The sequence below is a fragment of the Salinibacterium sp. GXW1014 genome (assembly GCF_044769865.1).
Taxonomy (GTDB): domain Bacteria; phylum Actinomycetota; class Actinomycetes; order Actinomycetales; family Microbacteriaceae; genus Homoserinimonas.
In genome coordinates, this window is the sequence record NZ_JBIZWA010000001.1 from 562,233 (window position 1) to 617,261 (window position 55,029).

The 55,029-nt window shown below is 68.6% G+C and carries 58 protein-coding genes (2 of these 58 running past the window's edge); 29 read left to right on the forward strand and 29 right to left on the reverse strand.

The features are described from left to right. The 3 genes in view from ACIQK7_RS02755 to ACIQK7_RS02765 are tightly spaced (at most 12 nt apart) and all read right to left on the reverse strand, a layout consistent with a single transcriptional unit that may run on beyond the window. Positions 1 to 419: the 5' portion of a cache domain-containing protein gene (locus ACIQK7_RS02755; RefSeq protein ID WP_403021027.1), read on the reverse strand. The gene continues 304 nt to the left of window position 1, outside the view; the window shows 419 of its 723 coding nt (coding positions 1–419); its start codon is at positions 417 to 419; its stop codon lies beyond the left edge, outside the window. Beyond that, complete coding sequence (locus ACIQK7_RS02760) at positions 416 to 1,171, reverse strand: FadR/GntR family transcriptional regulator (RefSeq protein ID WP_403021030.1); 756 nt, start codon at positions 1,169 to 1,171, stop codon at positions 416 to 418. The genes ACIQK7_RS02755 and ACIQK7_RS02760 overlap by 4 nt, the downstream gene beginning before the upstream one ends. 12 nt (positions 1,172 to 1,183) lie before the next feature. Then, positions 1,184 to 2,452, reverse strand: coding sequence for a M18 family aminopeptidase (locus ACIQK7_RS02765; protein ID WP_403021033.1), 1,269 nt, complete (start codon positions 2,450 to 2,452; stop codon positions 1,184 to 1,186). Positions 2,453 to 2,606: 154 nt separating this feature from the next. On the opposite strand from ACIQK7_RS02765, the gene ACIQK7_RS02770 reads away from it, so the two are divergent. Continuing rightward, the gene (locus tag ACIQK7_RS02770; protein WP_403021035.1) at positions 2,607 to 3,002 is read left to right on the forward strand and encodes a DUF1330 domain-containing protein; all 396 of its coding nucleotides are present in this window, start codon (positions 2,607 to 2,609) and stop codon (positions 3,000 to 3,002) included. Between the two features lie 153 nt (positions 3,003 to 3,155). Here ACIQK7_RS02770 and ACIQK7_RS02775 read toward each other — a convergent pair whose 3' ends face one another. The 4 genes from ACIQK7_RS02775 to ACIQK7_RS02790 form a co-directional block, all read right to left on the reverse strand. Beyond that, positions 3,156 to 4,529, reverse strand: a complete 1,374-nt coding sequence (locus tag ACIQK7_RS02775; protein WP_403021038.1) for an FAD-binding oxidoreductase — start codon at positions 4,527 to 4,529, stop codon at positions 3,156 to 3,158. A 154-nt stretch (positions 4,530 to 4,683) separates the two neighbouring features. Beyond that, positions 4,684 to 5,154 (reverse strand): ribonuclease E activity regulator RraA, encoded by a 471-nt coding sequence (rraA, locus tag ACIQK7_RS02780; RefSeq protein WP_403021041.1) that lies wholly within the window; start codon positions 5,152 to 5,154, stop codon positions 4,684 to 4,686. Positions 5,155 to 5,163: 9 nt separating this feature from the next. Further along, complete coding sequence (locus tag ACIQK7_RS02785) at positions 5,164 to 6,630, reverse strand: NAD-dependent succinate-semialdehyde dehydrogenase (protein WP_403021044.1); 1,467 nt, start codon at positions 6,628 to 6,630, stop codon at positions 5,164 to 5,166. A gap of 132 nt (positions 6,631 to 6,762) precedes the next feature. After that, on the reverse strand, positions 6,763 to 8,718 hold the full coding sequence (locus ACIQK7_RS02790; protein ID WP_403021047.1) for a diguanylate cyclase domain-containing protein: 1,956 nt from the start codon (positions 8,716 to 8,718) through the stop codon (positions 6,763 to 6,765). A 209-nt stretch (positions 8,719 to 8,927) separates the two neighbouring features. Between ACIQK7_RS02790 and ACIQK7_RS02795 the strand changes: the two genes are divergently transcribed. The 4 genes from ACIQK7_RS02795 (at position 8,928) to ACIQK7_RS02810 (ending at position 14,247) form a co-directional block, all read left to right on the forward strand. Beyond that, positions 8,928 to 11,063: a RecQ family ATP-dependent DNA helicase gene (locus ACIQK7_RS02795; RefSeq protein ID WP_403021050.1), complete on the forward strand. Its 2,136-nt coding sequence runs from the start codon at positions 8,928 to 8,930 to the stop codon at positions 11,061 to 11,063. Positions 11,064 to 11,086: 23 nt separating this feature from the next. Beyond that, entirely contained in the window at positions 11,087 to 11,986 is a 900-nt protein-coding gene (locus ACIQK7_RS02800; protein WP_403021052.1) for a hypothetical protein, read from the forward strand. Positions 11,987 to 12,056: 70 nt separating this feature from the next. Continuing rightward, positions 12,057 to 12,647 (forward strand): TetR/AcrR family transcriptional regulator, encoded by a 591-nt coding sequence (locus tag ACIQK7_RS02805; protein WP_403021054.1) that lies wholly within the window; start codon positions 12,057 to 12,059, stop codon positions 12,645 to 12,647. A gap of 58 nt (positions 12,648 to 12,705) precedes the next feature. After that, complete coding sequence (locus tag ACIQK7_RS02810) at positions 12,706 to 14,247, forward strand: carboxylesterase/lipase family protein (RefSeq protein ID WP_403021056.1); 1,542 nt, start codon at positions 12,706 to 12,708, stop codon at positions 14,245 to 14,247. A 110-nt stretch (positions 14,248 to 14,357) separates the two neighbouring features. Here ACIQK7_RS02810 and ACIQK7_RS02815 read toward each other — a convergent pair whose 3' ends face one another. Next, entirely contained in the window at positions 14,358 to 14,852 is a 495-nt protein-coding gene (locus tag ACIQK7_RS02815) for a flavin reductase family protein (RefSeq protein ID WP_403021059.1), read from the reverse strand. A gap of 98 nt (positions 14,853 to 14,950) precedes the next feature. Between ACIQK7_RS02815 and ACIQK7_RS02820 the strand changes: the two genes are divergently transcribed. Further along, positions 14,951 to 15,517: a PadR family transcriptional regulator gene (locus ACIQK7_RS02820; protein WP_325209437.1), complete on the forward strand. Its 567-nt coding sequence runs from the start codon at positions 14,951 to 14,953 to the stop codon at positions 15,515 to 15,517. Positions 15,518 to 15,521: 4 nt separating this feature from the next. On the opposite strand, the gene ACIQK7_RS02825 is transcribed toward ACIQK7_RS02820, so the two are convergent. The 6 genes from ACIQK7_RS02825 to ACIQK7_RS02850 form a co-directional block, all read right to left on the reverse strand. After that, positions 15,522 to 16,382, reverse strand: a complete 861-nt coding sequence (locus ACIQK7_RS02825) for a ribokinase (RefSeq protein ID WP_403021061.1) — start codon at positions 16,380 to 16,382, stop codon at positions 15,522 to 15,524. Between the two features lie 2 nt (positions 16,383 to 16,384). Further along, positions 16,385 to 17,743, reverse strand: coding sequence for an NtaA/DmoA family FMN-dependent monooxygenase (locus tag ACIQK7_RS02830; protein WP_403021062.1), 1,359 nt, complete (start codon positions 17,741 to 17,743; stop codon positions 16,385 to 16,387). A gap of 52 nt (positions 17,744 to 17,795) precedes the next feature. Continuing rightward, complete coding sequence (locus ACIQK7_RS02835) at positions 17,796 to 18,629, reverse strand: ABC transporter permease (RefSeq protein ID WP_403021064.1); 834 nt, start codon at positions 18,627 to 18,629, stop codon at positions 17,796 to 17,798. Next, entirely contained in the window at positions 18,629 to 19,426 is a 798-nt protein-coding gene (locus ACIQK7_RS02840; RefSeq protein ID WP_325209441.1) for an ABC transporter ATP-binding protein, read from the reverse strand. The genes ACIQK7_RS02835 and ACIQK7_RS02840 overlap by 1 nt, the downstream gene beginning before the upstream one ends. 7 nt (positions 19,427 to 19,433) lie before the next feature. Continuing rightward, positions 19,434 to 20,534, reverse strand: coding sequence for an ABC transporter substrate-binding protein (locus ACIQK7_RS02845; protein WP_403021066.1), 1,101 nt, complete (start codon positions 20,532 to 20,534; stop codon positions 19,434 to 19,436). Positions 20,535 to 20,662: 128 nt separating this feature from the next. Continuing rightward, complete coding sequence (locus tag ACIQK7_RS02850; RefSeq protein ID WP_403021068.1) at positions 20,663 to 21,877, reverse strand: thiolase family protein; 1,215 nt, start codon at positions 21,875 to 21,877, stop codon at positions 20,663 to 20,665. Between the two features lie 125 nt (positions 21,878 to 22,002). Between ACIQK7_RS02850 and ACIQK7_RS02855 the strand changes: the two genes are divergently transcribed. From ACIQK7_RS02855 to ACIQK7_RS02875, 5 genes are read left to right on the forward strand one after another with little or no spacing between them, the layout of a single operon-like run. Then, complete coding sequence (locus ACIQK7_RS02855; RefSeq protein ID WP_403021071.1) at positions 22,003 to 22,485, forward strand: glutathione peroxidase; 483 nt, start codon at positions 22,003 to 22,005, stop codon at positions 22,483 to 22,485. Positions 22,486 to 22,493: 8 nt separating this feature from the next. After that, entirely contained in the window at positions 22,494 to 22,778 is a 285-nt protein-coding gene (locus ACIQK7_RS02860) for a GNAT family N-acetyltransferase (RefSeq protein WP_403021074.1), read from the forward strand. Positions 22,779 to 22,794: 16 nt separating this feature from the next. Next, positions 22,795 to 23,271 carry a MarR family transcriptional regulator gene (locus ACIQK7_RS02865; RefSeq protein WP_325209446.1) on the forward strand — a complete coding sequence of 159 codons (477 nt, stop codon included), beginning with the start codon at positions 22,795 to 22,797 and terminating at the stop codon, positions 23,269 to 23,271. A 39-nt stretch (positions 23,272 to 23,310) separates the two neighbouring features. Beyond that, positions 23,311 to 23,667: a tryptophan synthase subunit alpha gene (locus ACIQK7_RS02870; protein ID WP_325209447.1), complete on the forward strand. Its 357-nt coding sequence runs from the start codon at positions 23,311 to 23,313 to the stop codon at positions 23,665 to 23,667. Positions 23,668 to 23,707: 40 nt separating this feature from the next. Further along, positions 23,708 to 24,421, forward strand: a complete 714-nt coding sequence (locus tag ACIQK7_RS02875) for a histidine phosphatase family protein (RefSeq protein ID WP_403021076.1) — start codon at positions 23,708 to 23,710, stop codon at positions 24,419 to 24,421. A gap of 8 nt (positions 24,422 to 24,429) precedes the next feature. Here ACIQK7_RS02875 and ACIQK7_RS02880 read toward each other — a convergent pair whose 3' ends face one another. Beyond that, positions 24,430 to 24,777 (reverse strand): VOC family protein, encoded by a 348-nt coding sequence (locus tag ACIQK7_RS02880; RefSeq protein ID WP_403021078.1) that lies wholly within the window; start codon positions 24,775 to 24,777, stop codon positions 24,430 to 24,432. 56 nt (positions 24,778 to 24,833) lie between these two features. Here ACIQK7_RS02880 and ACIQK7_RS02885 point away from each other — a divergent pair, with 56 nt between their 5' ends. The 4 genes from ACIQK7_RS02885 to ACIQK7_RS02900 all read left to right on the forward strand — a co-directional run bounded on the left by ACIQK7_RS02885 (position 24,834) and on the right by ACIQK7_RS02900 (position 29,518). After that, positions 24,834 to 25,097, forward strand: coding sequence for a mycoredoxin (locus ACIQK7_RS02885; protein ID WP_403021080.1), 264 nt, complete (start codon positions 24,834 to 24,836; stop codon positions 25,095 to 25,097). A 122-nt stretch (positions 25,098 to 25,219) separates the two neighbouring features. Further along, positions 25,220 to 26,230: a glutathione S-transferase family protein gene (locus ACIQK7_RS02890; protein WP_403021081.1), complete on the forward strand. Its 1,011-nt coding sequence runs from the start codon at positions 25,220 to 25,222 to the stop codon at positions 26,228 to 26,230. 38 nt (positions 26,231 to 26,268) lie between these two features. Continuing rightward, complete coding sequence (locus ACIQK7_RS02895) at positions 26,269 to 28,494, forward strand: S9 family peptidase (RefSeq protein WP_403021083.1); 2,226 nt, start codon at positions 26,269 to 26,271, stop codon at positions 28,492 to 28,494. 313 nt (positions 28,495 to 28,807) lie between these two features. After that, a complete protein-coding gene (locus ACIQK7_RS02900) occupies positions 28,808 to 29,518 on the forward strand; it encodes a 3-methyladenine DNA glycosylase (RefSeq protein ID WP_403021085.1) in 711 nt (236 codons plus the stop codon). A gap of 80 nt (positions 29,519 to 29,598) precedes the next feature. On the opposite strand, the gene ACIQK7_RS02905 is transcribed toward ACIQK7_RS02900, so the two are convergent. From ACIQK7_RS02905 to ACIQK7_RS02920, 4 genes are all read right to left on the reverse strand, one after another. Next, positions 29,599 to 30,489, reverse strand: coding sequence for a DarT ssDNA thymidine ADP-ribosyltransferase family protein (locus ACIQK7_RS02905; protein ID WP_403021088.1), 891 nt, complete (start codon positions 30,487 to 30,489; stop codon positions 29,599 to 29,601). A gap of 87 nt (positions 30,490 to 30,576) precedes the next feature. Then, entirely contained in the window at positions 30,577 to 31,269 is a 693-nt protein-coding gene (locus tag ACIQK7_RS02910; RefSeq protein WP_403021090.1) for an endonuclease/exonuclease/phosphatase family protein, read from the reverse strand. Positions 31,270 to 31,320: 51 nt separating this feature from the next. Further along, on the reverse strand, positions 31,321 to 32,130 hold the full coding sequence (locus tag ACIQK7_RS02915; protein ID WP_403021092.1) for a nitroreductase family protein: 810 nt from the start codon (positions 32,128 to 32,130) through the stop codon (positions 31,321 to 31,323). Then, positions 32,130 to 32,639, reverse strand: a complete 510-nt coding sequence (locus tag ACIQK7_RS02920) for a hypothetical protein (protein WP_403021094.1) — start codon at positions 32,637 to 32,639, stop codon at positions 32,130 to 32,132. Before ACIQK7_RS02920 ends, ACIQK7_RS02915 begins: the two co-directional genes overlap by 1 nt. Positions 32,640 to 32,812: 173 nt before the next feature. Here ACIQK7_RS02920 and ACIQK7_RS02925 point away from each other — a divergent pair, with 173 nt between their 5' ends. Further along, entirely contained in the window at positions 32,813 to 33,256 is a 444-nt protein-coding gene (locus ACIQK7_RS02925) for a MarR family winged helix-turn-helix transcriptional regulator (RefSeq protein ID WP_403021096.1), read from the forward strand. Between the two features lie 82 nt (positions 33,257 to 33,338). Beyond that, complete coding sequence (locus tag ACIQK7_RS02930) at positions 33,339 to 33,770, forward strand: MarR family winged helix-turn-helix transcriptional regulator (protein WP_403021098.1); 432 nt, start codon at positions 33,339 to 33,341, stop codon at positions 33,768 to 33,770. Here the strand turns inward: ACIQK7_RS02930 and ACIQK7_RS02935 are convergent, their stop codons facing one another. The 3 genes from ACIQK7_RS02935 to ACIQK7_RS02945 form a co-directional block, all read right to left on the reverse strand. Next, a complete protein-coding gene (locus ACIQK7_RS02935) occupies positions 33,771 to 34,700 on the reverse strand; it encodes a J domain-containing protein (protein ID WP_403021100.1) in 930 nt (309 codons plus the stop codon). 12 nt (positions 34,701 to 34,712) lie between these two features. After that, positions 34,713 to 36,479, reverse strand: coding sequence for a DUF2207 domain-containing protein (locus ACIQK7_RS02940; RefSeq protein WP_403021101.1), 1,767 nt, complete (start codon positions 36,477 to 36,479; stop codon positions 34,713 to 34,715). A 70-nt stretch (positions 36,480 to 36,549) separates the two neighbouring features. Beyond that, a complete protein-coding gene (locus ACIQK7_RS02945; protein WP_325209460.1) occupies positions 36,550 to 37,080 on the reverse strand; it encodes a DUF4352 domain-containing protein in 531 nt (176 codons plus the stop codon). 216 nt (positions 37,081 to 37,296) lie between these two features. On the opposite strand from ACIQK7_RS02945, the gene ACIQK7_RS02950 reads away from it, so the two are divergent. Continuing rightward, positions 37,297 to 38,244, forward strand: a complete 948-nt coding sequence (locus ACIQK7_RS02950) for a phosphodiesterase (RefSeq protein WP_403021104.1) — start codon at positions 37,297 to 37,299, stop codon at positions 38,242 to 38,244. A gap of 1 nt (position 38,245) precedes the next feature. Here ACIQK7_RS02950 and ACIQK7_RS02955 read toward each other — a convergent pair whose 3' ends face one another. Both ACIQK7_RS02955 and ACIQK7_RS02960 read right to left on the reverse strand, forming a co-directional pair. Continuing rightward, positions 38,246 to 39,778: a stealth family protein gene (locus ACIQK7_RS02955; RefSeq protein WP_403021106.1), complete on the reverse strand. Its 1,533-nt coding sequence runs from the start codon at positions 39,776 to 39,778 to the stop codon at positions 38,246 to 38,248. Positions 39,779 to 39,859: 81 nt separating this feature from the next. Next, the gene (locus ACIQK7_RS02960) at positions 39,860 to 40,081 is read right to left on the reverse strand and encodes a hypothetical protein (protein WP_403021108.1); all 222 of its coding nucleotides are present in this window, start codon (positions 40,079 to 40,081) and stop codon (positions 39,860 to 39,862) included. A 170-nt stretch (positions 40,082 to 40,251) separates the two neighbouring features. Between ACIQK7_RS02960 and ACIQK7_RS02965 the strand changes: the two genes are divergently transcribed. The 5 genes from ACIQK7_RS02965 (at position 40,252) to ACIQK7_RS02985 (ending at position 45,101) form a co-directional block, all read left to right on the forward strand. Further along, on the forward strand, positions 40,252 to 40,668 hold the full coding sequence (locus ACIQK7_RS02965; protein ID WP_403021109.1) for a DUF2510 domain-containing protein: 417 nt from the start codon (positions 40,252 to 40,254) through the stop codon (positions 40,666 to 40,668). 132 nt (positions 40,669 to 40,800) lie between these two features. Further along, on the forward strand, positions 40,801 to 41,466 hold the full coding sequence (locus ACIQK7_RS02970; protein WP_403021112.1) for a hypothetical protein: 666 nt from the start codon (positions 40,801 to 40,803) through the stop codon (positions 41,464 to 41,466). A gap of 12 nt (positions 41,467 to 41,478) precedes the next feature. Then, entirely contained in the window at positions 41,479 to 42,246 is a 768-nt protein-coding gene (locus ACIQK7_RS02975) for an IclR family transcriptional regulator (protein WP_403021115.1), read from the forward strand. Positions 42,247 to 42,356: 110 nt separating this feature from the next. Further along, on the forward strand, positions 42,357 to 43,547 hold the full coding sequence (locus tag ACIQK7_RS02980; protein WP_403021117.1) for a 4-hydroxybenzoate 3-monooxygenase: 1,191 nt from the start codon (positions 42,357 to 42,359) through the stop codon (positions 43,545 to 43,547). 171 nt (positions 43,548 to 43,718) lie between these two features. Then, positions 43,719 to 45,101 (forward strand): CoA-binding protein, encoded by a 1,383-nt coding sequence (locus ACIQK7_RS02985; protein ID WP_403021120.1) that lies wholly within the window; start codon positions 43,719 to 43,721, stop codon positions 45,099 to 45,101. A 13-nt stretch (positions 45,102 to 45,114) separates the two neighbouring features. Here ACIQK7_RS02985 and ACIQK7_RS02990 read toward each other — a convergent pair whose 3' ends face one another. Beyond that, the gene (locus ACIQK7_RS02990; protein ID WP_403021122.1) at positions 45,115 to 46,104 is read right to left on the reverse strand and encodes an NAD(P)H-quinone oxidoreductase; all 990 of its coding nucleotides are present in this window, start codon (positions 46,102 to 46,104) and stop codon (positions 45,115 to 45,117) included. A gap of 31 nt (positions 46,105 to 46,135) precedes the next feature. After that, complete coding sequence (locus tag ACIQK7_RS02995; RefSeq protein ID WP_403021124.1) at positions 46,136 to 46,783, reverse strand: TetR/AcrR family transcriptional regulator; 648 nt, start codon at positions 46,781 to 46,783, stop codon at positions 46,136 to 46,138. Between the two features lie 192 nt (positions 46,784 to 46,975). On the opposite strand from ACIQK7_RS02995, the gene ACIQK7_RS03000 reads away from it, so the two are divergent. Genes ACIQK7_RS03000 through ACIQK7_RS03020 form a run of 5 tightly spaced genes read left to right on the forward strand, consistent with a single transcriptional unit; the run spans position 46,976 to position 51,793 of the window. Then, on the forward strand, positions 46,976 to 47,755 hold the full coding sequence (locus tag ACIQK7_RS03000) for an enoyl-CoA hydratase/isomerase family protein (protein ID WP_403021126.1): 780 nt from the start codon (positions 46,976 to 46,978) through the stop codon (positions 47,753 to 47,755). Between the two features lies 1 nt (position 47,756). Continuing rightward, positions 47,757 to 48,644 carry a 3-hydroxyacyl-CoA dehydrogenase family protein gene (locus tag ACIQK7_RS03005; RefSeq protein WP_403021127.1) on the forward strand — a complete coding sequence of 296 codons (888 nt, stop codon included), beginning with the start codon at positions 47,757 to 47,759 and terminating at the stop codon, positions 48,642 to 48,644. 29 nt (positions 48,645 to 48,673) lie between these two features. Beyond that, a complete protein-coding gene (locus ACIQK7_RS03010; RefSeq protein WP_403021129.1) occupies positions 48,674 to 49,855 on the forward strand; it encodes an acyl-CoA dehydrogenase family protein in 1,182 nt (393 codons plus the stop codon). Between the two features lie 22 nt (positions 49,856 to 49,877). Next, positions 49,878 to 51,026: a CaiB/BaiF CoA transferase family protein gene (locus tag ACIQK7_RS03015; RefSeq protein WP_403021131.1), complete on the forward strand. Its 1,149-nt coding sequence runs from the start codon at positions 49,878 to 49,880 to the stop codon at positions 51,024 to 51,026. After that, positions 51,023 to 51,793, forward strand: a complete 771-nt coding sequence (locus ACIQK7_RS03020) for an enoyl-CoA hydratase/isomerase family protein (RefSeq protein ID WP_403021133.1) — start codon at positions 51,023 to 51,025, stop codon at positions 51,791 to 51,793. The genes ACIQK7_RS03015 and ACIQK7_RS03020 overlap by 4 nt, the downstream gene beginning before the upstream one ends. Here the strand turns inward: ACIQK7_RS03020 and ACIQK7_RS03025 are convergent. Beyond that, positions 51,730 to 52,779, reverse strand: a complete 1,050-nt coding sequence (locus ACIQK7_RS03025) for an MBL fold metallo-hydrolase (protein ID WP_403021136.1) — start codon at positions 52,777 to 52,779, stop codon at positions 51,730 to 51,732. The genes ACIQK7_RS03020 and ACIQK7_RS03025 overlap by 64 nt on opposite strands. 97 nt (positions 52,780 to 52,876) lie before the next feature. On the opposite strand from ACIQK7_RS03025, the gene ACIQK7_RS03030 reads away from it, so the two are divergent. Further along, a complete protein-coding gene (locus ACIQK7_RS03030) occupies positions 52,877 to 54,175 on the forward strand; it encodes an MFS transporter (protein ID WP_403021139.1) in 1,299 nt (432 codons plus the stop codon). A 6-nt stretch (positions 54,176 to 54,181) separates the two neighbouring features. Here the strand turns inward: ACIQK7_RS03030 and ACIQK7_RS03035 are convergent, their stop codons facing one another. Both ACIQK7_RS03035 and ACIQK7_RS03040 read right to left on the reverse strand, forming a co-directional pair. Then, positions 54,182 to 54,802 (reverse strand): flavin reductase family protein, encoded by a 621-nt coding sequence (locus ACIQK7_RS03035; RefSeq protein WP_403021141.1) that lies wholly within the window; start codon positions 54,800 to 54,802, stop codon positions 54,182 to 54,184. Then, on the reverse strand, positions 54,799 to 55,029 hold the 3' end of the coding sequence (locus tag ACIQK7_RS03040) for an SDR family NAD(P)-dependent oxidoreductase (protein WP_403021143.1). 522 nt of this gene lie beyond the right edge of the window; the window shows 231 of its 753 coding nt (coding positions 523–753); the start codon falls outside the window, past its right edge; its stop codon occupies positions 54,799 to 54,801. The genes ACIQK7_RS03035 and ACIQK7_RS03040 overlap by 4 nt, the downstream gene beginning before the upstream one ends.

The window sequence follows — 55,029 nt, forward strand, 5'->3', positions numbered from 1 at the left end:
GCGTCAATGAAGGGGCCCACGATGGCGAGGCCCTCCGAGTCACGCGCGGCCCGGAACCACCGCGAGCCGAGGTAGTTGTAGTACGAATCTGACTCGGGGTTGAAGACGTGCTGCTTGCGGGCCACGCGACCCTCCTCGGCGCGCCACCAGAGCATGCCCGAGTCATCCGCCTGCTCACACGACCACACGAGGCCCGTGCCCTCGACCATGTGGGAGCGGCCAAGCACATCGACACACAGCGACTCAAGGCTCGCCGCCATGGCCGCGACGTGCTCGGCCCCGTAGCGCCCCTCGGCCCGCAGCGCGAGTGCGCCTTCTGCGAGCTCGTGCAGGTCATCCCGCACGATCGCGACGACCGCGTCGACATCCGCCGCAAGGCCCCCGCCGTTGCCTGCCCTGCGTTCGCCATCGCCGCTCATGCGCTCGCCCTCCGTGAGACCTCGTGATGCAATTCCAGGATGCGGTCGCCGACGTGGCCGAGCAGCGCCTCGATCAGTGCGTGCGTCCCCTCGGCGTCCCGCGCCGAGACCGCCTCGAGCAGCGCGAGCGAGCGCTCGGCCACAGCGGAGCGGTGCTCCCCCGAGCGGAACACGAGCATCGCGTGGGGCGCATACTCCACCTGCGACGCGATCGCCGCTCGGCTCAGGCGCGCCGAGCGCGAACTCGCCGCCAACTCGATCAAGAATCGCGAGTGCGCTCGCCTCGCCGCCATCGCGTTCGAGGCCTCGCCGAAGCTCTCGAGCGTCATCGACAACGACTGCGTGTCCTGGGCGGATGCGCGCTCCGCAGCCAGCACGGCCGCCTGCGAGAGGATCGCCACCTGCCAGTCGAGCAGGTCGCGCACCTCGATCACGCTGAGGGCCGCGAGCGAACGCTCGAAGTAACCCATGTTCGATTCGTCGGGCGCGATCACGAAGGTGCCGCCGGAGCGGCCGCGCGTCGTATGCACGAGCCCCTCCTCGCGCACGACCTTGAGCGCATCCCGCAGGGTCACTGGCGAGATCGACAGCTGGGCAGCCAGGTCGACCTCGTTGGGTAGCTGCTCGCCGTTGGCATAGATGCCGAGCGTGATGGCGGAACGGATGCGACTCACGACCGTCTCGGTGCGCCCCGGCTCCGTGAGCGGCGCGAAGAGCACGCGGCGCGTCAGGGTCGTGAGTGAGTCAGACATGGCGGTTACACCCTAGCGACCTGCGAAGAATGCCCCCGTCGTGCGCGCGAGCGCCCAGAGGTCGTCCACGTGGGCGAGCTCGCGGGCCGAGTGCATCGACAGCAGGGGCACGCCCACATCGACGACCCGGATGCCGAGGCGCGTCGCGGTGAGCGGTCCGATGGTCGAGCCGCACGGCACCGTGTTGTTCGACACGAATGCCTGCACGCTCGCGCCCGCCGCCTCTGCGAGGCGCGACCACAGGGCGGAACCGTGGGCATCCGATGCGTACTTCTGGTTGGCGTTGAGCTTGAGGAGCGTGCCGCCACCCGCGATGGGCCGGTTGTTCGGGTCGTGCCGCTCGGCGTAGTTGGGGTGCACGGCGTGGCCCGCGTCGGCCGAGACGCACCACGACTCGGCGTAGGCGCGACGGCGGTCCTCGGCGTTGCCCTTCAGCGCACCGCCGATGCGGGCGAGGATGTCATTGAGCAGCGGCCCCGAGGCACCAGAGCGCGAGTTCGACCCCAGTTCCTCATGGTCGAAGGCCGCGAGCATGCTGATGTGCCCCTTGGCGGGCTTGGCGTTGAGCAGGGCGTGCAGGCCTGCAAAGACCGAGCTCAGGTTGTCGAGGCGGCCGGCCGCGAAGAGTTTCTCCCCCACGCCGAAGCGCGCGGGCGGGTTCGTGTCGGCGGTGAGCACGTCGAAGCCCGCGACCTGTGCGACGCTCACGCCCGCGGCATCCGCCAGCGACCGCAGGATGTCTCCCCCGTCGGCCTCGACGCCGAAGACAGGCTGCACGTGCTGCTGCTTGTCGAGCTTGAGCCCGTCGTTGACCCCTCGGTCAAGGTGGATCGCGAGCTGCGGGATGCGCGCGAACGGGCCCGTGCGGGCGAGGTGCTCGCGGCCGTCGCGCGTGACGAGCCGGCCCGCGAACTCGAGCTCGCGGTCGAGCCACGAGTTCAGCAGCGGCCCGCCATAGACCTCGACGGATGCCTGGCTCCACCCATTGCTCGTCGTGCCACCGTTCGGCTTGAGCTTGAAGCCGGGCGAATCGGTGTGCGCGCCCAGGATGCGGAACGGCGTCGTCGCGGTCGCCCCCGCCGGCTGCACCCACGCCACGATCGCACCGTCGCGGATGACGAAACGCTTGCCCGCCTTCGACGGCCACGCCGCCGACTCATCGAGCCGCGTGAAGCCGGCGGCCTCGAGCATCCGCCCCGCCTCTGCTGCCGCGTGATAGCTCGACGGCGACGCGGCGATGTACCGGGCGAGATCGGCGATGTAGCGTTCGGCATCCGTCATGGGTCTATCCAAGCACGCGCCCTCTGGCCAAGCGTCCAAACGCCGCCGCACGCGCGCCCGCTTGGCGCAGCCCGAGCAACAGAAAAGCGGATGCCCGCGCCCCCGCTCCCCTAGCGTGGCCCCGATCACACTCGACGACGAGCAGGAGATACGCATGGCATACACCGCGATCCGACCCGAGGTGCTGAAGGCGGCCTTCGAGACCATCCCCGCCGACACCCCGTTCCTCATGCTGAACATGCTGAGGTTCCGCGAGAAGGCGCAGTACGACGGCCAGGAGAGCGAGCTCAGCGGGCGCGACGCCTACGGCCTCTACGGCAAGCAGGCGCGCGCCTACCTCGCCAAGACCAACGCGGAGGTCGTCATCATGGGACCGGCCCACGGCACCGTCATCGGCCCCGAGGACGAGCACTGGGACGTCGTCATGTTCGTGCGTTACCCCTCGATCGCCGCCTTCGTCGCCATGGCGAACGACCCCGAGTACGCCGAGATCGCGAAGCACCGGGAGGCGGCCCTCGCAGACTCGCGCCTCATCCCGGTGCTCGCGTAGCGCTGCTTCTCGGCCTCTGGCCTCCGACCTCCGACCTCCGGGCCAACGCAACGTCGGAGATTCGGCAGACACGCCGTCGGGACAGCATCCACGCGCGGCGTGTCGCCAAATCTCCGAACTTGCGTGAGCGGACCGGCACCACGGCGGCCGAAGCTACAGTTTCTTGCCCGGGTTGAGCAGACCCTCCGGGTCGAAGGCTCGCTTGACCTCACGCTGGAGCGCGCGCAGCGTCGGGCCGAGTTCGGCGTCGAGGTGGGCCTGCTTGAGGGTTCCGATGCCGTGCTCCCCCGAGCTCGTGCCGCCGAGCGACACCGCAAGGCCGATGACCTGTTGATACGTCTCGTTGGCGAGCGCGACGGATGCGACATCCGCCGGGTTGAACGCGACGATAGGGTGCAGGTTGCCGTCGCCGATGTGACCGGCGGTCGCGATGGGCATGCCCATGCGTTCCGCGATCTCGTCGATGCCGTCGAGCAGCTCGGTGAGGCGTGAGCGCGGCACGGAGACGTCTTCGTTGAGGCTTGCCCCCGCGACCGCGCGCATCGCTCCGTGCAGGGCGCGCCGCGAGGCCATGATCGCTTCGACGCCCGCTTTGTCGCGCCCGATCTCGACCGTTGTCGCCCCGCAGAAGGCGGCGATGGCCGCATACTCGTTGGCATCGCCCGTCGTGCGGCCCGGCTCGTCGGACTGCACGATGAGCACCGCCTCGGCATCCGCCGGCAGGGTCGCGGTCGGCTCGAAGGCGCTGATGGCGGCGATGCTGCCCCGGTCGAGGAACTCCAGGATGCTCGGCCGCCGCTCTGACGCCATGATGACGTCGGCCGCCGCGAGCGCCGCCTGCCGGGCTGGGAAGGCGGCGAGCACGCCGACGGGCTCGGCGGGTCGCGGCAGCAGGGCCACCGTCACCTCGGTGACGATTCCGAGCGTGCCCTCGGACCCCACCATGAGCGCCGTGAGGTCGAGGCCCGACACCCCCTTGACCGTGCGGCGTCCCGTGCGCACGACGTCGCCGTTTGCAAGCACGACCGTCAGGCCGCGCACGAAGTCGCGCGTGACGCCGTACTTGACGCAGCGCATCCCGCCCGCGTTGGTCGCGACGTTGCCCCCGATGGTCGAGATCTGCCACGAGCCGGGGTCGGGCGGGTAGAAGAGCCCGACCTGCTCGACCGCCGTCGCGAGGTCGTAGGTGAGCACGCCCGCCTCCACGGTCGCGACCTGGTCGGCGACATCGATCGAGAGGATGCCGGTCATGTGTTCGAGGCTCAGCACGAGGCATCCGTCGACCGCGTTCGCCCCGCCTGCGAGCCCGGATCGGGCCCCCTGCGGCACGATCGGCACGCCGTGTTTTGCTGCAAGCCGCACAACGGATGCGACCTGCTCGGTCGAGCTGGGAAAGGCCGCCGCGAGCGGCACGCCGACCCCCGTGCCGTCAGACAGGTCGCGGTCGAAGGGCAAAGCGGCGTCGCCCGCGAGGAGTTGCTCGGGCGCGAGAAGTGCAGAGAGGTCATCGATCAGGGATGGAGCCATGCCTCCATCTTTTCGCACGGTCGAAGGTGGCCTGTTCGCCCGGAGCCTGCACTGTGCACTCGAGTGGCCAAAGATTGCGCCAAAACGTCGCGGGAAGGCGAAAGATTGGCCACTCGCGGGAGACGAGAGCGCAGGGCGGGACGGATCGGTGCGGCTAGCGCTCGACGAGGATGCCGTCCTCGTCGCTCCAGAGCGTGCGGCCCGGCGTGAAGGTGACCCCGCCGAACTCGATAGGAACGTCGAGGTCTCCGACCCCGTCTTTCGCACTCTTGCGCGGGTTGCTGCCGAGCGCCTTCACGCCGAGCGCGAGGCTCGAGATCTCGACCCTGTCGCGGATCGCCCCGTTGATGACGACACCCGCCCAGCCGTTCTCGACCGCGGCCGCCGCGATCATGTCACCCATGAGCGCCGACTCGAGCGAGCCCCCACCGTCGACCACGAGCACGGCGCCGTCGCCCGGCGAGTTGAGCACCTGCTTCACGAGCCCGTTGTCGCGGTGGCAGCGGATCGTGCGGATCGGCCCCGTGAATCGGGCGTGCCCGCCCAGGTTCTGCAGCTGCAGGCTGAGCGACTGCAGCGCCTCCTCGTGCTCGTCGTACAGGTCGGCCGTCGTGAAGTCAGTCATTGCTTCGTCCTATCCGAAGGGGTCGGGCGTGAGCGTGTACTTGGGTGAGAGGTACTCGTGGATGCCCTCGAAGCCGCCCTCACGTCCGAGGCCCGATTGCTTGACACCGCCGAAAGGCGCCGCCGCGTTCGAGAGCACGCCCACGTTGAGGCCCATCATGCCGGTGTCGATCGAGTCGATCAGTCGCTGGCCGCGCGCGAGGTCCTTCGTGAAGACGTAGCCGACGAGTCCGTACTCGGTGTCGTTGGCCATGCGCACCGCCTCCTCCTCGTCACGGAAGGTCACGATCGACATGACCGGGCCGAAGATCTCGTCCCGCAGGATGTCGCTGCCGGGCTTCACACCGCTGATGACGGTCGGCTCGAAGAAGGTGCCCTTGCCCTCGATCGGCTTGCCGCCCGTATGCAGGGTCGCGCCGCGCTCGACCGCGTCGGTGACGAGGGCGGATGCCTTGCCCACCGCCTTCTCGTCGATGAGGGGACCGATCGTGACGCCCTCCTCGGTGCCGCGGCCGACACGGAAGCCGTTGACCTTCTCCGTGACGCGGCGGGCGAACTCCTCGGCGACCGACTCGTGCACGATGAAGCGGTTGCCCGCCGTGCAGGCCTGGCCGATGTTGCGGAACTTCGCGAGCATCGCACCCTCGACCGCCTTGTCGAGGTCTGCGTCGTCGAAGACGATGAAGGGGGCGTTGCCGCCGAGCTCCATGGACGTGCGCAGCACCTTGTCGGCCGCCTGCTTCATGAGCGAGACACCGACCGGGGTCGAACCAGTGAAGGAGAGCTTGCGCAGGCGGTCATCGCCGAGGATCGGCTCCGAGACGGCGCTCGAGCTCGACGAGGTCAGCACGTTGACGACACCCTTCGGCAGGCCCGCCTCCTCCAGCAGCGTGACGAAGAAGAGGGTCGTGAGGGGCGTCAGCTGCGCCGGCTTGATGATGACGGTGCAGCCCGCCGCGAGCGCGGGGCCCACCTTGCGGGTCGCCATCGCGAGGGGGAAGTTCCACGGGGTGATGAGGTAGCAGGGGCCGACGGGGCGCTGCGACACGATCATGCGACCGGTGCCCTCGGGGTTGGTCGCGTAGCGGCCCGAGATGCGCACGGCCTCCTCGCTGAACCAGCGAAGGAACTCTCCCCCGTAGGTGACCTCGCCCTGCGCCTCCGCGAGCGGCTTGCCCATCTCGAGCGTCATGAGCAGGGCCACATCATCGCGGCGTTCCATCATGAGGTCGAAGGCCTTGCGCAGGATCTCGCCGCGCACACGCGGGGCCGTCGCGGCCCACTCCGCCTGGGCGCCCGCCGCGGCATCCATGGCGGCTCGGGCGTCGTCGGCCGTGGCATCCGCGATTCGCTTGATGACCTCGCCCGTCGCGGGGTCGCGCACATCGAGCGTGGCGCCGCCGGATGCTGCGCGCCACTCTCCTGCGATGAACAGGCCGTCGGGCACCGACTCGAGAAGGGTTGATTCGTGCGTCATTGCAGCCTCCAGAGATTCTGTCGGGACGAGGGGGCGCTCAGCCGTGAGCTCGGCGCCCGGCCGAGCCTCGGCACCGCTCGAAAGCGTAGCGCAACGGCCCGGTACCGGCCCGTACCGCTCTGGTACCGCCCTCTAGGCCTGTCCCACCGTGGCGCGCCCACTCACGCAGTAGAGGTTCTCGCCCATCTGCTTCGCGGCATACATGGCGTCATCGGCGTTGGCGATGAGGGTCTCAGCCGACTCGCCATCCATGCGCACGGCGATGCCGACGCTGACGGCGGCGCGCAACTGGTACCCGTCGACCACGAAGGGCTGCTCGAGGCCGTCGATGATGCGGCGGGCGACGACCTCGGCCTCCCCCTCCTCGCGCAGTTCCGGCAGCAGGACGATGAACTCGTCGCCGCCCTGGCGGGCGAGGGTGTCGCTGTTGCGGAGGCATCCGCGCAGCCTGTCGGAGATCTGCCGCAGGAACTCATCGCCGACCGCATGCCCGTAGTCGTCGTTGACCTCCTTGAAGCCGTCGAGGTCAAGGAACATGACCGCAAGCGGCGTGAGGCGCCGGTCGGCCGTGCTGATCGCGAGCTCGAGACGGTCTGCGAGCACGCGCCGGTTCGGCAGGCCCGTGAGCTCGTCGAGGAAAGCGAGACGGCGGATCTCCTCCTGGTACTCACGGATCTCGGTGATGTCGCGGAACACGATGACGGCACCGTCGATCCGCTCGTCGACGACGAGCGGCGCGGCACTCACACCGACGTGGATGGCGCTGCCGTCGGCGCGCTGGAAGACCTCGTCCTCGCTTCGGAACGTGACGCCCGTGCGGGCCACCGCGAGCAGCTCGCATTCGGCCTTCTCAACGTGGTGCTCCGGGTGGCTGTGGAAGAGCTCGTGCGAGACGCGGCCGAGCATCTGCTCGCGGGTCCAGCCGAGCATCCGTTCGCTCTCGGGGTTCACGTCGGTGATGCGGCCATCGGGGTCGATCACGACGAGGCCCTCGCCGAGGGTGTCCCTGATCGCCTCGAGGCGCGTCTTGGCCTCGCGGATCGACCGGCGGAACTGCCGCTTGGAGATGAGGGTGTGCGTCGCGAGGCCCGTGACGGTCGCAAGGGCGATGAGGCCGAAGATGAAGATCGCGGTGGTCGCGGCATCGCGTGTGATCGAGGCGGAGGGCAGCGCTGCTGCCGGCACGAACGACACCACCTTGAGGGCATTCGGATGCTCGTGCGTCTCTGCCTCGTGAGTCTCGCCACTCAGTCGCACCTGGGCATGCTCCGGGTATGCCGTGCTGAAGGCATACAGTCCCTCGCTGGTCATGGCGTGCCCCGAGTCGCTCGCTGAGATGGTCTCCCAGGCCTCGGGGTGACGCTCGGCGAATGAGGGCCCGGCAGACATGAAGCTGAACGAGTCGGCGTCGCTCGGTCCCGCGATGTAACCGCCCGCCGCATTGAGCAGCAGGTACCCCTCGGAGCCGATGATCTGGCGGGCTTGCTCCACGAGGCGGAACCCGTCGATGTCGACGACCACGCTCCCCGCCCGCGCGCCCGTGCTGTTGCCGAGCGCCGCGAACACCCGCATGAGGGGTTGCTGGGGCTCAGCGATGGCGCCTGTGGCATCGACCTCGAGATCGAGGCGCGTGACGTGGGTGTCGCCGGGCTCGAGGTCGCGTGTTTCGGCATAGAAGTAGTGCTTCGATCGGTCCTGCAACCGAGCGGTGGGCACACGCTCCACGCCGCCCTCCGTGCGTCGCACCGCGAGCTGTTCCCTGCCGGTTTCGTCGATGTACCGGATCTGCCTGATCGACGGCTTGTTGGTGACCTGCGCTTGGAAGACACTCGCGGCCGAACTGAGGGTGCGCTCGGAGATATCCTCGGCGAGACTCCGGACGGCGCGGGATGTCACGGCGACGCGCGCATCAGAAGCCGCCGTGTCGATCGACGACTCGATGGAACTCGCCGCAAGGTCGACGCGGGCGCTCTCGGCCGCGTTGACCTCGACAGAGTCAACCGCGTGCTGAGTGTGGAGCCGCCCGACGAAGATGGCCGTGTACGCGACGGCCAAGAGGATGAACGCTGCGAAAAACGGGAAGATCACCGAGCGTACACTGGCGCGGTGCTGGCCTGCGAAGAAGGGGGTGCGCCACACGGATCGCCTCGCCCGACTAGGGGGGAATTGGGCGGGCTTCACGTGTGGCACGCTCAGATTCTAGTCCCCCAAATTACCGACAGACAGCTTCGTCTACCTATGCCGGGTGGACCCAATACAGGGCACAGGGCGTCGGTGGGTGATGACAGGGTGGAACCATGACCGACGACCTGCGCGCATCCGCCCTCTCCGTACTCCGCACGCTCGTCGGCCGACCGGACGCCGATTTTCACGAGGGCCAGTACGAGGCGATCGCGACGCTCGTCGACGGTCGGCGGCGGGCACTCGTCGTGCAGCGCACAGGATGGGGCAAGTCGGCCGTCTACTTCGTCGCAACCCTGCTGCTGCGCCAGCGCGGTGCGGGGCCGACCGTGCTCGTGTCGCCGCTGCTCGCCCTCATGCGAGACCAGATCGCCGCGGCATCCCGTGCCGGCGTGAGGGCCGTCGCGATCAACTCGACCAACGCACACGAGTGGGGCGATGTGCTGGGCGCGCTCGAACGCGACGAGGTCGACGTGCTGCTCGTCTCACCAGAGCGACTCAACAACCCGTCGTTCAGGGAGCAACAGTTGCCGGCGCTCGTGCGGCGAATCGGGATGCTCGTGGTCGACGAGGCCCACTGCATCAGCGACTGGGGGCACGACTTCCGGCCCGACTACCGCCGCCTGCGCGACCTCATCGCCGACATGCCACCCGGAGTGCCCGTGCTCGCGACCACCGCGACCGCGAACAGCAGGGTCGTGGCGGATGTCGCAGAGCAGCTTGTGGCTGTCGAAGACAGGGCTGGCTCCGACGTCGTCACGATCCGCGGCCCGCTCGCCCGGGCATCCCTTCGCCTCGGCGTGCTGCGCCTGCCCGACTCGAAGTCGCGGCTCGCATGGCTGCTCACGCACCTCGACTCGCTGCCCGCCTCCGGCATCATCTACGCGCTCACGGTGTCTGCTGCAGAGGACACCGCGCGCCTGCTGCGTGACGCCGGGCACGACGTGCGCGCCTATACGGGCCAGACCGACCCGGCCGAGCGAGAGGAACTCGAGGGCCGCCTCAAACGCAACGAGGTGAAGGCCCTCGTCGCGACGAGCGCACTCGGCATGGGCTTCGACAAGCCCGACCTGGGCTTCGTGCTGCACCTGGGCGCCCCCTCCTCCCCCGTCGCCTACTACCAGCAGGTGGGCCGCGCCGGTCGCGCGACCGAGAACGCCGACGTGCTCCTCCTCCCCGGGCGGGAGGACCCCGACATCTGGCAATACTTCGCGACCGCGTCCATGCCCTCGCAGGAGCGCGCCGAGACCGTCATCGCCGCCCTCGATGTTGACACGCCCACCTCGACGCCCGCGCTCGAGGCGCGCGTCAACATCCGCCGCACGCCGCTCGAGCTCCTGCTCAAGGTGCTCGACGTCGATGGGGCGGTGCGTCGCGTGCAGGGCGGCTGGGTCGCGACCGGCCAGCCGTGGACCTACGACGCCGAACGCTACGAGCGCATCGCTGCCGAACGCGTCGCCGAGCAGCAGCACATGATCGAGTACGAGCGCACGGATGGCTGCCGCATGGAGTTCCTGCAGCGCTCGCTCGATGACGAGACGGCGCAGCCGTGCGGGCGCTGCGACAACTGCGCCGGGCCCTGGTACCCCACGGATGTCGCCGACTCGGCCGCGGCGAGCGCCGCAACCTCACTCGACCGGGTCGGCGTGCCGCTCGAACCGCGCGCCCAGTGGCCGACGGGCGCCGACCGGCTCGGCCTCCCCGTCAAGGGCCGCATCGCCGCGGACGAACGGATGCTCGAGGGCCGCGCCCTCGCCCGGCTCACCGACCTCGGCTGGGGCAACACGCTGCGGGAGATCTTCGCGGCCGGGGCGACGGATGCACCCGCCTCCCCCGCGCTCATCGAGGCGTGCGTGCGCGTGCTCGCCGACTGGGGTTGGGAGGAGCGGCCTGCCGCCATCGTGACGGTGCCGTCGCGGTCGCGGCCGCAACTCGTGGCATCCGTTGCGGCGGGGCTTTCCGCCGCCGGCCGCCTTCCACACCTCGGCTCGCTCTCGATTGAGGGCGGCGGGCCGGAGGGTGAACCCGGCGGCAACAGCGCCTACCGGCTTGCCGGGGTCTGGGACAGGTTCGTGGTGCCGCCAGCCCTCGCCGATGACCTCGCGGGTCTCGCGGACGTCAAGCCAGGCGCGCCCGTGCTGCTGATCGACGACCTCGCCGACAGCCGCTGGACGCTCACGGTCGCCGCCCGCGCGCTGCGGCGGGGCGGGGCATCCGGGGTGTTGCCGTTCGTGTTGGCGCTGCGCGGCTGAGCGTCCACGACTACTCTCGGCCCATGGACTCAGCGCTCAGGCCCCACGCCGACGTCTCCGTCGGGCAGTGGGTGCTCGATGCCGTCGGCGAGTGGGATTGGACGGCCGGCCTGCGCTGGCTCGTGCCGCCGATCTACGAGGCATACGCACGCATCCTGCACCCGGCGTCCGGCCAACAGCTGAGGTGGAGCGGAGACAGGGTCAGCGGAGAAGAACAACGGATGCGCTGGCGCGAGGTCGCCGCCCGGGAGGGCACCACGCTGCATCCGCTCGCCCAGTGGGGCCTGCTGATCGCAGGCTCGACCCGGCCCAGCTTCGGGGAGGACGGCTGGCAGTACGGCGACCCGGAGCAGGGGCGCATGGACCTGGACGAGCTCGCGGCCGTCACGGAGATGCTCTCGCGCCACACCTCGACACCCGGCGAGTGCTTCGCCGCGGTCTGGGAGGGATGGGGCGAGCTCCACACCACTCGCATCCGCTACAGTGCGGCGGCGTGGGCGCCGGCACCGGAACTGGAGACGTACGGGTACGTGCCCCTGTCGGCGATGCCGGCATCGATGAGAGGCCCAGAAGCCGAACCGCGCCAGCATCCGGCGATCGAGGCGGCCTGGTACAACGACCGCTTCGAGCTGCCCCACCGCGAATCGCTCCTCTTCGCGTGCGACCTGCGTGCATTCGCCGACACGGCTTGGCCCGCGAGAAGCGGACTCGACTCGACCGGCAACTCATTGACGCCCATGGCACTCTGGCCGAGCGACCGCGCGTGGTACCTCGCGAGCGAGATCGACTTCGACTCGACCATCGTGGGCGGCAGCCGCGCCCTGGTCGACGAACTGCTGCGGCTGGGCGACACGGATGTCGCGGAGGTGCTCGAGATCTCGATCGATGCCGACCTCACGACCGAGGGCGATCGCCTCAACTGAGCCGGGACGCACGGCGGGATGCTCGTCTTTGACACTTGTAAAAGACCTGCCGCTTCCCTAGGGTGCCCCTATGGGCAGCGCCGCCAGCAGCACCGTCACTCCGACGGAACGATCGACAGACCCGAGGGCCGAGCGTTCTCGTGCGCTGCTGCTCGACGCGGCCATCCGTCTCGTCTCCGAGCGGGGCACGACCGACATTCCCCTCACCGAGCTGGTGCGCGAGGCCGGGGTCAGTCGACAGGTCGCCTACCTGCACTACGCCGACCGCGACGCGCTCGTCGTCGAGTCGGCCCTGCATCTCATGCGTACGGAACTCACGAGCGCGACCCCCACGACGAGCGCCCGCGAGGCCGTCGAGCGTGTGACCGCCCACTTCGCCGCACACCGCACCTTCTACCGCGCGATCTTCACCGGACCCTGCTGCTACGCCTTCACCGAGCGGATGCTCGCACTCCTGCGCCCCTTCACCCTCCTCCTCGTTCCGCACGTCGAGGGCCAGACGCAGCTCGACGCCGCCGAGTTCCTCGCGGGAGGCGCGGGCGCGATCATCTCGCGCTGGGTGATCGACCCGGATGACGCATCCACTCCCCTGCAGATCGCCGACCGCATCACGGCCGCCCGCCAGGCAATCATTGCGATGCCGCAGGCCCCGCCCAACTAGCCCCGACACGCACCACCTCAGAAAGCACCACCCGACACGGACTCAATGAGGAGCATCCATGACCGACAACACCACCACGCAACCCCACGAAAGCACCGATGACCTGACGGTCACCACGACCCACGGCGCCGTGCGCGGCATCATCGAAAAAGGGGTGCGCACCTGGCGGGGTATTCCCTACGCCGCTCCACCCGTTGGGGATCTGCGGCTGCGCGCACCCCAGCCGGCCACACCGTGGCAGGGGTTGCGTGACGCGAGCGAGTTCGGCATGGCGCCGCCGCAGGTCGTGACCTTCGAGGCATCCGGAATCGGCAAGGAGACCCCCGTGGGTGAAGACTGCCTCACCCTGAACGTGAGCGCCCCGCTGCAGCCCTCGGCGGAGCCGCGGCCCGTGCTCGTCTACCTCTACGGGGGCGCCTACACGACCGGCTCGAACCGCTCGACCGGCTACCTCGGCTCGCGCCTCGTCGACAACGGCGACGTCATCTACGTGTGCATCAACTACCGCCTGGGCGCGCTCGGCTTCGTGGACTTCAGCCAGTTCAGCACTCCGGAGCGCCCCTTCGACACCAACCTCGGCCTGCGCGACACCGTCGCGGGGCTCGAGTGGGTGCGCGACAACATCGCGGCATTCGGCGGCGACCCCGACAACGTGACGATCTTCGGCGAGTCCGCGGGCGGCATGTCGGTCGTGTCGCTCATGTGCATCCCGGCGGCGAAGGGCCTCTTCCACAAGGCCTTCGCGATGAGCCCCGCGCCGGCGTCCATGTACGGCCCCGAACTGCACGCCGACTGGGCGCGCCGCTTCATCGACACGCTGGGGGTGGGCCAGGCGGATGCCGCGGAGGCGCTCACGACGCGCCCCTGGGAGGACCTCATCGCTGCGAGCCGCAAGCTCGGCCACGAGTACGTCCCCGACAGCCTGCCGAGCGCGCTGCCGACCGCGCCCGTCGTCGACGGCGACTTCATTCCGAAGCACGCGATCGATGCGTTCCGCGATGGGGACGCGCATCCGGTGCCCTTCGTCACCGGCACCGTCGACCGTGAGGGCGCCTTCTTCACGATCGTGCTCGACCTGCTTCCCACCAAGCCGGGGCGCATCGAGACCATGTTCCAACAGACGGAGCCGGATGCCCATGACCGGGTCATCGCCGCCTACCCGGGCTACCCGCGCAAGCGTGCGGCCATCGACCTCGGCGGTGACGCCATCTTCTGGCACCCCACCGTGCAGGTCACGGAGGGGCACTCGCGGCACGCACCCACCTGGTCGTACCGCTTCGACTATGCGCCGCCGCTCCTCAAGCTCACCAAGATCGGTGCAACCCACGGCACGGATGTCGCGGCGGTCTTCGACGGCTACGACGCCGGCCTCGGCAAGATCGTCACCTCGCTCGGCGGGCGCGGCACGGCGAACGCCCTCGCGAAACGCTTCCAGGGCGCACTGCTCTCCCTCGCCCGCACCGGCAGCCCGGGGGCGGACTGGCCGCAGTACACCGCAGGCTCACGCAAGACGCGCATCTTCGACGCGGAGGACCGCATCGAGTCCGACCCGCGGGCGGACCGCCGTCTCGCGTGGGGCGACTACCGCGGCCACCGCTGAGCATCCGGCGGCTCCGTGTCGCCACCGCAACTTCGGAGATTTGGCGGACACGCCGCATCCGCCCTTTCGCAGGACGGCGTGTCGCCGAATCTCCGAAGTTGCGCGAGTCCCTACGCGGACTGAAGCTCGCGGAAGCGGCTCTGGTGGAAGACGAGCGGCGCGACATCCGGGAACAGCTCCGAGCGCTTGACTTCGAGCAGCACGACCTCGTGATCGCCGCCGGGGAAGCTGGAGTGGATCTCGCACTCCAGCCAGAGGGCAGCGTCGTCGATCAGCACGGCGCCGCCCTCTCCCGCGCGCCAGGGCACGTCGGCGAAGCGGTCGACGCCGCGGGCCGAAAGAGTGCGGCATACCGCGCCCTGCCCCGCACCGAGGATGCTGAGGCCGAGGCGCTTGACGCCGGAGAGCGTCGGCCAGGTGGTGGAGGTGTTGGCGATGCAGATGCCGACGAGCGGCGGGTCGAGCGAGACTGAGGTGAAGGAGTTCACGGCGAGCCCGACGGGACGACCGTCGACGGATGCCGCGACCGCGACGACCCCGGTGGGGAAGAGCGAGAACGCCTGCCGCAGGGCGAGGGTCGGGTCATCCGTCGTCATGGTGGTCATTCGGGCCCCTCAGGCATGCTAGTCAAGTTTGATTAGTACACTTAGGCTAACCTGTTGCACGGCCTTCGACAAGACCGCTTTGCACAGAGATGAGGACCATGTCGACCACCACCCGTCTCGTCATCCTGGGCGCCGTGCGACAGTTCCAGCCGGTGCACGGCTACTTTCTCCGCCGCGAACTCCTCAGCTGGCACGTCGACGAGTGGGCCAACATCCAGCCCGGCTCCATCTACAACGCACTCCGCTCGCTCGAGAAGGACGGCTACGTGCAGGAGGACGGCACGACCTCCGAGGGCCGCCGCCCCGAGCGCACGACCTACCGCGTCACGCCCGAGGGCGAGACCGAGTTCCTGCGGATGCTGCGCCATGCGCTCTGGAACGTCGAGACGTTCGACGTCAAGCCCGCCATGGCGCTGACGTCGTTCATGTATGCGCTCCGCCGCCAGGAGGTCATGGAGGCGCTTGAGCACCGCATCAAGGAGATCGACGCCCGCATCTCGAGCAACAACTACAACGTCGAGGACGTGCGCAACTCCCCCTCGACGCCCGCCTACGTGCGGGAGATCTTCGAGCTCTCGTCGGCGCGACTGCGGGCCGAGCAGACCTGGTCGCGCGAACTGCTCGGGCGGCTGCAGGATGGCGAGTACACCTTCGCGGGCGAGTAACCGGCTACCCGAGCATCCGCTCGATCGCGTCGGGCGACAGCTGCTCGACCTGCGCGCCGAGGTGCTGCGCCGTGATGGCCCCGGCGGCGGATGCCCGGCGGAGCGCCTGCCCGATGTCGTGACCCTGCGCGAGTGACGCGACGAGGGCCCCGCAGAACGCGTCGCCCGCGCCCGTCGTGTCGACGGCGTCGACCGCGAAGGCCTCGATGGAACCGGCATCACCCTCGGAGCGCCAGACGGCCCCCTTCTCGCCGAGCGTCATGACGACCGTGCGCGGCCCCGCCGTCACGAGATGATCGATCCCGCCAAGGTCGCGGGCCTCGGACTCGTTGACGACGAGGATGTCGACGTGCGCCAGCAGGGAGGGGCGGAACGCCGTCGTCGGGGCAGCGTTCAGCACCGTCACGGCACCCGCCGCACGCCCCGCCGAGAGGGCAGCCTCGACGGCATCCACCGGCACCTCGAGCTGGGCGAGCACGACACAGGCGCCCTCGACGGCCGCAGCATCCGTCGCCGTCAGCGAGCCGTTGGCACCCTGCGACACGATAATCGCGTTGCCCGAGTCGGGCAGCACGGTGATGTGCGCAAGCCCGGTCGGAAGGGAGGGGTCAACCCCGAGCATCCGGTCGTCGAGGCCCGCCGCGCGCAGGTGCGAGCGCAGGAAGGCTCCGTCGCCGTCGTCACCGACGCGCCCGCAGAAGCGCACCTGTGCCCCGGAGCGCGCCGCTGCGACGGCCTGGTTGAATCCCTTGCCGCCGGGGAGGCGGGCGATCGCCTCCCCGAGCACCGTCTCGCCGACCGCGGGCAGGCGGTCGACGCCCACCATGAGGTCGAGGTTGATGCTGCCGACGACAACGACATCCATGGCTACGACGCGCTGACGCGGGCCGCGCGGAAGCGAGCGGCCGGGTGGTCCTCGCCGAGGGTCGGCGCCGTGCCGATCAGCCGCTCACGCAGCGTCTCGCCTTCATACTCGGATGCCGCGACGCCCCGCTCCCGCAGGATCGGCAGCACGTGGTCGATGAAGTCGCGGGTCGAGCCGGGCTGCACGAGCGGCGTCAGGAGGAAGCCGTCGAGGTCGGCCTTCTCGGCGCGCATGCACATCTCGTCGGCGACCTGCTCGGCCGTGCCGACGAAGGGGGTGCCGCGCACGCCCTTCTCGTGCCAGTCCTTGAGCACGTCGCCCACAGTGAGGCCGGCGAAGCGCGAGATCTGTGTCTGCGAGAGCTCCGTGTGGAGGTCGGTCATGGGCGTCGCGGGGTCATACGACGAGAGGTCGAGGCCCGTGAACATGGCGTAGGAGGCGACCGCGACGGCGGGGTCCTGCGCGTCGAGCACCGCGCGATGCTTGGCTGCAGCCTCCGCCTCGGTCGCGCCGATGACGCACGAGAAGGCCGACATGATCTTGATCGACTCGGGAAGGCGCCCCTGGTTCACCGCCTCGGCACGGATGCCACGCACCTGCTCCGCCATCTTCTCGATCGACGATCCGCCGAGGAAGATCGCCTCGCCGTGCGTGCCGCCGAAGCGCACGCCACGGTCGGAGGACCCGGCCTGGAACAGCACGGGCGTGCCCTGCGGCGAGTAGGAGGTCTGGCCGTAGCCATCCGACTTGAAGTACGGGCCCTCGTGCGTGATGCGGTGCACCTTGGCGGGGTCGGCGAAGCGGCCCTGCTTGTCGCGCTCGAGCGCGTCGGGCTCCCACGAGCCCTCCCACAGCTTGTAGACGAGATCCATGAAGTCGTCGGCCATGTCATAGCGGTCGTCGTGCGCGACCATGGGGATGCCGAAGGCACCCGCCGCGGTCTCCGCCGTTCCGGTCGTCACGACGTTCCAGCCGACGCGGCCCTTCGAGATGTGGTCGAGGGTCGCCATGCGGCGGGCGAATGCGTAGGGCTGCTCCAGCAGGGTCGAGCCCGTGATGACGAGGCCCAGCTGCGAGGTGGATGCCGCGAGCGCCGCGGCGACGATGGCCGGGTCGAGGCGAGGCAGGTCGAGGCTCTCGGTGACCGTAACATCCGGCCGCTCCCCATTGACCTCGGACCAGCCCCAGGCGTCGGCGAGGAAGACGAAGTCGAGCTTGGCGTCCTCACACATGCGGGCGATCTCGAGCCAGTAGTCGAGGCGGTCGAAGTGGTCGCGCTTGTTCTCCGGGTGGCGCCAGGTGGCGGTGCCCGAGTCGTTGGCCTGGGCGTTTTCGAACAGGCCGAATCGCAGTTTCTTCACGGTATGTCCTTGGATTTGAAGATGGCTGTCCCCTGAGACGGGGCGGGTGACGCTAGCGGGAGACGACCTCGCCGTCGCTCCACCACAGGGCGCGCTTGCGCACGAGGGAGAGGAGCGAGACGAGGAGCACGCCGAGCACGCACAGGAGCACGATGCTGGCCCACGTCACGGGAAGGTTCGCCTGAGCGGCCGAGATGGTCACGAGTGACCCGAGGCCGGCCTGCTGGCCGGCGGCGACGAATTCGGCGACAGCCGCACCGACGACCGCGAGGGGCAGCGACACGCGAAGCCCCGCGAAGACGAACGGCATGCTGCCGGGGAACCGCAGTTCCCTGAAGATCTCCCAGCGGCTCGCGTGCAGCGTCCGCAGCACGTCGAGGGCCTTGGGGTCGACCTCACGGAGGCCGGCGAGGGAGTTCACGAGCATGGGGAAGAAGACGACGAGCGCCGTCACGATGTACTTGGGCATCATCCCGAAGCCGAAGGCGACGACGAGCGCCGGCGCGATCGCGACGATGGGGGTCACCATGATGACGACGAAGAGCGGCATGACGGCGCGCTCGAGAATCTCGAACTCGGCCATGACGACCGCGATCACGAAGCCGGCGAGGATGCCCGCGGCCGCGCCGATCGCGACCTCCTGCAGCGTCACCAGGAAGTTGATGCCGTACATCTGCGGGTCATCGATGAGGCTCATGACGATGCCATCGATCGTGGGGATCACGTAGGGGTTCGCGATCGCCGTGACCTGCCACAGGGCACCGAACACGATGAAGGTGATGGCGGGCGGCAACCAGATGCGCCAGCCGAGGCCCGGCTTGCGACGCTTGGTGGCCACCGCGGCGACGGATGCCACGGCCTCAGTCTCGGTCATGTTCTCTGACATCACAGTCCTCCCATGACGCGGCGCAGGCTCGTGCGAACCCTCGCCTCAAGGTCCCGGAACTCGTCTGTTGCGTAGAGCTCCTCGCCGCGGGGGCGCGGCAGGTCGACGGGGATGATCTCGGCGATGCGGCCCGGGTGCGCCGCCATGACGACGATGCGGTCGGACAGGATGATCGCCTCGGGCACGGAGTGCGTGACGAACATGACGGCCTTGCGGTTGGATTGCCAGAACTCGAGCAGGCCCATCCGCTGCTGGTCGCGGTTCATCTCGTCGAGCGCCGAGAAGGGCTCGTCCATGAGGAGCACGCTCGGGTCGAAGACGAAGGCGCGAGCGATCGCGGCACGCTGCTGCATGCCGCCCGAGAGCTGCGAGGGGTACTTGTCGACCGCGTGGCCGAGGCCGAACGATTCGAGCAGCTCACGGGCATCCCGCATCGCACGCCCCGCGTTCGTGCCCTTGTTGACCCGCATGGGCAGGGTCACATTGTCGAGCACGGTGCGCCACGGCAGCAGGGCGGGAGCCTGGGGCACGAGCCCGATCATCTTGTTGCGCGTTGCCGCGGTGACCGACTCGCCGTCGATCGTGACCTTGCCCTCGTCGGCGTCGAGCAGGCCGGCGACGACCTTCAGCAGGGTCGACTTGCCGCAGCCGCTCGGCCCGATGACGGAGACGAACTCGCCCATGCGGATGTTGAGGTCGACATCCTGCAGCACGGTGGTGCGAGCATCCGTTGGCCCGAAGCTCTTGCCGACGCCACGGATGCTGACGCCTCCGTCATGCACGTTCGTCTCCGTCATCGTGAGGTCACTCCCCCGGCCAGATGAGGGTGCCGTTGTCGTAGAGGTCGGCGACGAGGTCGGCGTCCATCATGTCCTCGATCGCGGGGAGGGTCTTGACGTTGCCGTACTTCTCGACGAGCTTGTACTCCTGCTCCCACTGCGCGACCGTCTGCACGCCGGGCGCGAGGTCGGGGTTGCTCGTGACCCATGTCGACTCGACGTTCCAGGTGCGCTCGAGCTGCTCACGCGGGAAGGCGGAACCCTGGCCGTTCTCCTCCGCGAGCTCGCTGATCATGTCGATGCACTCGTCGGAGTTCGCGAGGCAGTGCTCGAGCGCCTTGAGGCTCGCGCGCATGAAGTCGGCGGCAACCTCGCGGTGCTCCTCGAGGAACTTCGTGTTGACCTCCATGACGTTGTAGGTGCCGTCGACACCCTCGTCAGCGGGGAAGAACTCACTGAACTCCTCGCCCATCGCGCGCAGCGTCTCGGGCTGGTTCGAGGCGTAGCCGACGATCGCATCGACCTGGCCGCGCGTGACGACGGTCGGGTCGTAGTTGGTCATCTTGACCAGTTCGACCTTGGACACGTCGACGCCCGCGTTGTCGAGCATGGCGGATGCGATGGGCGTGAGGTTGATGAAGTAGCCGAGCTTCTTGCCTTCAAGGTCCTTGAGGCTCGTGACGTCCTTGTGGGCGAAGATCGAGAAGGGCGAGGTGCTGCCGTAGGTCGCGACGGCCGTGAGGTTGTCGCTGTTGGCGGCGGCGAGCATCACATCGGATGCCGAGCCGAGCGCCGTGAACTGTGCCTGGCCCGAGGAGACGAGCTGCTGGCCGTTCGCACCGGATGCGTTGATCTCGACGTCGAGGCAGAGGTCGTCGAAGAAGCCCATCTCCTCGGCGAGGAAGACATCCATCTGGCCGGCGCTGGCCGAGTAGCCATAGCCCGAGATGTAGGTGATGGTGCCGGCGTCGCGGTTGCGCTCGCACTCCTCCTGGCTGAGGAGCGAGTCGCTCGGCTCGGCCGGTTCGGCGTCACCGGCGCAACCGGTGAGCACGAGAGCGGCGGCAGCGAACACGCTGGCGATGGATACTGCGCGGCGCTGTGCACCGCTGGCGAGAGCATTCACGGGAGGTTCCTTCCTCGGGCCGGGTCCGTCATTGGATGGCAGGCCAAAGCTAACACGGTCAAGATTGAATACTCAACCTTGTCGGTTCGCAGAATGGACCGAGGAAGGCCCCCCGTTTTGGGCTGTGCCTAGACGCGCTCGATGATCATCGAGGTGCCCTGGCCGACACCGACGCACATGGTCGCGAGGCCGCGCTTGGCATCCTCGCGTTCCATGCGACCCAGCAGCGTGACGACGAGGCGCGAACCACTGGAGCCGAGCGGATGCCCCAGGGCGATCGCCCCACCGTCGCGGTTCACGATCTCAGGGTCGATGCCGAGCCCGCGCACGGTCGCAAGCGACTGGGTCGCGAAGGCCTCGTTGAGCTCGACGGCGCCGAACTGGTCGATCGTCATACCCGTGCGGTCGAGCAGCTTCTGCGTCGCCGGGATGGGGCCGATGCCCATGACGGGCGGCGCGACGCCGGCCGAGGTGCCGGCGACGATGCGGGCCCGAGCCGCGAGGCCGTACTTCTCGACCGCGCGCTCCGACGCGACGACGATCGCCGAGGCACCATCGTTGAGCGAGCTCGAGTTGCCAGCCGTGACGACACCGCCGGGCTTGACGACGGGACGAAGCCCCGCGAGCACCTCGGCGGTCGTGCCGGCACGGGGGCCCTCATCCGTGTCCACCACGGTGTCGCCCTTGCGACCCTTGACGGTCACGGGAACGATCTCGTCCGTGAAGTGGCCCGCCTCGATCGCGGCGAGCGCGTTGGCGTGCGAGCGCACCGCGAAGGCGTCGGCATCCTCGCGGGAGATGCCGTAGACCTCGGCGACCTCCTCACCCGTCTCGGGCATCGACAGCGTGAACTTGTCGTCGCGCGACAGGTCGCCGCCCTTACCGAAGCGAGGGTTGACGAAGCGCCATCCGATCGAGGTGTCGAAGGTCTGGCCGGGCTTGGCGAAGGCCTTGTCGGGCTTCTCCATGACCCAGGGCGCCCGGCTCATCGACTCGACACCACCCGCGACGACGATGTCGGCGTCGCCCGAGCGGATCATCTGCGACGCGAGCACGATCGCACTGAGGCCCGATGCGCAGAGGCGGTTGACCGTGAGCCCGGGCACGTGGTCGGGGAAGCCAGCGAGCAGCCACGACATGCGGGCGACGTTGCGGTTCTCCTCGCCAGCGCCATTGGCGTTGCCCATGATGACCTCGTCGACGTCGGCGGGGTCGATGCCCGCACGCGTGACCGCCTCCTTGATCACGAGCGCCGCCAGGTCGTCGGGGCGCACCGAGGAGAGCGCGCCGCCATAGCGTCCGACGGGAGTGCGGGCGCCGCCGATGAGGAAGGCTTCAGTCATGGGTCTGGGTCCTTACGTGAGGTGCGAGAGATGCAGCGTTCCATTGTCTCAACCGGATGCGACGGTCACCAACTCCCCAGCCAGACTGAATGCAGACACGCAGCACCCGGTCGTATGCTCGGCCCATGACCCTCACTGAGATCCCCCTCACGCGACTCGACGGCACGGTTGAGCGCTTCGCCGACTACGCCGACAAGGTCGTGCTCGTCGTCAACGTCGCATCCCGCTGCGGGCTCGCACCCCAGTACGAGCAGCTCGAGGAGCTGCAGCGCACGTACGGCGAGCGCGGCTTCACGGTGCTCGGCTTTCCCAGCAACCAGTTCGCGCAGGAGCTCAAGAGCAGCGACGACATCGCGGAGTACTGCTCCACGACGTGGGGCGTCACCTTCCCGATGATGGAGAAGACGAAGGTCAACGGGGGCAAGAAGCATCCGCTCTATGTCGAGCTGCACAGGGCGAAGGACTCATCCGGCCTCGCCGGGCCAGTCGTCTGGAACTTCGAGAAGTTCCTTGTGCTGCCGAGCGGCGAGGTGCACCGCTTCCGCCCCACGACCAAGCCAGACGACCCCGCCATCATCGACCTCATCGAAGCCAACCTGCCGAACTAGGAGGCACCATGTCTGAGAAGTTCAGTCACGAAGCGGATGCCCACCGCTACACGCTGCGCATCGACGGCGAGCTCATCAGCGTGCTCGACTATGCGCCGAACGGCGACCGGGTCTCGTTCACGCGCACGTACACGAATCCCGCCTACCGCGGCAAGGGCTACGCGGCGAAGGTCACGGAGTACGCCGTCAACGATGTCGAGGCGCAGGGCGGCAAGCGCATCGTGCCCATGTGCTGGTTCGTGGGCCAGTGGTTCGACGAGCATCCCGAGCGCGCCGAACTGCTCGCGCGCTAGCTATAGCGTGGAGGGCATGGAGGAGACGCCCTGGCTCGACGACGAGCAGCTGCGCGCGTGGAAGCGCTTCGTCGCCGTCGTCGAGCAGTTGCCGGGCATCCTCGACAGCCAACTGCAGCAGGACTCAGACCTGAGCCACTTCGAGTACTACGTGCTCGCCATGCTCTCCGAGGCGCCGGGCCGCACCCTGCGCATGACCGCCCTCGCTGAGCGGACCAACGCCACCCTCCCCCGCCTCTCCCACGTCGTCGCCAGGCTCGAGAAGCGCGGCTACATCGAGCGGGAGCGCTCCGCCGAAGACAAGCGGGCAACAAACGCCGTGCTCACGGATGCCGGCTGGCAGAAGACTGTCGCCGCCGCCCCCGGCCACGTGCGCGCGGTGCATGACCATGTCATCGCCCCACTCAGCCGCGAGCAGATCGCCCAACTCGACGCGATCGCGACCGCGATCCTCGGCCGCATCGCCCCCGACAGGCCCCTGCCCGAGGCCTGATCGCACGACGCTGCCAGCCGGCCGTCGTAGTGTGGAACGATGACCGAGCGCAGCCCGCACCCCGAACAGGCCAGGCCTGAGCGGATGCCGCGCGGCGGCGCCAGCCTCGAGGTACTGCGCGCCGAGGCCCACCAGGAACTCGACACCGTCATCGAGGAGCGACTGCTCGGCGGCGAGGACCCGTGGAACTTCATGGAAGAGCTCCCCAGCGTCGACGAGATGGTCGTCTACCTCCTTCGCGCCGACGCGATCAACGCCAACGACGGCGTGCTCCCCTCCCCCACCCGCGAGTACCGGGTGATGCGGCAGATCGCGCTCGAGCATCCGGCCCTCACCCCCACCGTGTGGCGCATGCTCGAGGCCGATGGCACCCTCAAATCCCGCGGAGCGGCATAGTCATCCGCCGTTCATGACCGCTGGCTAGGCTGGCCACACCATGCGACTCCACCTCATCCGCCACGGGCAGACACCGGCCAATGTGCTCGGGCTACTCGACACTGCCCACCCCGGCCCCGGGCTGACCGAGCTCGGACACGAGCAGGCGCGACGCATCCCCGCCGAGCTCGATGCGATCGACGCGCTATATACCTCGGAGCTCGTGCGCACCCACCTGACGGCTGAGCCACTCGCAACGACGCGCGGACTCGACCGCACCACCCTGCCAGGGCTGCACGAGATCGAGGCGGGCGACCTTGAGGGACGCAGCGACCGCGACGCCGTCATCACCTACCTCAAGACGACCTTCGCGTGGGGCATCGGCGAACTCGACGCACGCATGCCCGGCGGACCGAACGGGCACGACTTCTTCGAACGCTACGACGCCGACATCGAGACGATCCTCTCCAGCGGGGCGGATTCCGCCGCCCTCGTCAGCCACGGCGCCGCCATCCGCGTCTGGGTGGCCCGCCACGCGCGCAACGTCGCCACCTCCTTCGCCGCCGACCACAAGCTCGAGAACACGGGCATCGTCGTCATGGAGGGCTCCTTCACGCAGGGATGGACCCTCCGCCGCTGGCAGGAGACCCTCGTCGACGAACTGACGGATGCCACAGCTCCCGACCCCACGGCTGAAACCCTCGAGGGTGCCGTCGGCTCAGAGCAGGCCGACCGCCTCGTGCAGGAGAACGCGCGCCACGTGGCCGGGGAGTAACCCGCTGGTCACTCGCGCGCGCTGAGCACGCAGAACTCGTTGCCCTCTGGGTCTGCCATGACGACCCAGGTCGAGTCGCCCTGGCCCACGTCGGCGCGGGTCGCCCCGAGCCCCTCGAGGCGCGCAACCTCGGCCGCCTGATCGTCGGGCACGAAATCGAGGTGCAGGCGGTTCTTGACGACCTTCTCATCGGGGGTGTCCAAGAAGAGGAGCGTCGGTCCGCCGGCGGGGTTGCGCACTTCGAGCTCCTCGTCGCCCTCATCCACGATCTCCCAGCCGAGAGCATCCGCCCACCAGTGGCCAAGCCTCTTGAAGTCGTGGCAGTCGACGACGACCTGTTCCCATCTGAGTGACATGCGGCGAGGATACGCCCGCCCAGCCGCCGCTAACAGTGCTCGCTTACGCTGGAGTCATGACCACCAAGACTGACTTCGTGCCCGCTGAGGGCGTCACCATGTTCAGCACCACCTGGTGCGGTTACTGCCGCAACCTCAAGGGGCAGCTCGACCGCGAGGGCATCCCCTACCGCGAGGTGAACATCGAAGAGGTCGAGGGCACTGCCGAGCTCGTGGCATCCGTCAATGGTGGCAACCAGACGGTGCCGACCGTGATCTTCCCCGACGGCTCGACCGCGACGAACCCGTCGCTCGCGGATGTGAAGTCGCGACTGGCCTGAGAGACCGCCGCCGCGAATGACCGGGTTTCGGACAGATGATCGCGCCGCGGCAGCGTCATCTGTCCGAAAGGCGGTCATTTGCGGAGCCAAGCGGATGCCACAGCCGGGGTAGCGTCGGAGGCATGAGCCAAGACCACACCCCGAGTTACGTGACGCCCGGGCAAGAGTTCGATCGCGACACCAACTACATCGAGGACCGCATCACGCGGGACGGCCGCGACGACTGGCCCGTCGAGGCGGGACGCTACCGCCTCGTCGCCGCCCGCGCCTGCCCCTGGGCGAACCGCACCACGATCGTGCGCCGCCTGCTCGGGCTCGAGGAGGCGATCTCACTCGGCCTGCCAGGGCCGACGCACGACAAGCGCAGCTGGACCTTCGACCTCGACCCCGACGGCCGCGACCCCGTGCTCGGCATCGAGCGGTTGCAGGAGGCGTACTTCAAGCGTTTCGCCGACTACCCGCGCGGCATCACCGTGCCCGCCATCGTGGATGTGCCGAGCGGGATGGTCGTCACCAACAACTACCCGCAGATCACGCTCGACTTCTCCTCTGAGTGGACCGAGTTCCACCGTGAGGGCGCGCCCCAGCTCTACCCCGCCGAGCACAGGGACGAGATCGACGAGGTCGCCGAACTGATCTTCCACGACGTCAACAACGGCGTCTACAAGTGCGGCTTCGCGGGCAGCCAGAAGTCCTACGAGCGGGCCTACGACACCCTCTTCGCCCGTCTTGACTGGCTCGAGGACCGCCTGTCGCGGCAGCGCTACCTCGTGGGCGACACGATCACCGAGGCAGACATCCGTCTCTTCACGACCCTCGTGCGCTTCGACGCCGTCTACCACGGGCACTTCAAGTGCAACCGCAACAAGCTCAGCGAGATGCCGGTGCTGTGGGCGTATGCGCGGGACCTGTTCCAGACGCCGGGCTTCGGTGACACGGTCGACTTTGAGCAGATCAAGGCGCACTACTACGTCACGCACGTGGACATCAATCCGACCCAGATCATCCCCAAGGGTCCGGATGCCTCGGGCTGGCGCACCCCGCACGGCCGCGAGCAGCTCGGGGGTCGCCCCTTCGGCGACGGCACCCCGCCGGGCCCGCCGCCCGCCGACGAGCGCGTCCCGGGGTTCTGACTCACTCTCGCTGAGGGCGGGCCTGCGATAGTGGAGGGGTGACTTCCGCAGACGCAAAGCCCACGACAGACGCCAGCCCCGCAGCATCCGCCCCGCCCGCGACGACCACGACCGAGCCGCCTGTCGCGCCCAGGCGGCCGCTCGAGCGCACGCACCACGGCGACACCTTCGTCGACAACTACGAGTGGCTGCGCGAGAAGGAGAGCGCGGAGGTCGTCGCGCACCTCGAGGCCGAGAACGCCCACACGGATGCCGCGACCGCGCACCTGGCAAGCCTGCGCGAGCAGCTCTTCCAGGAGATCAAGGGCCGCGTCAAGGAGACCGACCTCGGCGTGCCAGTGCGCGAGGGCGCCTGGTGGTACTACAGCCGCACGGTCGAGGGCCAGCAGTACGCGCTGCACTGCCGCGCCCCGATCGCGGACCCTGATGACTGGACGACGCCCGCCCTCCCCGACGATGGCTCCGGCCTGCCGCGCGAGCAGGTGCTGCTCGACGACAACGCCGAGGCGGAGGGCCACGACTTCTACTCGCTCGGCAGCTTCGACGTGTCGGGCGACGGCTCGCTCATGCTGTGGGCGGTCGACGTCGTCGGCGACGAGCGCTACACCCTGCGGCTGCGGCCCCTGGCGACGGCTGACTCGGGCGACAGTCACCCCGAACCATCCGAGGTCCCGGAGCCGATCGACACCCCCGCGCCGCCGCCCGAGGAGGTCATCGAGGGCATCGCGCCGGGCGCCTTCTTCGACGCGACGGGACGCTACATCTTCTACACGACGGTCGATGACGCGTGGCGGCCCGACACCGTCTGGCGGCACGAGGTGGGCACGCCGGCGAGCGCCGATGTGAAGGTGTTCCACGAGCCCGACGACCGCTACTGGGTCGGCGCTGGCCTCACCCGCAGCCGCCGCTACCTCGTCATCCAGCTGGGTTCCAAGATCACGAGCGAGGCGCTCCTGCTCGATGCCGACGACCCGACCGGCGAGTTCCGGGTCGTGTGGCCTCGGCGCGAGGGCGTCGAGTACTCGGTCGAGCACGCGGTCATCAGCGGCGAGGACCGGCTGCTCATCGTGCACAACGATGGGGCCCTGGACTTCGAGCTGGTGGATGTCGCGGCATCCGACCCGCTCGGCAAGCGCCGTGTGCTCGTTCCGCACCGGCCGGGCATCCGTCTCGAGGATGTCGACGCCTTCGCCACGCACCTCGTGCTCGAGTACCGACGGGAGGCGCTGCCGCGGGTCGCGATCGCGCGGCTCAGCGGCGGCGCTCAACCCGTGTTCGAGGAGCTCGATTTCGACGAGGAACTCTTCTCCGCGGGCGCCCGCGGCAACCCCGAGTGGACCCAGCCGACCGTGCGTTTCGGCTACACGAGCTTCGTGACGCCGAGCACCGTGAGCGAGTACACGGTGGCGACGGGCGAGATCCGCGTGCTCAAGCAGCAGCCCGTGCTGGGCGGCTACGACCCGGCCGACTATGTGCAGCGCCGCGAGTGGGCGACCGCCGAGGATGGCACGCGCATCCCGATCTCGCTCGTGCACCGCCGCGACGTCAGCCTCGAGAATGCGCCGACGCTCCTCTACGGCTACGGCTCCTACGAGCACAGCATCGACCCCGGCTTCTCGATCGCGCGGGTGAGCCTGCTCGACCGCGGCGTCGTCTTCGCGGTCGCGCACGTGCGTGGCGGCGGCGAGATGGGCCGCGACTGGTATGAGCACGGCAAGACGCTCACGAAGCGCAATACCTTCACCGACTTCGTCGCGTGCGGTCAACACCTCGTCGACACGGGGGTGACCTCGCCGGAGAAGTTGATCGCGGAGGGCGGCAGCGCGGGCGGCCTTCTCATGGGCGCCGTCGCGAACCTCGCACCCTCGCTCTTTGCGGGCATCGTCGCGGCCGTGCCCTTCGTCGACCCGCTCACGAGCATCCTGGATCCCGAACTGCCGCTGACCGTCGTCGAGTGGGACGAGTGGGGCAACCCCCTCGCCGACCCGCACGTTTACGCCTACATGAAGTCGTACTCCCCCTACGAGAACGTGACGGATGCCACCTACCCGCGCATCCTCGCCGTCACGAGCTTCAACGACACCCGGGTGCTCTACGTCGAGCCAGCCAAGTGGGTCGCGCGGCTGCGCGAAGTGGGCGCACCGGTGCTGCTCAAGTGCGAGATGGACGCCGGCCACGGCGGTGTGAGCGGGCGCTACAAGGCGTGGCAGGAGCGCGCGTGGGAGCTCGCCTGGATGCTCGACGTGTGGGGCATCCGTGACTGATGCCCCCTCTCCGAACTCAGGAGTTGGCCCTCCCTTCTCAGGAGCCGGCTTTCCTAATTCAGGAGTTGCCCTTCCTAACTCAGGAGCCGGCTTTCCTAATTCAGGAACGGCCCTTCTGAGTTCTGGAACCAAGCTCCTGAATTCTGAAAGCAAACTCCTGAATTGTGAAAGCCAACTCCTGAGTTTCGAACGCTGGCAGCGGCGCGAGCGAGCGCACCAGGAGCGGGCCGACGCGCTGACCGCCGGGTGGCGCGCGCGGCAGCAGTCAGGCGCGAAGCATCCCGTCGACGACTTCCTCTTCTCGTACTACCCGGTGCGCCCGTCGGCCCTGCGGCGCTGGCACCCGGGCGCGGGCGTCACACTCGAGGGCGCCGCGACCGAGGACCGCGCCACCTGGAAGTGGTACCGCGTCGAGGGCGACGACGTGCGCGTCGACACGGCGTCGTTGCTCGAGAAGCGCGAGTCGAGCATCCGCTTCATCGTGTCGCTGCTGCAGAAGACGGCGAACCGGCAGGCGAACTTCGGATGCTTCGGGCTGCACGAATGGGCCATGGTGTACCGCTCAGACGAGACCCGTCACGAGGTGCCACTGCGGCTCGGCGGCGCGGGCACCGATGAGGTCGTCGAGGGGCACCGCATCGCGTGCAGCCACTTCGATGCCTTCCGTTTCTTCACGCCCGAGGCGGTGACCCGCAACCGGCTCGCGCCGAGCCGCGAGAACCAGCCCGACCTCGAGCAGCCGGGCTGCCTGCACGCCGGCATGGATGTCTACAAGTGGGTCACGAAGCTCGGCCCACTCGTGCCCGGCGAGCTGTTGCTCGACGCGTTCGAGTTGGCACGCGACATCCGCCAGCTCGACATGCGCGCGTCGCCGTACGACCTGCGGGAGTGGGGCTACGCGCCGGTCGCGATCGAGACGGCAGAGGGCAAGGCGGAGTACGTGCGTGAGCAGCGCGGCTTCACAGAACGCGGCAATGCGCTCCGGGAGCGGGTCATCGCGGCGGTCGCGCCCGTGCTGGGCTGAACCATCTACTGTGGCCCAACTCCTGAATTAGGAAAGCCAACTCCTGAATTAGGAAAGCCAACTCCTGAACTGGGAGAGTGCTAGCCCCGCACGAACCACGGCGGGTACACGGCAACGCGGATGTTGACGCCCGCGTCGGCCAGCACCGCCTTGACCTCGTCGCGCGCCTTGGAGTTGGCGACGCCGATGAGGGAGACCGCCTCGATGGGCACTGTCCCGGCCACGAGCAGTTCGATGCCGGCGAGGGGACGCTCGTCACCGTCGAGCGCCTCGATGGCGATGAGTCGACGCAGTTCGCGCCGCAGGGCGACAGGGTCGGCCGTCATGGGCGCAGTGGGGGCGGATGCCTCGTCGAGCGCCAGCACGAGGGGTGCCGCCTTCTCGATCTCGGCGACGGTCGTGGCGAGCATCACGTAGTCGCCGACCGAGCTCGTGCGTGCCGCCGCGCTGAGGCGGGGGTCGGGAGTGCCCGTGCGGATGTCGCCCCACAGCCCCGATTCGGGTGTCGCGAAGAAGGGCACGCAGTCGGCGACGGCTGCGGGTGCTGATTCTTCTGCCTCGACGGCATCCGTGCCGGTTTCGGCCGAGGCCGCGAGTCCTGCAGCGGCCTGCGCGGGCGCGGTAACCGCCTCAGGGAGTGTCGCCGTGCGCCGCTGTTCGCGGTGCGAGGGCGAACTGATGTCCACGTTGGGCTCGACCGAGTTCGCGGGGAGTAGCGCGCCCCTCTCGGCGATGCCGGCAAGGTTGCGCACGTGCGTCAGGTGGAACACGCGGTGCGCCTCGACATTGACGGGCTTGTCGACGGGGGCACCCGCCGCCCGCTTCGCGATCGCGGGACGCGCGGGGCGCGGGGCTCCAGCGGAGGCACGGGGCGTGCGAGCCTTGGCAGCCTTGGGCGGTGCTGTGGGCGCGGGTTTAGGCGAACAGATGTCGCAGAGTTCTGTATCGAGTCCGTGGATGCATTCGCTCACGCCGGGGGGCCTTTCGTCTCGGCATCCGCGGGGGCTACGGCTGCCGCTTCCAGAGTACGCGGCCTGCCGACTCTCCGGCGACCGGGCTCAGGCGCTCTTGGCCTGCGCGGCCTCTCGATAGGTGGCGGTGACGAGGATCGGCATGTGGTCGGATGTGCCGCGCGGCAGCGTCTCGACACTGCCGATCTCAAGGCCCATCGAGGTGGCGAGGTCGAAGTGTCCGCGAAAGAACTTGTAGCGCGTGTAGGTGCGCGTGTCGCTGAGCGTGAGGTCGTAGCCGTTCTCGCCGACCCGCCGCGTGAGCTGGTTCTTGAAGACCGGGTAGTTGTAGTCGCCGACCATGAGGGTGGGGAGGCCAGGGCCCATGGCGTGCAGCTGCTCGTGCGCGACCCGGATCTGTTCGCGTCGCAGCGAGTTGAGGGCCGTGAGCGGCGCCGCGTGGAACGAGGCGACCACGACGTCGCAGTCGTGCTTGAGGTCGGTGAGGCGGCTGCCGAGCAGGCGCTCGTGGGCGGGCTTCAGCAGGTGGTCGTGGAGCGACTTCTTGAGCTCGAAGGCTTTCGTCTCGGTCGCCGTGAAGCGGTCGCGGCGGTAGTAGACGGCGAGCCCGAGACGATTGCGCCTCGTCGCGTCGGCAAGGTGCATGCCGCCCACTTCTGCGGGTAGCTCGGCGGTGTCGGCTTCCTGCAGGCACATCAGATCGAGGTCATGTTCCTCGGCGAGCGCCTCGATCTCCCCCACCGCGCGGTGCTTGCGCAGGTTGTAACTGACGACTTTCACTGCATTCCTCAATTGCCGGTGTTGCGGGACGGAGCTGGAGTGGCATCCACTCTATTCCGGTGAGGTGGGCGCTTCGTCCCACCCAGTTCGGGGTGTGCTGCAGCGCTCAGTGAAGACGTATTGGGAGGGCAGCTTGCGTTCGTGGCTGGTCCAGTCGATCGCGGGTCGGCGTTTGTCCTCCGGCACGTAGCCGAGCCGGTAGACGGCCATGAGTTCGAGGTCGTCAGGCACTTCCAGCAGGCGTTCGATCTCGGCCCAGCGCCCCGGCACCTCCATGGGGAAGGAGACGAACTGGATGCCCATCCCGAGTTCGACGGTCGCGAGCCAGACGTTCTCCATCGCCGCGCCCATGCTGAAGACGGAGTAGAAGGAGGAGAGTTCACCCGGCCGATATTCACTGCGATCGAGTAGCACGGCCAGGAGCAGCGGTGACCCGGCGACGAGCTTGCGGTTCTCGGCACCGAGCGTCTGCGGCACGTGCAGCGAGTTCATGAGCTTCTGGCCACGCGGTGTGAACGCCTGCGAGGTGAAGGGGCGAAGCGCGGCCGGCATCCGGTCGAAGAGCATGCCGCTGCGCTTCTCGGCCATCTCCTTCTTCGAGAAGCGGAAGTAGGGCTTGTAGCGCTCGAAGAAGGTGCCGTTCGACATGGCCTCGGTCATGCTCTCGCCGCTGATGCGCGCGATCGTCTCGATCGTGTCGCGGTTCTCGATGAGCACGAACCGCCAGGGCTGGGAGTTGAGCTGCGAGGGCGCGCGGCCCGCAAGCTCGACAAGCAGTCGCTGGTGCTCCTCGGAGACGGGGTCGGGCAGGAACGGGCCGTTGGTGGTCTTGCGGCGGCGGATGGCGTCGAACAGTTCCACTACCCGCGCCGCTTCCGTGCCGCTGCGGGCGCCGTGCGCTTCTCCTTGCGCTTCTTGGCTCCAGCAACTCCGGCGATGACACCAGCGACCACATAGAAGGGCGCGGCGGTGAGGGCGACGATCGGATGCAGCGGGCTGCGGGCATCCACGGCGGAGAGGAGACCCAGCGGCACGAACGCGGGAAGCAGCACCCACGAGGCGAGCTTGCCCTTGTTCTTGCGCTTGTTGCCGGCTCCCTGGGGGCGCACTGGGGGAAGGCTCGCGCCGGCTTCCCGTCCCGCGATGACACCCCGCGGCTTGCGCGCGATGGCACTGCGGGCGGAGAGCACGAGGGGGCCGACCCCGTTCCAGACCACGAGTCCCGTGAGGCCCAGCGTCGAGATGTAGAGGGCGTGGTGTAGCCAGCGGGCGCCGCTCGTGTCGACGACCTTGGTGGCAACGCCGAGGCCGAGGCTCGCGTTCGCGGCATAGCTGATACAGGCGGCTGTGGTGAGCTTTGCGGTGTCCATGCTCTCCCCATGATCGACTCGAACGCTCACCGTGGAGCATTTTCCCGGCTGGCGTTCAGGCAAGCGCTCTCTCCGCGTTCACCCGTCGCCGTCTGGAACAACCTGCAATACAGTGCTCGCAGATGGGCCTTCCCGCCCCACCGCGCTCACGCCGCGCTCGAAGGAGCCTGAAGATGGACAACACCAAGCTGCCCCCGCCCTACCGCACGCCCCGACTGCGCAGGCTGCTCCACGTCCACAGCACGCTCTGGTACGAGCACGTGTCGACCGAGATCACCTCGGTGCAGTACGTCGTGCTGTGGTGCCTCCACCACCACGGCGACCAACCGCAGCAGGAGCTGCTCAGCCTCGCGCAGATCGACAAGTCCTCGCTCGCCGAGCTGCTGCGCCGCATGGAGCAGCAGGGCAGCATCACGACCGCGCGGGCCCCCGACGACAAGCGACGCAAGATCGTCTCGATCACCGAGAAGGGCCGGCGAATTCACGACGAGCTCTCGAGCGGTGCAGACCTCGTCAACGACACGATGGCGAGTGGATTGACGGCGGCTGAAGTGAAGCAGTTCGACGCCATCCTCGAAAAGCTGCTCACCTCCGAGGTCATCCGGAGCGTCAACTAGTCGATGTGGACCCCTGCGCTACAGTGATCGCGGATCGTCCGTACACGTGATGATCGGCCAGGTCACGACGAAGTGGGGGAGCATGACGGCACCCGTCCCATACCGCAGCCTTGCCATCAGGCGGGCGCTCCAGACTCACACGGCGCTCTGGCACGAGCACGTCTCGAGCGAGACCACGTCCGTGCAATACGGGGTGCTCTTCTTTCTCAACGAGCACGGCGAGCTCGGCCAACGAGAGCTCATGGACCTCGCGCAGCTCGACAAGTCCTCGCTCGCCGAGCTCCTGCGCCGCATGGAGGGTCAGGGCAGCGTCGAGACCCGTCGTGACGCGGTGGACAAGCGTCGCAAGACCGTCACCCTCACGGATGCCGGCCGCGAACTGTTCGAGCAGCTGCGCCCTGCCGCGCTCCAGGTGAATGAGATGCTCACCGGCAATCTGAGCGACCCCGAGAAGCAGTCGCTCGATCGCCTGCTGGCGAAGATCGTCGACGACGGGGAGCGCGCCGCCAGCTGATCAGGTGAAGCGGATGCTCGACTGCAGCCGCGTGCGCACCTCGAACAGTTCCGTGCCGCCGATGAGTGGTGCGTCGGCAAGGTCGCCCCGCAGCACGCCGGGCAGGCGAGAACGCTGCACGACCGCGCTCGTGACGCCGCGCATCCGGCCGACTATCAGCGCCTCGTCGATCGCGTCGTCCGGCACGACGACGACGAGGTTCGTGAACTTGACCCTGGCAGCCTTCGCGACCGACTTGGCGCGCAGCGACAGGGAATGGATCGGCCGCTCCCCCGCCGCGATCGCCTCGCCCACGATCTCGTTGCGCTTCACCCGCACGGGCGAGCCCCAATCCTCCGACTGCACCGCGAAGAGCCCGCTCGGGCCGAGCACGACATGGTCGAGCTTCGACGCCCAGGGGTCGCCCGGGGCATCCGTCGCCACGTCGTGCCACACCGTGTAGGCGATGCCGAGCTCGGCCGCCTGCGCCGCCGTCGCCTCCTCCGCGAGCGCGTTCGCGAGCAGGTGACGGATGTCGCGGGGCGCCGACCGCACGAGTGCGGGGTCATACGGGTCTGGCAGGGCGGCGCCTCTGCCGACCCACTCGCGCATCAGGTCGAGGTAGTGCTCTCGGCTGAGTCCGCCGGGGTGCCCGTAGGTGCGCGCCTGGGGGCGGCTCTCGGAGGTTCGCCGCGGCGCGGCGGGAGCCCATGTGGCATGGCTCTGTACGTTGCGGCTGGGGCGACCGCGGTCGTACGCCGCCCGGTCGGCCGGCGTGCCGAGCTGTTCCCACGCGCGCTGCACGTCGTGGAAGCGCTTGGCGTCGCCTCCCGTGTCGGGGTGCGTCTCGCGCAACATCCGCCGGTATGCCTTGCGCAGCTCGTCGTCGCTCGCGGTCGGCGCGACACCGAGCACCTCATAGGGCGACGGGTTCAGCGGGCTGGGTGGCACCGATCCAGAGTACTAGCGGCCACCTCCACCGCCGCCGCCACCGCCACCGCCCGAGACGGCGCCGCCGGTCGAACCGCCCGAGGAGGAGCTGAAGCTGGAGGTCGCGCTCGTGCTGACGCTGCCGATGCTGGAGGCGAAGAGGGCCGCATTGAAGGGACCAGAGCCGACGTACCAGTCGGGTGTGCTGCCCTGCTCCTGGTAGTAGCGCCCGAGCTCCTCCGCCCACTCCTTCTCGTGGCCGAAGAGCATGGCGTAGGGCAACAGCTTCTCGTTGAGCTTCACGATCTGGGCCGCGTCGTCGGTGGGGATCGGCTCGCGCAGGGCGCCCTTGGGCGACTGCAGGTAGCGCAGGCGGTCGGCCTCCGCGAGTTCGATGTAGTCCTTGAGCCCCTTCATGTGGTCGCGCACCGCAACGCCGCGCTCGTCGAGGGGTGTCTTGATGAGCGGCATGAAGGAGAGGGCTCCCACGATGAGCGAGAGCGCGAGCGCGATGCCGGGCAGCCCGCCGCCGTAGGCGAGGTCGAGCGCAACAGCCGCGAAGATGATGCCCGCGACCATCGACACGGCACTGAAGATCAACACGGGGGCGGCGACCTTGCCGGGGTACTTGCGCCGGTAGCCCTCCGCCACGAGCTGCTTGCCGACCCGCTCATAGAGCTTGCCGAGCTTCTTGGTCGCTTTCTCGTCCTGTTTGTCGAGGTCGCGGTGCTCTCCCGGCGTGAGGGTCGTGCCGAAGAGCGCGTGGAGGAACTCGCGTTCGTGCTCGTCGACGCCGTCCGCCGTCACGAACTGCAGGCGGTACTTCGGCTTCTTGATGAGCGGCGACATCCCTGCCTCGATGACACGGATGCGGCGGGCGACCGCGAGCGCGATGATCTGCGCGGGCGTGGCCTTCGCGCCCGCGCCCGCCACGAAGGCCGACTTCACGAGGGGTTCGCCGGGTGGTGGGCCGTATTCGGGGACGATGATGCCGCGCCCCGGAGCATCCGCCAGCTTCGTGCGGCGCACACGGAAGGCCCACAGCAACGCGACGATCGTGCCGCCGGCGCCGACGAAGGCGAGGGTCGGCCAGGGCGCGTCGAAGAAACCGCTCGGGCGCTCGGTGAAGGTGTCGGGCTCGAAACCGACCGCGATCGTGAGGTTCTCATACGGCCCCAGGTTGCGCGCCTCGAAGTCGAGGCCGTCGACCTCGGCCGGGTTCGCCTGGCCCTCTGCCCCCCAGACGGCGGCGACGTTACCCGTGAGCTTCTCCTCAAGTCCCGGTTCGAGGTGCACGGTCGCGCTCACGACGCCGAACGGCTGCGGCCACTCGACCCCGTTGACGTCCCAGTAGAACTCGTCCGAGTCGGTGTCGGGATAGTAGCGGTGCGCGTTGACCATCGTGTACTCGATCACGTACGTCTGCTCGCCCCGCACGTAGTCGTCGCCACCGAGGGCGAGTTGAATGCCGCCGTCGGCATCCTCCTCCTCCCATTCGACCGCGGCGCCCGTCTCGTCAGTGACCGAGACGACGGTCGGATGCGTCGGCAGCCCGTTGTAGCGGTCGGGGATGGTGCGCAGGATGCCCCTGTTCTGGTCGAAGTCGGGGAACACCGCCACGATCGTCTCGACCACGCGCAGCGTCGCGCGCCCCTCCTCATTCGACCCGAGGTGGTAGTCGGCGTGGAAGCTCGCGAACTCGAAGTCCTCAACCCCGGCTTGAGCCGACTGGACTGGCGCCGACCACACCCCGAGCAGGGCGAGGGCGGTGACGGCGAGCGCGGAGAGGAGACGTCTCATACACGCCACGATAGGCGCCGCCGCGCTTGCGCCGCGTCCGCCGAACGGCCGACGCCGACAGGCGGATGCCCTAGAAACTGACCTCGAACGACTCGATCCCCGACCACGGGCTCGTCAGCTCGACGCGCTCCAGCAGCTGGTCCTTCGGAACATCGAAGAAGAGCGTGGACTCGACGGACTTTCCTGCGTCGAGCGCCTGCATGCCGCCATCGGCAGCCGTTCCGGCCCAGTAGTCGGGAAAGTACTCCGTGTCGGAGGCGAGGCCCTTGACCTTCAGCTGCGAGAGGTCGATCGTCTCACCCGTACCGTTCTCGACATTGACCCCGACGGTGCAGTACTGGCCCACCGCCGTGAACTCGGGCTTGTCCTCGCCGACGCCGCTGATGCCGCAGATGCGACGTGTCACCGAGACCGCGACGCCATCCTCACTCGTGAATGCCTTGCCCACGTCGGAGTTCGCGGCCGGCGCCGAAGGCGGTGCGGCGTCTCCTGCGCAGCCGACGAGCGAGACGCCCAGCCCGGCGACAGCGAGTGCGACGGCGACCGAACGGCCGGAGCGGACCCATGCGCGACTCATCCGAGCGGTGACGTGCTTGGGCATGGAGCACCTCCAGGGCGTCTTTCAACATCGAAAGGAAACAATGCGGCCACGGCCGCGTCGGGTAAGACCCAAGTAAAGCGCGCGCATTGACGCAAATGGCAGTCCCCACAATGGGTGCCGACAGCCCCTTCTCCCGCGCGTGACACACCCGAACTGGGGTGCGAATCGCCGCTTTGCGTTAATGCGCCGTTCGGATTCGAGTGATGGACTGGAGTCATGTCCGGTTATACGGCCGCTCACCCACGGCCCGACCATTTCATCCTGCACCTCAGCGACACCCACCTTCTCGCTGGAGGCAAGCGCCTCTACGACCGCGTCGACAGCGAAGCGCGCCTCGCTGAACTCTTTGCGCGGCTCGAAGCATCCGGCGCTCGCCCGGAGGCGATCGTGCTCACGGGCGACCTCGCCGACCACGGCGAGCCAGAGGCCTACGCCAAGCTTCGCGCGATCGTCGAACCGGCGGCGGAGCGCCTCGGGGCACAAGTCGTGTGGGTCATGGGCAACCACGACGACCGGGGTGCGTTCCGCGAAGAGCTGCTCGACCAGCACCCCTCGACCAGGCCCGTCGACCGCGTGCACGACATCAACGGCCTCCGCATCATCACGCTCGACTCGACCGTGCCAGGCCACCACCACGGCGAGGTGAGCGACGAGCAGCTCGACTGGCTCGCCGAGGAACTCGCCTCACCCGCGCCCCACGGCACGATCCTCGCGATGCACCACCCGCCCGTGCCGAGCGTGCAGGATCTCGCGGTGCTCGTGGAACTTCGTGACCGCGGACCGCTCGCCGAGGTCCTGCGCGGCTCAGACATCCGGAGCATCATTGCGGGGCACCTGCACTATTCCACGACCGCGACCTTCGCCGGCATCCCCGTCTCGGTCGCATCCGCCACCTGCTACACGCAGGATCTCGCGGGCGAGTTCGGTTCAACCATGCCGCGTGACGGAGCGCAGTCATACAACCTCATCCACGTCTACGACGACACCGTCATGCACACGGTCGTGCCCGTCGCAGCCTCCTCGACGCTCTCCTACACCTCGACCGACGAGACGGCGCAGATCCTCGCCCGTCACGGGGTGAGCATCCTGCCGCCGGCGAATGCGCCCGTGCCGGCCGAGCCGCCTCTCACGACGGGAGTGCTCGACCTCCTGCCCGTCGGCTAGCTCAGTCGCTCGGGTTTTCCCAGGGCGCCGCGACCGGGAAGTAGTGCTCGAGGAACCCCAGCACCGCCTCGGCCCGCTCCATCGCATCGAGCTCGGGGAACGAGCCGTCGTTGAGGCAGAAGAAGTCGTAGTTGCGCCGCTTCAGCAGCCGCTTCATGTCCTTCACGCCCTGCCGCGCGGTCGTGTCGACGTAGCGCACCTTGGCCGTCGGCTGGATGACCGCGCGCCCCGTCATGAGTGCGTAGTAGTGGTAGAAGGAGTTGGTCACCGAGATGTCGGTGGCCTGCCGGAACTGCGCGGCGGCCGTGCGGGCGAACTCCTCCGGAAACTGCGCCTCCAGCTCGTGCAGCACGGAACGGCGCAGGGGCGCGGCGGCATGCTCGAGGTGGTTCGTGATCGTCACGCCGAAGCGGTCCTTGAGGATCCCGCGGTTGGTGCGCGCCGCGTTCTCAAAGCCGCTGCGGCTGGGATGGTTCTCCCCCAGGCCGATGCGCGTCTCCGACAGGATGAACTTGCTCACGCCGCCGGGAGAGAAGAACATCTCGGGCCCGACGGCGCGGCCGAAGAACATGTCGTCGTTCGAGTAGAGGAAGTGCTCGCTCAGCCCCTCGATGTGGTGCAGTTGGCTCTCGACCGCGTGCGAGTTGTGGGTCGGCAGCACGCTCGTGTCGGCGAAGAACTGCTCGCTCCGCAACAGCGTGACCCTCGGATGCTCGGCCAGCCAGGCGGGCCGCGGCGAGTCGGTCACGATGTAGATGTTGCGGATCCAGGGTGCGAAGAGGTGCACCGAGCGGAGCGCGTACTTGAGTTCGTCGATCTGGCGGAAGCGCGCCTCGTGGTCGTCGCCCTCGCCGACGACGTAGCTCGCCATGCGCGCCGCACGCTGCCGCTGGTATTCCGCGGATGACCCGTCGACCCACGAGAAGATGATGTCGATGTCGAAGTTCACGTCGAGGCTCGACGGTTCGAACATGCCCCGCAGGGTCGGCCACTGCTTGCCGTAGAGCTCGACAGTGTCCCGCACGATCTCCGAGATGGGAGTGTGGTGCCGCTGCAGGATGTTGGGGCGCGGCGCGATGACCTCGCCACGGATGTCATCCCACTCCCACAGCTCGAGCGGAACACCGCTCTCGTGCTCGTAGCGCAGAGTGCCGGGCTCGGCCACGCGGGGACGGTAGAGCGTGAAGGCCCGCGCCGCGGGGTCGGCTGACAGCCTGCCATCCGCGAGCATCACGGAGCGTCCCACGGTGGATCGGTCAACGCGGATGTCGCGGGCGGCCAGGTCTGCCCTGGCGCCCTTCGCCATCCTCATGGTGCGGGAGCGGAAGGGCTCCGTCTGGCACGCCGAGGCGAGCGCGGCTTCGAGCCGCTCACGCTCGGCGAGGTCGACGACGACGATCGGACGTGGGTCCTGCGTGCGCACGAGGAAGTAATCGATTCCGTTGGCGGCGAGCACACCCCGCACGAAGTCGAGGTCAGCGCGGAACGCCTGCCACGGGGTGAGGCCGTCGCAGGCAAGGGAAGAGCGAGTCATGGAGGCCCAATCGTTCGACCCTGGGCCCACATGAGTGAAGGGCCCGTCAGCCTTCCCCAGCATAACGAGCCGGGTGAGGGGTCACTGCGCCGATGAGAGCCCCCGTGCGATCTCAGCGATCCGCTCGTCGCTCACCTCCACGCCCGTTTCGCGCACGCGCTGCCGCAGCATCTGCTCTGCAGGTTCGTGCGTGTGGCCCTCACGAATGTCTGAGCGCACCTGCTCGATGATGCCGTCGAGACGCTGCTCATTGGTGGCGTCGTCGCTGCCGTCCTGGATGGGGCCGTCCTGTGTCTCACGCATGACGCCATGGTGCGCCGGACACCCTACGGTTGCCTGAATGCGCGGGCTCCGCAGCTGTGCGGGAGGTTTCGGCCAAGAAATCACGCAGAAACTGTGCGATTCACCCTCCGCGTATGGCGGATGTCGCGAGAGACTATGTCTGGATCCGCGAAGGGACACACACGCGCACCATGCCTGACCTCCACAACATACGACTGCCCGCCGGGTGGTACCCCGACCCCAGTGGCGCCGATCATCGTCGCTGGTGGGACGGCAAGACGTGGACGCAGCACACCGCGCCGTTTCAGCGCCCCGCCCCCGTCTACGACGTCGTGGACCTCGTGGAACAGAAGGCGACACCGCGCGACGGCGAAGATGCCGAGACATCCGCCCCCGCAGCGCCTCGTCGCATCCGCACCGCTGCTCGCATCGGCCGCGGTCTTGCGGCCCTCGCGCACAAGCTGCCATTCGGGCTTCCCGCCCCCGCGGACGATCCGCAGGACGACAGGGTCGAGGGGCCTCCGCCCGCGCCGCCGGCTCCACCCGCCCGCGCCAAGGGCGCTCCCGTCAAGAAGACGGCGCCCCGGCGGTCGCGCGCGCGCCACTGAGCTGAGCAACGTACCGCCGATCCGCGCGCTCCCTCGGATCCGGGCACACTCACCCCCGAAGCGGGGATGCCGCTACACCCGGCCGACTGGTTACCGTGAACCGAATCGTCACAGACCGGAGGGGGACCGGGCGTGAGCTTTACCGGACAGGATTACCCGAACCAGTCCGCACCGGGGTTACATGACCCGCGCGCGCTCAGTGAGGAGGAATGGCGCGCCTCGCTGCCGTCATTCGGACAGCAGCTCGGCACGGGGCTCGGCCAGGCCAGCTCGGGCGCGGTGCGCACCGAGGCGGCGCCGAGCGTCGCGCCGTTCAGCACCCAGGATCGACTGCGCAGCTGGCGCGCGACGCCCACGACGAGCAACACCCCCTGGGTGTGGTGGCTCATCGCAACGCCCATCCTCGGAGGCCTCGCCATGTGGCCGATCGTCTTCACGGTGTTCGGCTTCGAGAACGTCTTCCTCCTCCTTGCGAGCGACAACGACCCGGCTGCACTTCGCTTAGTCGGCTTCTTCTTCTGCATGGGGCTCGCGATCGCCGCCGTCACGATGCTGCTGGGCTTCGGCGACCGCGCCGCCCTGCGGAGGCTCGGCCACAGTCGCACCGCCTCCCCCTGGTGGCAACTTCTGAGCCAGCTCGTCTACCTCATCGTCCGGACGGTGCACGCGAACTCGCAGACTGGGCGGGGAGCCGCACCGCTCGTCGTCTACCTCTGCCTCCAGATCGCGCCGGTCGTCCTCGGCGTGATCGCTGCCGTCGCGATCCCCGCCTTCATCGCCGCCTCCTCGACCCCGTGAGACGCTGAACACATGGCCAACTCACCGAGTGGCGACTCCCTCATCTCTCGTGTCGTCCGCATCCTCGAGACCTTCGACACCGATCGCACGAGCCGCAGCGTCTCAGATATCGCACGGCGCACGGGCATCCCGTCGTCGACGACGCACCGCCTCGTCGCGGAACTGAGCGAGCATGGCCTGCTCGAGCGCGACGAGCGCGGCAACGTGCACGTCGGGATGCACCTCTGGGAGCTCGCGATGCGCGGCTCGCAGGCGCTGCGACTGCGCCAGATCGCGATCCCGTTCATGGAGAGCGTGCAGGCCAAGGTGCGCCAGCACACGCAGCTGGCGGTGCTGGAAGACGACGAGGCCCTCTTCATCGAACGACTGTCGAGCCGCGACTCCGGCGCGAACATCACACGGATCGCGGGGCGCCTGCCGTTGCATGCCTCGTCGTCCGGCCTCGTGCTGCTCGCCTATGCGGATGCCGCGCTGCAGGACCGCGTGCTCGCGGGCGAGTTGCAGCAGCGTTCCGGAGAGACGGTGACCGACCCCGCCCGACTCCGTTCGATGATCGGCGAGATCCGGCGCATCGGGCACGTGATCGCCCCAGGCTACATCGCGCCGGAATCGGTCGGCGTCGCGGTACCCGTCAAGGGCCCGGGTGGCGGCACGATCGCGGCGCTCTCAGTGGTGCTCCCGCGCGACCACGGCGACTTCGGCACCGTCGTGATGTATCTCAAGTCGGCCTCGACGGGGATCACCCGGGCAATGCGCGATTCCCGGAATTTCTTCCATTGAACGGGAAGTAAGTTCATCCCGGGTCGCTCGCTGTCCACAATGGCAGCAGGGCCCACAACCGGCCTCCACTGACACTCGCGGCACCGGGCCGCGCTGACAAAGGAGTCCCCATGACCGAAACGATCCGCACCCAGGTCGGCATCATCGGAGCCGGACCTGCCGGCCTCCTGCTCTCCCACCTCCTCGACCGCGCCGGCATCTCCTCCGTCGTGATCGACAAGCGCAGCCGCGAGGAGATCGAGAAGACCATCCGCGCCGGCATCCTCGAGCAGGGCACCGTCGACGTGCTCGTCAACACCGGCGTCAGCGACCGCGTGCTCCGCGACGGGCACAAGCACGACGGCATCGAACTCCGCTTCCAGGGCGAGGGCCACCGCATCGACTTCCCCTCCCTCGTCGGCCGCTCCGTCTACCTGTACCCGCAGCACGAGGTGCTCATCGACCTCATCGCCTCGCGGCTCGAGGCGGGCGCCGACATCCGCTTCGAAACCAGCAACAGCGAGCTGCACGGCCAGCTCAGCGACAGCCCCAGCATCAGCTTCACCGACTCCGAAGGCAATGACGTCGTCGTCGAGTGCGACTTCATCGGCGGCACCGACGGCTCACAGGGCATCGCCAAGTGGTCGATCCCCGAGACCGACCGTCGCGACTTCTTCCGCCCCTACCCCTTCGCCTGGTTCGGCATCCTTGCCGACGCGCCACCAAGCAGCGAGGAACTCATCTACAGCGCCGGCGACAAGGGCTTTGCGCTCGTCAGCCAGCGCAGCGACACCGTGCAGCGCATGTACTTCCAGTGCGACCCCGAAACGAACACCGATGACTGGAGTGAGCAGCAGATCTGGGACGAGCTCCAGGCTCGCGTTCCCGGCCACGAACTCAAGGAGGGGCACATCTTCCAGAAGGATGTGCTGCAGTTCCGCTCCTACGTCTGCGAAACCATGCAGTACGGGCGCATGTTCCTCGCCGGCGACGCCGCCCACACCGTGCCACCGACGGGCGCCAAGGGCATGAACCTCGCCGTCGCCGACGTGCTCGTGCTCGCCGACGCCATGGCCGCCTACTACGACAACGGCAGCACCGAGAAACTCGACAACTACGCCCCCACCGCGCTCAAGCGCATCTGGCGCGGCCAGCAGTTCTCCTACTGGATGACCTCCATGCTGCACGCCACCCCCGACGAGCACCCCTTCGACCAGCAGCGCCGCTACGGCGAGCTCGAGACGGTCACCTCGTCGAAGGCCGGGCAGACGTACCTGGCCGAGGCGTACACGGGCTGGCCCTTCGACGTCAGCTACAACTAGGTCGTCACCGCCCTCGCAGGCTCGGTCGGCGCTGGGGTCGCGCGACCGCTCCGCGCTCGCCTTGAGCTCCACCGCGCAGGGTGGCGCGCTACCCAGCCCGCAGGGCGGCGGGCCCTTCGATATGCTGCACGAGCGGGGATCGAACAGCGAAGAAGCCGGACGGTGTGACTAATGGAACGCGCATCCACATCGCACGTGGAGTCGGCGGTCGACGCCCTGCTGCACCCCCGCAGCATCGCGGTGCTCGGCGCGTCTGACGACCCGCGCAAGCCGGGTGGGCGCGTGCTGCGCAATATGGTCAAGCACGGCTTCGACGGGATGCTCATTCCGATCAATCCCCGCAGGCCGGAGGTCCAGGGACTCACCGCGTACGCCTCCATGACTGACGTACCGGTGGTGCCGGACCTCGTCATCGTGGCGATACCCGGGCCCGCCGTGGTGCCGGCCGTCGAGTCGGCGATCGCCGCCGGGGCCCGCACCTTCGTGCTCCTCTCCGCGTTCGCGCCGGGCGCAGAGGATGAGAGGGATGCGCTCGCGCGCCTCGCGTCTGCCGATGACGGTGTGCGCATCCTGGGGCCGAACAGCCTCGGCACCCATAGCGCCCGGTCACGTCTCGCGGCGAACTTCATGACGGCGATCGACGACGAGGAGTTCGAGTTCGCGGACTCCGGGGTCTTCGTCATCACACAGAGCGGAGGGGTGGGGGCCTACCTCTTCAGCGAGGCGCAGACCGTCGGCTTTCCTGTCGGGGAGTTCATCAGCACGGGGAGCGAACTCGACCTGACGTTTGGTGCGGTGCTTCGTGATGTCGTCGAGCGCCACGATCCGACGCTCGTCTTCGGATATGTGGAGGGCAGCGACGACCGGGCAGACCTCGTCGCCGGCCTTGAGCGGGCTAAGGCGGCCGGCGTTCCCGTGCTGTTGCTCCATGCGGGCAGGAGTCCCGAGGCCCAGCAGGCAGCATCGCGCCACAGCGGCCTGCCTGCATTGACGCCAGAGGAGTGGTCGGATGCTGTCGAGCCGACTGGAGCGCGCACGTTCCACACGATCGAGGCGATGCTGGACGCAGGCAGGGCACTCGTGCATACGCGGCAGCCGAGGGGCGATCGAGTGACGATCGTCGCCGCATCGGGGGGCGCCGGCATCCTGATGACCGACGCTGCCGTCGATGCCGGGCTGCACCTCGCCGAGTGGGATCACAATGAGAGGCAGGCGCTGGGCGCGCTCCTTCCCGACCACGCGGTCGTCGAGAATCCCGTCGACGCCACGGGGGCGCTCTTCGCGCGGCTCAGCACCCTGCGCGCTGTGCTCGAGTCGTGCACCTCGCATGGGTCGACCGACATCGTCGTGCTCACGCTGGGCAACATGCCCCACGTCGAGGACGTGCTCTTTCAGGAGATCGCGGCCGTCGCGCACGAGTCTGAGACCCTCGTCGTGGTGGTCTGGGCTGGCGGCACCCCGGGAGCCGTCAGGCGTCTTGCAGAGCGCGGCGTGCTCGCCTATCCGGACCCCAGGCGCGCGGCAATGGCGCTTCGCCAGATGCTGGCGCGCTGAGCACTAGGCCCCGTCACAGCGCGAGCAGGAGCTTGCCCATGTGCTCCGATGACTCAAGCAGGCGATGCGCGGATGCGGCATCAGCGAGAGAGAAGACCTGGTCGACGTGGGGACGGATGCGGCCGGCCTCGACGAGCGGCCAGACATCTCTCCTCACGCCCTCGACTATCGCCGTCTTGGCATCGTCGCTCCTCGCGCGGAGAGTGCTCGCCCGCACCGTCAAGCGCTTGCGCAGCAGTTCCTTGAGGTCGACCTCGGCGACGGAGCCGCCCTGCGTTCCGATGATGACGAGGTGGCCCTCTGCCGCGAGGGCTCGGAGGTTCGCCGCGAGGTACCGGCCGCCGACGATGTCGAGCACGATGTCGAGGCCCCGGCCCCCGGTCTCGCGCGCCACGGCGTGCTCGAAGGACTCGTCCCGGTAGTTGATGACGTGGGCGGCGCCGAGCCCGCGGCAGTAATCGGCCTTCGCTGCCGAACCGACCGTGCAATGGACGGCGACCCCGAGCGCGCTGAGCCATTGGATGGCGAAGGTGCCGATGCCGGAGGACCCACCGTGAACCAGCGCCGACGCCGAAGCCGGTGGGACGAGGTCGTGCAGGTTCGAGTAGACAGTGCACGCGGCCTCGGGCAGGGCGGCCGCCCCGGCCATGTCGACTCCGTGTGGAATGGGGAGGAGCTGTCCCTCGGGCACGGCAACGTACTCCGCATAGCCGCCGCCGGTCAGGAGGGCACAGGCCCGTTCGCCGATGCGCCAGCCGGCGACCGACTCACCCACTTCCACGACGTGCCCGGAGCATTCCAACCCCGGCACGGGGGACGCTCCCGCTGGCGGCGGATAGCGACCGGCGCGCTGGCCGGCATCCGCTCGATTGACGCCGGCATACTCGACCCTGAGCAACACCTCGTGGGCGAGGGGCACGGGGCGGGGACGTTCCACAAGCACCAGCGCGTCCGGGCCCCCCGGCACGGGGATGTCGACGGCGCGCATCGAGCGTGAGGCCATAGGCGTCACGACCGGGGGGCACCCGCGGTCATCAGAAGTCCTCCGGGCGCATCGTGTCTCGGTTCGCTCCGCTCGTGCCGAAGACGAAGAGCTGCCAGAGCTCCGTCGCGAGCGATTCCACCTCATCGGCGGTGAGGCGCGAGTGGGCGCGCGATGCCCAGTTGCACATGCCGAAGAGGGAGAAGGCAACTGTCCGCGTGTCGCACGGCGGGATGACCCCGAGCTCGACGTCACGCCGGAACGACTCCTCGACCAGCCTTCGGTAGGTCTTGCGGTTCGCTCGCATCTCAGCGCGTCGTTCGTCACTGAGCTCCCGTTGGTGTTCGATGAACGACTGCAGCATTCCCGGGCTCTCCACGATGACGTTGAGGTGCTCGTAGATCACCTCGTATGCGACCCTCGTCGATGAGGCGCCCTCCTCGACCCGTCGTGTCTGTGACTCGATGAGGGGCGTGATGTAGAGCAGGTGGATGTTGAAGAGGATCTCTTCCTTGCTGCGGAAGTAGTGGTACAGCGTCGGCTTCGCGATGCCCGCGATCTCGGCGATCTTGTCCATCGTCGCGCTGTGATAGCCCATGTCGCGGAAGAGCTGGCTGGCGAGGCGCAGGATCTCCCGCCGACGCGCTTGGCCAACCGGGGTGGACTTCGTGAGCTCGTCGCTTTGAGCAGTCTCGGTCATTTCTCACCCAATCCCTTGAATTGCATACGCTGCGCGCCCGCGTGACGAAACAGTACCCAGAAAATCAAGCGCGATAGCGGGAACCTCAGCGGATGCTCCGCCGTCAGTCTTGACCATCCGGTCATGTTCCGCCATCATACAAGCATCGACCGACTAATCGGTCGGCTCAATGCTGAGGATGATGGGGGTGCGGTGAACGAGTTCCACTCACTCGATGTCGCTCGTGCTGCTTCCATCCTCACAGTCACGATCAATCGTCCCGAGGCAAGGAACGCCTTGAACGCCCAGGCGATCGCGGAACTCCGAGCCGTGCTCGAGCTCGCAGCGGAAGACGACGACATCGGCGGCGTCATCTTCACCGGGCACGGCGAGCGGGTGTTCGTCTCCGGCGCTGATATCGCGGAGCTCAGGGGCCGTGACCTCAAGAGTGGCCTCGGGGGTGCCACCCAGCGGCTGCTCTCCGAACTCCAGGCGCTCGACAAGCCGACGATCGCCGCCATCAACGGTCACGCCCTCGGTGGCGGCTGCGAGTTCGCGCTCGCCTGCGACATCCGGATCGCCTCGGCCGACGCCAGGATGGGGCTCCCCGAGGTCGGCCTCGGCATCATCCCTGGCGCCGGAGGCACCCAGCGCCTTGCCCGCCACGTGGGCCTCGGCCGTGCCGTCGAGATGATCCTGACCGGACGCCTGCTCGACGCACACGAGGCGCAGCGGATCGGCCTGGTCAGCGAGGTCGTCGAGGGCCCGCAGCTCCCCGGGCGCGCGCGGGAGGTCATGCAGGGCATCCTGCAGAAGGCGCCGCTCGCGATCCGGCTCGCCAAGATGATCACCCGCACCTCCATGGACACTGACGAGACGACGGGCCTGATGGTCGAGAGGCTCGCCCAGGCGCTCCTCTATACGACCGACGACAAGCGGGAGGGCACCGGGGCGTTCCTTGAGCGCCGTACTCCCGAGTTCAAGGGAGAGTGACATGCGCGAGACGAATACGGTCATGGTGGTCGGCGCCGGTGCGATGGGCGCCCAGATCGCACTGCTCTGCGCCGCGAGGGGCCTCGAGGTCACCCTCACCGAGGTGGACCCCCGCATGCGCGAGACGGCCATCGCACGGATCACGGCCCTCGGCGCGCGCCAGGTCGAGAAAGGACGCCTCGGCGCCGCAGCGCTGGACGGCGCGATCGCGCGCATCAGCACTCTCGCCGCTATCGACGAGGCCCCCGAGGTCGACCTCGCGATCGAGGCGGTCACCGAGAATCGCGAGCTGAAGCGCAAAGTGCTCGGAGAGCTCGACATGCACTTCTCCGGGGGCACGATCATCGCCTCCAACTCCTCGAGCTTCGTGCCCTCCTCCCTCACTGACTCGATCGCCGCCCGCGATCGCTTCCTCAACATCCACTTCTTCAACCCCGTGCTCTCCATGCGCTGCGTCGAGGTCATCGCCTGCCCCGAGACATCCGCCGACACCCTTGCTGGCGCGATCGCCTTCGTCGAGAGGATCGATCGTTTGCCCCTTGTCGTGAAGAAGGAGATTCCGGGCTTCATCGCGAACCGGATCCTCAACGCCGTGCGTGACGAGGCACTGCACCTCTACGAGGGCGGCTACGCAGACATCGAAGCAATCGACCTCGCCTGCCGCCACGCGCTGGGGTATCCCATGGGTCCCTTCGAGCTCATGGACCTGACGGGAATCGACATCGGGTACCTGACGAAGGTCGCCCGGCACGAGGAGACCGGCAACCCGGCAGATGCTCCCTCCACGACAGTCGCGAGACTCGTCGAGCAGGGCACCCTGGGACGCAAGACAGGCCAAGGCTTCTACCACTATGACGACCAGGGGCGACGCGGCGCACCCGCGATCTGACCGCCCGCCTCCACGACGAAGGGATCCCCATGCAAGAGACACCTCTCGGCATGTTCGACATCGACTCGCTCATCGACGACGACGACCGCGAACTCCGTGATGCCGTGAGGGCGTTCGGCGAGAATCGCCTTCGCCCGGAGATCGCCGAATGGTACGAGGCTGGCACGCTCCCCGCGCGGGAGGTCGCCCGTGAACTCGGCGACCTGGGCGTGCTGGGCATGCATCTCACGGGCTATGGATGCGCGGGCGCGAGCGCCATGGCATACGGCCTCGCCTGTATGGAGCTCGAGGCGGTCGACTCCGGCCTGCGCTCGCTCGTCTCGGTGCAGGGCTCGCTCGCCATGTTCGCCATCTGGCGATGGGGCAGCGAAGACCAGAAGACCGAGTGGCTCCCGCGGATGGCTGCGGGTGAGGCCATCGGGTGCTTCGGACTCACCGAGCCCGACTACGGCTCGAACCCGGCGGGCATGCGGACGAACGCGCGGCGCGACGGCGACGACTGGGTGCTGACCGGCAACAAGATGTGGATCACCAACGGTTCCGTGGCCGACGTCGCTGTCGTCTGGGCGCAGACGGCCGAGCACGGCGATGCGAAGGGAATCCGCGGTTTCGTCGTGCCGACGGACACACCCGGGTTCTCGGCACCCGTGATCCACAAGAAGCTCTCGCTGCGCGCATCCGTCACCAGCGAGCTCGTGCTCGACAACGTGCGGCTCCCTGCGTCCGCCATGCTGCCGGAAGCCTCCGGGCTGCGCGGCCCCCTGACCTGCCTGAACGAGGCACGCTACGGGATCGCGTTCGGCGCACTCGGCGCGGCCCGCGACTGCCTTGAGGTGACGCTGCGCTACGCACAGGAGCGGGAGATCTTCGACCGTCCGCTCGCCGCCTACCAGCTCACGCAGGCCAAGCTCGCCGACATGAGCCTCGAGCTTGGCAAGGGCATGCTCCTGGCCGTGCAGCTCGGCAAGCTCAAGGATCGGCACGAGATCACCCCGACCCAGATCAGCCTCGGCAAGCTCAACAGCACGCGGGAGGCGATCGAGATCGCCCGCACCTGCCGCACCATCCTGGGTGCTGCCGGCATCACGGGAGAGTTCCCCGTGATGCGTCACGCGAACAACCTCGAGTCGGTGCTCACGTATGAGGGCACGTCAGAGATCCACCAGCTCTCGATCGGCCGGACCCTCACGGGACTCTCCGCCTTCTCCTAGGAGAAGACGAAAAGGCAGACACGTGACGACCGATACGAGGCCTGGGCCGCTGGCGGGGTTCCGCATCATCGACCTCACCTCGGTGATCATGGGGCCGTACGCGACCTCCCTCCTTGCCGACCAGGGCGCGGAGGTGATCGTGGTGGAGGCCGGCGACGGGGACTCGAACAGGGTCATGGGCCGCGCGGCCGCGCCGGGGTTCTCCGACGTGAGCCTCAACCTGATGCGCAACAAGCGCTCGGTGCGGCTCGACCTCAGGACGCCGGACGGTCGCTCCGCCATGCGGAAGCTCCTCGCCGGCGCCGATGCCTTCATCACGACCCGCAGGCCTGACTCGCTACGCCGTCTCGGCCTCGACTACGAGACTCTGGCGCCGACGCATCCACGGCTCGTCTACTGCCAGGCGCAGGGCTGGCCCACGACGAGCTCCAAGGCGAACGACCCGGCCTACGACGACATCATCCAGGCCGCCACGGGACTCGTGGATGTCATGCACCGCTATACGGGCGAGCACCTGTTCGTGCCCAGCATCCTCGTCGACAAGACCTGCGGCGTGATGCTCGCCCAGGCGGCGACGGCCGCCCTCGTGCACCTCTCACGACACGGAGACGGCCAGCACGTGGAGGTCGCTATGGCGGAGGCCATGACCCAATTCCTGCTCGTGGAGCACGGGAGCGGGGGCATCGCGATGCCTCCTGGCGATCGGCTCGGCTATGAGCGCATCCTCAGTCCCGAGCGCCGCCCCTACGCGACCCGGGATGGGCTCGTGCACGTCATGCCGTACACGCCCGCGCAGTTCGCCACGATCTTCGAGGAGCTCGGGGCATCCCACCTGCGTGGAGACCCACGGCTCTCCGACCTGCGCACGACGATCGCCAACACGGGCACGCTCTACCGCGACCTGCGACCGCTCATCGGCGAGCGCACGAGCGAGTGGATCCTGGATGCCTGTCGCCGCCTCGACATCCCCGCGTCACCTGTCGTCACCCTCGCAGAGATCGCCGCGACCCTGCCCGTGGCGGAGCATCCGAAGGCGGGCCCCTACCGCGTGCTCCCCCACCCCGCTCGCTTCTCAGCGACCCCTGCAGGCAGGCGTGGCCACGCCCCCTCGGTGGGCGCCGACACCGAGGATGTGCTGCGAGAACTGTCGCGAGAACGAGGAGCATCATGATGAACACGCCCCCGAAGCATCCGGCGGATGACGCTGCCGTCCTCATTGAGGATCGCGGCGACGTGCGCATCCTGACCCTGAACGCCCCCTCCCGACGCAATGCCCTCGACCTGGCGGCGCGGCTGGCCCTGCTGAGGGAACTCCGACTGGGCGAGGCGCAGGCGCGAGTGCTCATCATTACGGGGGCCGGGGGCTTCTTCAGCGCGGGCGGCGACATTCGGTCGATGAGCGACGATCCTGTCGAGTCGGGCCAACGGCTCGACGCCCTTGCTGCACTCGCGCAGCAGCTGGTGCACAGCAGGGTTCCTGTCATAGCGGCCGTCGAGGGCGGGGCCTTCGGGATGGGGCTCGCCATCGCGAGCGCGGCGACCCACGTCGTGAGCGGCAGGGGTGCGCGCTATGAGGCGTCGTTCGTGAAGATCGGCCTCGCCCCTGACACGGGACTCTCGTGGACGCTCCCCCGCAGGATCGGGCCCACGCGGGCGCGCCACATGATGCTGACCCTGACGAGCCTCGCTGGCCAGCCGGCCCTCGATGCAGGGCTCGTCGACGAATTGGTCGACGACGGCCAGGCCCTAGAGCGCGCTCTCGAGGTGGCCGCCGAGCTCGCCCGGATGCCTGCTGCCGCAGTCGCCGGCATCCTTAGCCTCTCGTCGCATGTCGCTGCCACGATCGAAGCAGCGACGGGCGCGGAGTCGAGGCTTCAGGCGGTGCTCCTCGCGAGCGAGGAGTCGAAAGCACTCAGGGCGGCGTTCCTCTCTCGCTGAAGGGTGCCCGTCGAGGTGCGGCGCCATCGCGCTGGCACTCCGTCACCCACCGCGGCCACCCGCAGATCGCCGAGGTAGTTGAGGTGAGCGAGCACCTCTCCGAGGGCCGCTCGCTGCTGGATGCCCGAGATCGTCTCCCAGGGCCGCGACCAGGTGAGGGCTGCCGCAACGTCATGCACTGTTCGATGGGCGTCGGTCTCGAGGACGCCGAGTATCTCCTCGAGACGCGACCAGTGGTGCTCGGTCAGGAACCGCGCCCGCGCCGCATGGTCGCCGAAGAGGCGCTCGTGTCCGGGCAGCACGAGGTCGACCTCGAGGCGCGCGACGGTCGCCAGCGAGGCGAGGTAGTCCCTCAGCGCGCTGTCACGGTGACCCACCATGGAGGAGACGTTGGGCGTGATGCGCGGCAGGAGGTGGTCGCCCGAGAACAGCAGTCGGCGTTCCGCATCCTCGAAGCACACGTGGCCAGGTGTGTGTCCCGGGGTCCAGTGCACCCGGAGGGCGCCGCCGGGAACCTCGAGCACATCGCCGTCGCCCAGCCAACGAGTCACGAGAAGCGGCTCCCCGAAGGCGGGGAGGTCGCTCGCGACGACGCCGTCGGGGGCGCCTGCACGATCGAGCCAGGAGCGCACGCGGAGCAGATGCTCATCACGCGGACCCGGCAGCAGGGGCCGATCAGCCGCATGCAGCATGACGCTCGCGCCGAAACGTACGGCGAGGCGGCCGGCCATGCCGCTGTGGTCGCGGTGAGCGTGGGTCAGGAGCACCGTCTCAATCCCGCCCGCGCCCACCCCGATCGCGGCGAGCGCGGCGTCGAGATGGGCCCACGACTCGGGAGTGGGCCAGCCGGGGTCGATGAGCGCTCCCCGTCCGCCGTCCACATATGCGTAGGCGAAGGACGCCTTGAGCGGATGCCCTGGCATGGGCACCCGGATCGCCCAGACCCTTGGCCGCACCTCTGTCACCTCAGCGCTGACAGCATCCACTTCGGCCTCTCCCCGTCGTTGCAAAGCTTGTCGACCGAATGGTCGGTCGTGCTAGACTCTGCCGCATGAGGGATGCCGGGTCAAGGCGGCCCGCGGAATGACGACGACGCCGAACGAGTTCCGATGGGGCGCTATCCTGCTGCCCGCGCTCCTCCCCGCTGCGCTCTTCGCGACCGGCGCGGGGGCGATCGTGCCGATCATTCCCATCCTCGCCAGCAGGCTCGCTGAAGACCTCCTCCACGAGCCCTCGAGCGTGCTCGCCGTGGCGAGCATCGTCACAGCGCTCCTGATGATCGGCGAACTCGTCGGCAACATCCCGAGCGGATGGCTCGTGAGCAGGCTCGGCGAGCGCAATTCGATGATCGGCGCCTCCCTGCTTGCCATGGCTGGGCTCCTCGCGTGCATCGTCGCCGAGAACATCTTCATCCTCGGCGTCGGCGTGCTGCTGATAGGACTCGCGACCGCGGTCTTCGGACTCGCGCGCCACGCACTCATCACGACCTATGTTCCACCCAGCCATCGGGCACGGGCGCTCTCCACCGTCGGGGGGCTCTTCCGGCTCGGATACTTCATCGGTCCCTTCATCACGGTGGGGGTGCTCGCCCTCTTCACCAACCTGCAGGCTGCGTTCTGGACTCACGTTGTGATGTGCATCGCCTGCATCGTCGTGCTCGTCGTGGCCCCCGACCCGGCCCGCGTGCTTGAGGCGCAGACCGCAAGGTTCGAGGATGCGGATGGCGCCGAGCTCGCCCGCCCCACGCGGGGGCTCTTCGCCACCATCGTGGCGAGCCGCGGCGTGCTCCTCCGCCTCGGCACGGCGGGGGCCATCCTGAACGCCCTCCGCGCGGGGCGCATCGTCGTCTTCCCCCTCTGGGCCGTCAGCCTCGGGCTCGACGAGGTGACGACGGCCGTGCTCATCGGCGTCTCGGGCGCCGTGGACTTCGCGCTCTTCTATCTCGGCGGCTGGATCATCGACCGTTTCGGACGCGCCTGGAACGCCGTGCCGAGCACCCTCCTTCTCTCCGCGGGCTTCATCACCCTTGCCATCACGCATCAGCACGCCGACGCCATCGTGTGGTTCCTCTGGCTGGCGATGCTCATCTCGGTGGCCAACGGCTTCAGCACCGGCATCCTGCTGACCCTCGGCTCAGACCTCGCCGACCCTCGCGACCCTGCCCCGTTCCTCGGGGCGTGGCGATTCACTGGCGGTCTCGGCAACGCCATCGCCCCACTCGCGATCGCGCTCGCCACGGCGACCATCTCGCTCTCCGCGGGCGTGCTGCTGCTCGGTTCCTCCGGCCTCCTCGGGGCGGCCCTGTTCACGAGGTTCATCCCCCGCTATGTGGCGGGCGAGGGCGACTGGCGACTGCGCAGGCTGCGCCGGCCCCGCGACTGACCTCGCTCAGAATCGTTGGAAGGCATCCGTGAACTCCTGGATGCGGCCGATCGACGCATAGTTCGGCCCGGCGATGCGCGCCAAGGGCTCCAACTCCGCAGTCGCGACCTTGCCGTCTCGAAACAACCCCTCCCGAAGGTGCACGACCTCCACCGTGCCGACGTAGAACTGGGAGCCGGCATCGCCGAAGGGGATGACGTCGTGCAGCCGGCATTCGAGAGCGGCGGGGGCGTCCGCAAGACGCGGAGGCGCGACGACGTCGGAGGGACGCGTCGCAAGGGCGAGCATCTCGATCTCGCTGACACCGGGCGGCATCGCCTCCGAACTGCGATGCACGGCATCGGCCTGCGATTCATGCACGACGTTGAGCACGAACTCCCGCGACCGCACCATGTTGGCCGCCGTGTCCTTCAGGCCTGAAGCGCGGGGACTGATGTTGATGCCCACCATGAAGGGCGAATACGACACCGCCGTGTAGCAGCTGAAGGGAGCGAGGTTCACACTGCCGGACTCGTTGAGCGTGGCGACCCAGGCGATCGGCCGGGGCACCACGACCCCCATCGCCAGGCGATAGGCGCCCCTCTCGTCGAGGTCCCCCGGAACGATCGTGGTCACGGCACGGGTCACGGGGCGATGAACGCCCCGCCGTTGATGTCGACCGTGGCCCCCGTGATGAATCCTGCGGCGTCGCTGCAGAGATAGGAGACGAGCGCGCCGATGTCATCGACGGTGCCCTCGCGTCCCACCGGGATCCGGGCGATGGATGCGGCCGAGACCTCGGCAGCGCTCCGCGCCGACATCGGCGTAGCGATCCGGCCGGGGGCCACCGAGTTGACCGTGACCCCGTGCATGCC

Coding starts and splice junctions, on each gene's coding strand:
- ACIQK7_RS03030 (WP_403021139.1), top strand. CDS start 52,877: ATGACGACGACGCCGAACGAGTTCCGATGGGGCGCTATCCTGCTGCCC.
- ACIQK7_RS02865 (WP_325209446.1), top strand. CDS start 22,795: ATGGAGGAGACGCCCTGGCTCGACGACGAGCAGCTGCGCGCGTGGAAG.
- ACIQK7_RS02770 (WP_403021035.1), top strand. CDS start 2,607: ATGGCATACACCGCGATCCGACCCGAGGTGCTGAAGGCGGCCTTCGAG.
- ACIQK7_RS03010 (WP_403021129.1), top strand. CDS start 48,674: ATGCAAGAGACACCTCTCGGCATGTTCGACATCGACTCGCTCATCGAC.
- ACIQK7_RS03005 (WP_403021127.1), top strand. CDS start 47,757: ATGCGCGAGACGAATACGGTCATGGTGGTCGGCGCCGGTGCGATGGGC.
- ACIQK7_RS02980 (WP_403021117.1), top strand. CDS start 42,357: ATGACCGAAACGATCCGCACCCAGGTCGGCATCATCGGAGCCGGACCT.
- ACIQK7_RS02870 (WP_325209447.1), top strand. CDS start 23,311: ATGACCGAGCGCAGCCCGCACCCCGAACAGGCCAGGCCTGAGCGGATG.
- ACIQK7_RS02990 (WP_403021122.1), bottom strand. CDS start 46,104: ATGGCCTCACGCTCGATGCGCGCCGTCGACATCCCCGTGCCGGGGGGC.
- ACIQK7_RS03020 (WP_403021133.1), top strand. CDS start 51,023: ATGATGAACACGCCCCCGAAGCATCCGGCGGATGACGCTGCCGTCCTC.
- ACIQK7_RS02955 (WP_403021106.1), bottom strand. CDS start 39,778: ATGACTCGCTCTTCCCTTGCCTGCGACGGCCTCACCCCGTGGCAGGCG.
- ACIQK7_RS02925 (WP_403021096.1), top strand. CDS start 32,813: ATGGACAACACCAAGCTGCCCCCGCCCTACCGCACGCCCCGACTGCGC.
- ACIQK7_RS02820 (WP_325209437.1), top strand. CDS start 14,951: ATGTCGACCACCACCCGTCTCGTCATCCTGGGCGCCGTGCGACAGTTC.
- ACIQK7_RS02985 (WP_403021120.1), top strand. CDS start 43,719: ATGGAACGCGCATCCACATCGCACGTGGAGTCGGCGGTCGACGCCCTG.
- ACIQK7_RS02930 (WP_403021098.1), top strand. CDS start 33,339: ATGACGGCACCCGTCCCATACCGCAGCCTTGCCATCAGGCGGGCGCTC.
- ACIQK7_RS02880 (WP_403021078.1), bottom strand. CDS start 24,777: ATGTCACTCAGATGGGAACAGGTCGTCGTCGACTGCCACGACTTCAAG.
- ACIQK7_RS02960 (WP_403021108.1), bottom strand. CDS start 40,081: ATGCGTGAGACACAGGACGGCCCCATCCAGGACGGCAGCGACGACGCC.
- ACIQK7_RS02940 (WP_403021101.1), bottom strand. CDS start 36,479: ATGAGACGTCTCCTCTCCGCGCTCGCCGTCACCGCCCTCGCCCTGCTC.
- ACIQK7_RS02890 (WP_403021081.1), top strand. CDS start 25,220: ATGAGCCAAGACCACACCCCGAGTTACGTGACGCCCGGGCAAGAGTTC.
- ACIQK7_RS02860 (WP_403021074.1), top strand. CDS start 22,494: ATGTCTGAGAAGTTCAGTCACGAAGCGGATGCCCACCGCTACACGCTG.
- ACIQK7_RS02785 (WP_403021044.1), bottom strand. CDS start 6,630: ATGACGCACGAATCAACCCTTCTCGAGTCGGTGCCCGACGGCCTGTTC.
- ACIQK7_RS02765 (WP_403021033.1), bottom strand. CDS start 2,452: ATGACGGATGCCGAACGCTACATCGCCGATCTCGCCCGGTACATCGCC.
- ACIQK7_RS02855 (WP_403021071.1), top strand. CDS start 22,003: ATGACCCTCACTGAGATCCCCCTCACGCGACTCGACGGCACGGTTGAG.
- ACIQK7_RS02885 (WP_403021080.1), top strand. CDS start 24,834: ATGACCACCAAGACTGACTTCGTGCCCGCTGAGGGCGTCACCATGTTC.
- ACIQK7_RS02795 (WP_403021050.1), top strand. CDS start 8,928: ATGACCGACGACCTGCGCGCATCCGCCCTCTCCGTACTCCGCACGCTC.
- ACIQK7_RS02805 (WP_403021054.1), top strand. CDS start 12,057: ATGGGCAGCGCCGCCAGCAGCACCGTCACTCCGACGGAACGATCGACA.
- ACIQK7_RS02810 (WP_403021056.1), top strand. CDS start 12,706: ATGACCGACAACACCACCACGCAACCCCACGAAAGCACCGATGACCTG.
- ACIQK7_RS02760 (WP_403021030.1), bottom strand. CDS start 1,171: ATGTCTGACTCACTCACGACCCTGACGCGCCGCGTGCTCTTCGCGCCG.
- ACIQK7_RS02945 (WP_325209460.1), bottom strand. CDS start 37,080: ATGCCCAAGCACGTCACCGCTCGGATGAGTCGCGCATGGGTCCGCTCC.
- rraA (WP_403021041.1), bottom strand. CDS start 5,154: ATGACTGACTTCACGACGGCCGACCTGTACGACGAGCACGAGGAGGCG.
- ACIQK7_RS02815 (WP_403021059.1), bottom strand. CDS start 14,852: ATGACCACCATGACGACGGATGACCCGACCCTCGCCCTGCGGCAGGCG.
- ACIQK7_RS02995 (WP_403021124.1), bottom strand. CDS start 46,783: ATGACCGAGACTGCTCAAAGCGACGAGCTCACGAAGTCCACCCCGGTT.
- ACIQK7_RS02975 (WP_403021115.1), top strand. CDS start 41,479: ATGGCCAACTCACCGAGTGGCGACTCCCTCATCTCTCGTGTCGTCCGC.
- ACIQK7_RS02840 (WP_325209441.1), bottom strand. CDS start 19,426: ATGACGGAGACGAACGTGCATGACGGAGGCGTCAGCATCCGTGGCGTC.
- ACIQK7_RS02825 (WP_403021061.1), bottom strand. CDS start 16,382: ATGGATGTCGTTGTCGTCGGCAGCATCAACCTCGACCTCATGGTGGGC.
- ACIQK7_RS02965 (WP_403021109.1), top strand. CDS start 40,252: ATGCCTGACCTCCACAACATACGACTGCCCGCCGGGTGGTACCCCGAC.
- ACIQK7_RS02800 (WP_403021052.1), top strand. CDS start 11,087: ATGGACTCAGCGCTCAGGCCCCACGCCGACGTCTCCGTCGGGCAGTGG.
- ACIQK7_RS02875 (WP_403021076.1), top strand. CDS start 23,708: ATGCGACTCCACCTCATCCGCCACGGGCAGACACCGGCCAATGTGCTC.
- ACIQK7_RS02850 (WP_403021068.1), bottom strand. CDS start 21,877: ATGACTGAAGCCTTCCTCATCGGCGGCGCCCGCACTCCCGTCGGACGC.
- ACIQK7_RS02835 (WP_403021064.1), bottom strand. CDS start 18,629: ATGTCAGAGAACATGACCGAGACTGAGGCCGTGGCATCCGTCGCCGCG.
- ACIQK7_RS02920 (WP_403021094.1), bottom strand. CDS start 32,639: ATGGACACCGCAAAGCTCACCACAGCCGCCTGTATCAGCTATGCCGCG.
- ACIQK7_RS02950 (WP_403021104.1), top strand. CDS start 37,297: ATGTCCGGTTATACGGCCGCTCACCCACGGCCCGACCATTTCATCCTG.
- ACIQK7_RS02775 (WP_403021038.1), bottom strand. CDS start 4,529: ATGGCTCCATCCCTGATCGATGACCTCTCTGCACTTCTCGCGCCCGAG.